36 protein-coding genes, 10 tRNA genes, 1 rRNA gene, 3 pseudogenes and 1 riboswitch are annotated in these 44,791 nt (G+C 42.0%); of the genes and pseudogenes, 45 read left to right on the forward strand and 5 right to left on the reverse strand.

Annotated elements, in window-relative coordinates; translation table 11 throughout:
• From rrf to HNQ34_RS14990, 28 genes and pseudogenes are all read left to right on the forward strand, one after another.
• Window positions 1–95 (forward strand): 5S ribosomal RNA (gene rrf, locus HNQ34_RS14855); the annotation flags it as partial.
• Window positions 96–272: 177 nt separating this feature from the next.
• Window positions 273–347 (forward strand) — tRNA-Asn (locus tag HNQ34_RS14860).
• 1 nt (window position 348) lies between these two features.
• Window positions 349–421: transfer RNA gene (locus HNQ34_RS14865), tRNA-Thr, on the forward strand.
• 21 nt (window positions 422–442) lie between these two features.
• Window positions 443–514: transfer RNA gene (locus HNQ34_RS14870), tRNA-Glu, on the forward strand.
• A 14-nt stretch (window positions 515–528) separates the two neighbouring features.
• A tRNA-Val gene (locus HNQ34_RS14875) sits at window positions 529–604 on the forward strand.
• A gap of 257 nt (window positions 605–861) precedes the next feature.
• Window positions 862–937: transfer RNA gene (locus tag HNQ34_RS14880), tRNA-Thr, on the forward strand.
• 9 nt (window positions 938–946) lie between these two features.
• A tRNA-Tyr gene (locus HNQ34_RS14885) sits at window positions 947–1,031 on the forward strand.
• A 399-nt stretch (window positions 1,032–1,430) separates the two neighbouring features.
• Window positions 1,431–1,505: transfer RNA gene (locus HNQ34_RS14890), tRNA-Gln, on the forward strand.
• 14 nt (window positions 1,506–1,519) lie between these two features.
• Window positions 1,520–1,592, forward strand: a tRNA-Lys gene (locus tag HNQ34_RS14895).
• Between the two features lie 6 nt (window positions 1,593–1,598).
• Window positions 1,599–1,670: transfer RNA gene (locus HNQ34_RS14900), tRNA-Gly, on the forward strand.
• Between the two features lie 15 nt (window positions 1,671–1,685).
• A tRNA-Ala gene (locus HNQ34_RS14905) sits at window positions 1,686–1,758 on the forward strand.
• Between the two features lie 142 nt (window positions 1,759–1,900).
• The gene (rocF, locus tag HNQ34_RS14910) at window positions 1,901–2,803 is read left to right on the forward strand and encodes an arginase (protein ID WP_183255958.1); all 903 of its coding nucleotides are present in this window, start codon (window positions 1,901–1,903) and stop codon (window positions 2,801–2,803) included.
• Between the two features lie 145 nt (window positions 2,804–2,948).
• Entirely contained in the window at window positions 2,949–3,512 is a 564-nt protein-coding gene (gene sigW / locus HNQ34_RS14915; protein ID WP_183255960.1) for an RNA polymerase sigma factor SigW, read from the forward strand.
• Between the two features lie 13 nt (window positions 3,513–3,525).
• Window positions 3,526–4,128, forward strand: coding sequence for an anti-sigma-W factor RsiW (gene rsiW / locus HNQ34_RS14920; RefSeq protein ID WP_183255962.1), 603 nt, complete (start codon window positions 3,526–3,528; stop codon window positions 4,126–4,128).
• Between the two features lie 100 nt (window positions 4,129–4,228).
• Window positions 4,229–5,050, forward strand: coding sequence for a diadenylate cyclase CdaA (gene cdaA / locus HNQ34_RS14925; RefSeq protein WP_183255964.1), 822 nt, complete (start codon window positions 4,229–4,231; stop codon window positions 5,048–5,050).
• On the forward strand, window positions 5,043–6,290 hold the full coding sequence (locus HNQ34_RS14930; protein WP_246364237.1) for a CdaR family protein: 1,248 nt from the start codon (window positions 5,043–5,045) through the stop codon (window positions 6,288–6,290). Before cdaA ends, HNQ34_RS14930 begins: the two co-directional genes overlap by 8 nt.
• 21 nt (window positions 6,291–6,311) lie before the next feature.
• Entirely contained in the window at window positions 6,312–7,658 is a 1,347-nt protein-coding gene (gene glmM, locus HNQ34_RS14935; RefSeq protein ID WP_183255966.1) for a phosphoglucosamine mutase, read from the forward strand.
• 397 nt (window positions 7,659–8,055) lie between these two features.
• Window positions 8,056–9,858, forward strand: coding sequence for a glutamine--fructose-6-phosphate transaminase (isomerizing) (gene glmS / locus HNQ34_RS14940; protein WP_183255967.1), 1,803 nt, complete (start codon window positions 8,056–8,058; stop codon window positions 9,856–9,858).
• An 853-nt stretch (window positions 9,859–10,711) separates the two neighbouring features.
• Window positions 10,712–11,293 carry a TetR/AcrR family transcriptional regulator gene (locus tag HNQ34_RS14945; RefSeq protein WP_183255969.1) on the forward strand — a complete coding sequence of 194 codons (582 nt, stop codon included), beginning with the start codon at window positions 10,712–10,714 and terminating at the stop codon, window positions 11,291–11,293.
• A gap of 23 nt (window positions 11,294–11,316) precedes the next feature.
• The gene (locus HNQ34_RS14950) at window positions 11,317–11,658 is read left to right on the forward strand and encodes a DMT family transporter (RefSeq protein ID WP_183255971.1); all 342 of its coding nucleotides are present in this window, start codon (window positions 11,317–11,319) and stop codon (window positions 11,656–11,658) included.
• A complete protein-coding gene (locus HNQ34_RS14955; protein WP_183255973.1) occupies window positions 11,659–11,973 on the forward strand; it encodes a DMT family transporter in 315 nt (104 codons plus the stop codon).
• Window positions 11,974–12,040: 67 nt separating this feature from the next.
• Window positions 12,041–12,289 (forward strand): hypothetical protein, encoded by a 249-nt coding sequence (locus HNQ34_RS14960; protein ID WP_246364239.1) that lies wholly within the window; start codon window positions 12,041–12,043, stop codon window positions 12,287–12,289.
• A 264-nt stretch (window positions 12,290–12,553) separates the two neighbouring features.
• A pseudogene (locus HNQ34_RS14965) lies at window positions 12,554–12,774 on the forward strand (MerR family transcriptional regulator); the annotation flags it as partial.
• Window positions 12,775–13,527: 753 nt separating this feature from the next.
• Entirely contained in the window at window positions 13,528–14,955 is a 1,428-nt protein-coding gene (locus HNQ34_RS14970) for an 8-oxoguanine deaminase (RefSeq protein WP_015375174.1), read from the forward strand.
• 18 nt (window positions 14,956–14,973) lie between these two features.
• Window positions 14,974–15,756, forward strand: a complete 783-nt coding sequence (locus HNQ34_RS14975) for an ABC transporter ATP-binding protein (protein WP_015375175.1) — start codon at window positions 14,974–14,976, stop codon at window positions 15,754–15,756.
• The gene (locus tag HNQ34_RS14980) at window positions 15,757–16,617 is read left to right on the forward strand and encodes an ABC transporter permease (RefSeq protein ID WP_183255977.1); all 861 of its coding nucleotides are present in this window, start codon (window positions 15,757–15,759) and stop codon (window positions 16,615–16,617) included. It begins immediately after the preceding gene.
• A 209-nt stretch (window positions 16,618–16,826) separates the two neighbouring features.
• Window positions 16,827–17,858: an ABC transporter substrate-binding protein gene (locus HNQ34_RS14985; RefSeq protein WP_183255978.1), complete on the forward strand. Its 1,032-nt coding sequence runs from the start codon at window positions 16,827–16,829 to the stop codon at window positions 17,856–17,858.
• Window positions 17,859–18,204: 346 nt separating this feature from the next.
• On the forward strand, window positions 18,205–19,893 hold the full coding sequence (locus HNQ34_RS14990) for a methyl-accepting chemotaxis protein (RefSeq protein WP_183255980.1): 1,689 nt from the start codon (window positions 18,205–18,207) through the stop codon (window positions 19,891–19,893).
• A 756-nt stretch (window positions 19,894–20,649) separates the two neighbouring features.
• On the opposite strand, the gene HNQ34_RS14995 is transcribed toward HNQ34_RS14990, so the two are convergent.
• Both HNQ34_RS14995 and HNQ34_RS15000 read right to left on the reverse strand, forming a co-directional pair.
• A complete protein-coding gene (locus HNQ34_RS14995; protein ID WP_183255982.1) occupies window positions 20,650–21,114 on the reverse strand; it encodes a DinB family protein in 465 nt (154 codons plus the stop codon).
• 645 nt (window positions 21,115–21,759) lie between these two features.
• Window positions 21,760–23,697 carry an LTA synthase family protein gene (locus HNQ34_RS15000; RefSeq protein ID WP_183255984.1) on the reverse strand — a complete coding sequence of 646 codons (1,938 nt, stop codon included), beginning with the start codon at window positions 23,695–23,697 and terminating at the stop codon, window positions 21,760–21,762.
• A gap of 330 nt (window positions 23,698–24,027) precedes the next feature.
• On the opposite strand from HNQ34_RS15000, the gene HNQ34_RS15005 reads away from it, so the two are divergent.
• From HNQ34_RS15005 to HNQ34_RS15020, 4 genes are all read left to right on the forward strand, one after another.
• The gene (locus HNQ34_RS15005; RefSeq protein WP_183255986.1) at window positions 24,028–25,368 is read left to right on the forward strand and encodes a TrkH family potassium uptake protein; all 1,341 of its coding nucleotides are present in this window, start codon (window positions 24,028–24,030) and stop codon (window positions 25,366–25,368) included.
• A gap of 153 nt (window positions 25,369–25,521) precedes the next feature.
• Window positions 25,522–25,663: riboswitch (cyclic di-AMP (ydaO/yuaA leader) on the forward strand.
• A gap of 100 nt (window positions 25,664–25,763) precedes the next feature.
• Entirely contained in the window at window positions 25,764–27,599 is a 1,836-nt protein-coding gene (locus HNQ34_RS15010) for an APC family permease (protein WP_183255988.1), read from the forward strand.
• A 127-nt stretch (window positions 27,600–27,726) separates the two neighbouring features.
• Window positions 27,727–28,383: a sporulation membrane protein YtaF gene (gene ytaF, locus HNQ34_RS15015; protein WP_183255989.1), complete on the forward strand. Its 657-nt coding sequence runs from the start codon at window positions 27,727–27,729 to the stop codon at window positions 28,381–28,383.
• A 102-nt stretch (window positions 28,384–28,485) separates the two neighbouring features.
• A complete protein-coding gene (locus HNQ34_RS15020) occupies window positions 28,486–29,466 on the forward strand; it encodes a sporulation protein (protein WP_183255991.1) in 981 nt (326 codons plus the stop codon).
• Between the two features lie 69 nt (window positions 29,467–29,535).
• Here the strand turns inward: HNQ34_RS15020 and HNQ34_RS15025 are convergent, their stop codons facing one another.
• On the reverse strand, window positions 29,536–30,609 hold the full coding sequence (locus HNQ34_RS15025; protein ID WP_183255993.1) for an undecaprenyldiphospho-muramoylpentapeptide beta-N-acetylglucosaminyltransferase: 1,074 nt from the start codon (window positions 30,607–30,609) through the stop codon (window positions 29,536–29,538).
• Window positions 30,610–30,797: 188 nt separating this feature from the next.
• Between HNQ34_RS15025 and HNQ34_RS15030 the strand changes: the two are divergent.
• From HNQ34_RS15030 to HNQ34_RS15055, 6 genes and pseudogenes are all read left to right on the forward strand, one after another.
• Window positions 30,798–31,418 (forward strand): annotated as a pseudogene (locus HNQ34_RS15030) (polysaccharide deacetylase family protein).
• A gap of 72 nt (window positions 31,419–31,490) precedes the next feature.
• The gene (locus tag HNQ34_RS15035; RefSeq protein WP_183256018.1) at window positions 31,491–32,084 is read left to right on the forward strand and encodes a DedA family protein; all 594 of its coding nucleotides are present in this window, start codon (window positions 31,491–31,493) and stop codon (window positions 32,082–32,084) included.
• Window positions 32,083–32,958 (forward strand): annotated as a pseudogene (locus HNQ34_RS15040) (MGDG synthase family glycosyltransferase); the annotation flags it as partial. The gene HNQ34_RS15035 and the pseudogene HNQ34_RS15040, both read left to right, overlap by 2 nt.
• A 155-nt stretch (window positions 32,959–33,113) precedes the next feature.
• Window positions 33,114–34,202: a D-alanine--D-alanine ligase gene (locus HNQ34_RS15045; protein WP_183255997.1), complete on the forward strand. Its 1,089-nt coding sequence runs from the start codon at window positions 33,114–33,116 to the stop codon at window positions 34,200–34,202.
• An 11-nt stretch (window positions 34,203–34,213) separates the two neighbouring features.
• On the forward strand, window positions 34,214–35,590 hold the full coding sequence (locus tag HNQ34_RS15050; protein WP_183255999.1) for a UDP-N-acetylmuramoyl-tripeptide--D-alanyl-D-alanine ligase: 1,377 nt from the start codon (window positions 34,214–34,216) through the stop codon (window positions 35,588–35,590).
• Window positions 35,591–35,874: 284 nt separating this feature from the next.
• On the forward strand, window positions 35,875–37,251 hold the full coding sequence (locus HNQ34_RS15055; protein WP_409978380.1) for a DEAD/DEAH box helicase: 1,377 nt from the start codon (window positions 35,875–35,877) through the stop codon (window positions 37,249–37,251).
• Between the two features lie 42 nt (window positions 37,252–37,293).
• Here the strand turns inward: HNQ34_RS15055 and HNQ34_RS15060 are convergent, their stop codons facing one another.
• Window positions 37,294–37,896, reverse strand: coding sequence for a rhomboid family intramembrane serine protease (locus HNQ34_RS15060; protein ID WP_183256003.1), 603 nt, complete (start codon window positions 37,894–37,896; stop codon window positions 37,294–37,296).
• 69 nt (window positions 37,897–37,965) lie between these two features.
• Between HNQ34_RS15060 and acpS the strand changes: the two genes are divergently transcribed.
• The 6 genes from acpS (at window position 37,966) to HNQ34_RS15090 (ending at window position 43,937) form a co-directional block, all read left to right on the forward strand.
• Window positions 37,966–38,328, forward strand: coding sequence for a holo-ACP synthase (acpS, locus tag HNQ34_RS15065; RefSeq protein ID WP_183256005.1), 363 nt, complete (start codon window positions 37,966–37,968; stop codon window positions 38,326–38,328).
• A gap of 90 nt (window positions 38,329–38,418) precedes the next feature.
• Window positions 38,419–39,432 (forward strand): LolA family protein, encoded by a 1,014-nt coding sequence (locus HNQ34_RS15070; RefSeq protein ID WP_183256008.1) that lies wholly within the window; start codon window positions 38,419–38,421, stop codon window positions 39,430–39,432.
• Between the two features lie 272 nt (window positions 39,433–39,704).
• Entirely contained in the window at window positions 39,705–40,874 is a 1,170-nt protein-coding gene (gene alr / locus HNQ34_RS15075) for an alanine racemase (protein WP_183256010.1), read from the forward strand.
• A 121-nt stretch (window positions 40,875–40,995) separates the two neighbouring features.
• Window positions 40,996–41,277 (forward strand): CopG family ribbon-helix-helix protein, encoded by a 282-nt coding sequence (locus HNQ34_RS15080; protein ID WP_027410260.1) that lies wholly within the window; start codon window positions 40,996–40,998, stop codon window positions 41,275–41,277.
• 4 nt (window positions 41,278–41,281) lie between these two features.
• On the forward strand, window positions 41,282–41,632 hold the full coding sequence (gene ndoA / locus HNQ34_RS15085; RefSeq protein ID WP_003253417.1) for a type II toxin-antitoxin system endoribonuclease NdoA: 351 nt from the start codon (window positions 41,282–41,284) through the stop codon (window positions 41,630–41,632).
• A 136-nt stretch (window positions 41,633–41,768) separates the two neighbouring features.
• On the forward strand, window positions 41,769–43,937 hold the full coding sequence (locus HNQ34_RS15090) for a Tex family protein (RefSeq protein WP_183256012.1): 2,169 nt from the start codon (window positions 41,769–41,771) through the stop codon (window positions 43,935–43,937).
• 13 nt (window positions 43,938–43,950) lie between these two features.
• Here the strand turns inward: HNQ34_RS15090 and cmpA are convergent, their stop codons facing one another.
• On the reverse strand, window positions 43,951–44,064 hold the full coding sequence (cmpA, locus tag HNQ34_RS15095; RefSeq protein ID WP_012748966.1) for a cortex morphogenetic protein CmpA: 114 nt from the start codon (window positions 44,062–44,064) through the stop codon (window positions 43,951–43,953).
• Window positions 44,065–44,146: 82 nt separating this feature from the next.
• Between cmpA and HNQ34_RS15100 the strand changes: the two genes are divergently transcribed.
• Window positions 44,147–44,617, forward strand: a complete 471-nt coding sequence (locus tag HNQ34_RS15100) for a SprT family protein (RefSeq protein WP_183256014.1) — start codon at window positions 44,147–44,149, stop codon at window positions 44,615–44,617.
• The last annotated feature ends 174 nt before the right edge of the window (window positions 44,618–44,791 follow it).

A 44,791-nucleotide genomic window follows, 5' to 3' on the forward strand; every position in this document is an offset into this window, starting at 1 on the left:
ACACACCCGTTCCCATCCCGAACACGGAAGTTAAGCTCTCCAGCGCCGATGGTAGTTGGGGCCAGCGCCCCTGCAAGAGTAGGACGTTGCTAGGCTGTATATAAATACAAAATATTCCGCAATAGCTCAGCGACGAGCGAAACATCGGTGAATCTGCTACGAGTTGCCTCGACGCAGCCATCATCCTCGAATCGTCTCGAAGAGGAAGAGGCAGTAGAAATAAGAAAGGAAAACGATGTTGCAATTTAGTAATTATGTTTTCTAACATATATTCCGCAATAGCTCAGCGGTAGAGCAACCGGCTGTTAACCGGTAGGTCGTAGGTTCGAATCCTACTTGCGGAGCCATGCTTCCATAGCTCAGTAGGTAGAGCACTTCCATGGTAAGGAAGAGGTCACCGGTTCAAGCCCGGTTGGAAGCTTGTATTTATTATTATTTTTTTGGCCCGTTGGTCAAGTGGTTAAGACACCGCCCTTTCACGGCGGTAACACGGGTTCGAATCCCGTACGGGTCACTTTCTTTTTGTTTGGAGGATTAGCTCAGCTGGGAGAGCACTTGCCTTACAAGCAAGGGGTCGGCGGTTCGATCCCGTCATCCTCCACCATATAGTAGATCGCAGGACCAGCTTAGCTCAATTGATAGAGACGAGCGAGGCTTCTATGAATAAGCTACGAGTTGCCTCGACGCATAGTATATTGGAATATGCTGGTAGAGGAAGAGGCACAACACGGCCGAATACGCTACAGTGAGTGTAGTTTTAGTTAGCATACTGCTCGAGCTGCTGCTTGGTAAAGCATACTGAGGGCGAGACGACGATAATTAAGAAATGATTTATAAAGCAATGTTTTAAAATTTTATTAAGCCGGCTTAGCTCAATTGGTAGAGCAACTGACTTGTAATCAGTAGGTTGCGGGTTCAAGTCCTGCAGCCGGCACCATCCTCTTGTGGAGGGGTAGCGAAGTGGCCAAACGCGGCGGACTGTAAATCCGCTCCCTGTGGGTTCGGCGGTTCGAATCCGTCCCCCTCCACCATTTATACATAATATAATAAAACAACGACGTTATTTCACTGTTTGTATCTTGAAATAACTTTTTTATTTGTCTTTTGGCCGTATGATTTGTTGTTTATGTGGGATAATAACGCTTGGGATTATTAAGATTTCGTGGATTTTCTACAGAAATCGCCAAAATAATTTCTGCGGTGTTGATTATACAAAGCGTTTCATTATGTTTTTAAATCGTAATATCAATGTCGGAACATTTCCCGAATTTCCTAATAGACACTCAAGAAATGTTCCTTAAGTGATTTGCGAATTTAGTCATTGTCGACGATATTTCGCAAAATTTCTGAAGGAAATTTTTCAAAATATCGTTTTGCGTTGCTAGTTCGTGAAGTTAATTCTATGATGTTAATTCATGAAGTTGTATCAGTGGGCTATAGCCAAGCGGTAAGGCAACGGACTTTGACTCCGTGATGCGCTGGTTCGAATCCAGCTAGCCCAGCCATTAACATATATTACGAGCCATTAGCTCAGTAGGTAGAGCATCTGACTTTTAATCAGAGGGTCGGAGGTTCGAGTCCTCCATGGCTCACTTGATGCGGAAGTAGTTCAGTGGTAGAACACCACCTTGCCAAGGTGGGGGTCGCGGGTTCGAGTCCCGTCTTCCGCTTCATTAACATATTGAGGGGCCTTAGCTCAGCTGGGAGAGCGCCTGCTTTGCACGCAGGAGGTCATCGGTTCGATCCCGATAGGCTCCATAAAAAACCCCTTAAATCCTGTGGATTTAAGGGGTTTTTTATGCATATTTGCAATCGAATAAATATTCAAAAAAGTGTCGAGTTGAGTCAATGTTCGATGATTCGATACAATATAGGCAGTGTAAGGGGAAGGAGAGACATCATGAAAAAAATATCGATTATTGGTGTTCCAATGGATTTAGGTCAAACACGACGCGGTGTCGATATGGGCCCAAGTGCGATTCGCTACGCGGGAGTTGTCGAGAGATTGGAGTGCCTCAATTATGAAATTGAGGATTTAGGTGATATTGCGATCGGAAAAGCAGAACGAGTCGACGATGAAGGAGAGCGATTGAACTTACGTAATTTGAAAGCCGTTGCTGAGGCGAACGAGAAATTGGCTCAGACGGTAGACGAAGTGATTCAAAAAGGAAATTTCCCGCTCGTATTAGGCGGCGATCATAGTATTGCGATCGGTACGTTAGCGGGTGTAGCTAAACATTATAAAAACCTTGGCGTCATTTGGTATGATGCCCATGGAGATTTAAATACAGCGGAAACGTCCCCATCAGGAAATATTCACGGTATGCCTCTAGCCGCTAGCCTTGGATTAGGCCATCCAGCGCTGACGCAAATTGGCGGGTACAGCCCGAAAGTAAAGCCGGAAAACATTGTGTTAATCGGGGCGCGAGCGCTTGATGAAGGCGAAAAACGGTTGATTCGTGAAAAAGGAATTAAAGTGTACACGATGCACGAAATCGATCGCCTCGGTATGACAAAAGTGATCGAAGAAACGATTGCTTATTTAAAAGAGCGTACCGATGGCGTACATTTGTCATTAGATTTAGATGGCCTTGATCCTCACGATGCTCCTGGGGTAGGGACGCCGGTCATTGGCGGGCTTACATATCGGGAAAGCCATTTAGCGATGGAAATGTTGGCAGAGGCTCAGCTCATTACATCTGCGGAATTTGTGGAAGTCAATCCGATTTTAGATGAACGAAATAAAACAGCTTCTGTTGCAGTGGCGTTGATGGGTTCGCTTTTTGGCGAAAAATTAGTATAACATTTTGTACAGCAGGCGAAAAAAAATCTGTCTGCTGTTTTTTTCTGTAAATATGTTAAAATAAATAGTGCGTCGAGAAGCGAAACTTTTTTTTGCTTCAAAACGTATACAATAATAACCGCAATGAGCGGGGGTATTATGAATTATGGACATGTTTGTGAAAAAGCGAATTAAAGCGATTCAAAAAGGAGATCAAAATGCGTATGCCGAAATTGTCGAGCTTTATAAAGATAAGGTATATCGGTTATGTTATCGAATGCTCGGAAATCGGCATGAGGCAGAAGATGCGGCCCAAGAAGCTTTTATTCGAGCGTATGTAAACATTGATACGTATAACCCAACGATGAAATTTTCTTCGTGGCTTTATCGGATTGCAACGAATTTATCGATTGATAAACTGCGCAAAAAAAAGCCGGACGTTTATTTGGACGAGGAAGTAAGAGGGACAGAAGGATTAACAGTGTATTCCCAACTTCCTGCAAAAGAAGCTTCTCCCGAAGATACAGTAGAAAGTTTAGAGTTACAGGAAACGGTTCAACAAGCGATTGAAAAGCTTCCGGAAAAATACCGAAGTGTGATTGTGCTAAAATATATCGAGGATTTATCATTGCAGGAAATTAGTGAAATCCTTGATTTGCCGATCGGGACCGTCAAAACGAGAATTCATCGTGGAAGAGAGGCATTAAGAAAGCATTTGGGACATTTATGAGAGGTGAAAACGAATGAAATGTCCGGATAAGATCATCGAATGGATGCACGATTACTTAGATGGCGATATTGTTCCTGATCATGAGAAGGCGTTACGGGAACATTTGCAGCATTGCCCGGAGTGTTCTCATCATTTTAATAGTTTAAAAAAGACAGTGGCGTTTATTCAACATGCTTCCCATCTTGCCCCGCCTTCCGATTTTACGAAGAATGTGATGGCCAAACTGCCAAAAGAAAAGAAACGGGTTCGTATCGGAAGGTGGTTGAAAAATCATCCGTTTATCACAGCTGCTTCTTTATTTGTTGCTTTAACGGTTGGCAGCCTTTTTACGACGTGGAATCAAGGACAGCAGTTTTCTGTTTCGACGCGGGAAAATGTCGTCATTCAAGGTCATACCGTCATTGTTCCAAAGGGAAAAACAGTAGATGGCGACATTGTGGTACGTAACGGAACGATTAAAATTGAAGGAAAAGTGAATGGAAATGTCACCGTGATTCACGGGGAAAAATATTTAGCTTCCGCCGGACAAGTAACTGGAGAAGTGGAAGAAATTAATGAGGTATTCGATTGGGTTTGGTATAATATAAAAAGTGTAGTGAAAGATTTGTTTGAATGAAAGGCCGTCTCTTTTGGCGGCTCTTTTTCTGTATGTGATATAATAAAAGAGCTGCGTAAATAAAATATAGCGGAATCAGAATAATAAAGGAAGTGTGAGAATGCCTTTTGGAGAGCTCCCGGTGTTGAGTTATATAACGAAAGTCGTCGATATTCTTCTTGTTTGGTACGTCATTTATAAGTTAATTATGGTGATTCGCGGAACGAAAGCGGTCCAGCTTTTAAAAGGAATCATTCTCATTATATTGGTGCGGATTGTCAGTAATTTTTTAGGTCTTAGCACGCTGCAGTGGTTAATGGACCAAGCGTTAACGTGGGGATTTTTAGCCATTATTATTATTTTCCAACCGGAGTTAAGGCGGGCGCTTGAGCAACTAGGGAGGGGAAAGCTATTTTCAAGAAGCACTGTTCCGGAAGAAGAAGAGCGAGCGCAAATGGTGGAAGCGATTATTAAGGCGACGGAATATATGGCGAAACGGCGCATTGGCGCTCTTATATCGGTGGAACGCGAAACGGGCATGGGTGATTATATTGAAACGGGAATTCTTCTTAACGCTCAGATTTCATCGGAATTATTAATTAATATTTTTATCCCGAATACGCCGTTGCACGACGGGGCGGTCATTATTCAGAAAAATCATGTGGCCGCAGCCGGCTGCTATTTACCGTTATCCGAAAGCCCGTTTATTTCAAAAGAATTAGGGACGCGCCACCGTGCTGCATTAGGGATCAGCGAAGTGACCGATAGCGTGACGGTTGTAGTATCGGAAGAAACGGGTGCTGTATCAGTGACAAAAAACGGGGAGATGCATCGAGATTTAACTCCGGAGCAATTTCGCGAATTGCTCATGAAGGAGTTAATACCGGCAACGAAGACAACTTCCTCATCCCGTTGGCAATGGAGGGGGAAGAAACATGGATAAATTAGATAAATTAATGAACAATCATTGGTTTATGAAAATTTTTGCGCTTTTATTAGCGATTATGTTGTATATGTCTGTCAATATTGAAGAAAAAGAATCGAAATCAGGCATTACACGCAATTCGATCGGTCAGACAGACGTTGAAACAGTTACCAATGTTCCCGTCGTCACATATTATGATGAGCAAAATTTAGTCGTGTCAGGTGTTCCGAAAACGGTGAACGTAACGTTAGAAGGACCGGCCAGTATTTTGAAGCCGACAGCGTTGCAGCGGGATTTTGAAATATATGTCGATTTAACGAACTTAGAATTAGGGACGTATACGGTTCCGCTCAAATATAAAAATATTTCCGATAAACTGACGGTGAAAATTGAACCATCTACAGCGAAGGTAACGATTCAAGAAAAAGTTTCACGAGATTTCTCCGTTGATGTTGATTTTATCCATAAAAATAAACTGGACGATGGATATTCGGCTGAAGAACCGATTGTGAAGCCGAGTGTGGTGACGATTACAGGGGCTAAAGATGTCATGGAACGAGTGGCGTTGGTGAAGGCCAGAGTCGATTTAGACGGAGCGGCGGATACTGTGAAGCAAGAATCACGGGTGATGGCGTATGACCGAGAAGGAAAGATTCTGAATGTAGACATCAATCCGTCGGTTGTGGAAGTAACGGTACCGATTAAAAGCCCTAGCAAATCCGTTCCGTTAAAAATTAACCGGATAGGAACTTTAAAAAAGGGGTTAAGTATTGTTAAAATTGAAACCGTCCCAAATGAAGTGACGATTTTCGGATCGAAGGACAAGATCGACTCGATTGAATTTATCGACGGCATTACAGTGAACTTGGATGAAATTACAAATGATACAACATTTGAAATGAAAGTTCCGTTGCCGGAAGGCGTTAAAAATGTGGATCCTTCGAAAGTAAAAGTTTATATACAAGTTCAAGAGGAACAGACGAAAACATTTTCATCTCTACCGATTCAGGTCTTAGGGTTAGGGGATCAATATACGGTTCAGTTTTTAGATCCGCAAGATGGAACGATGGATGTTCAAGTATATGGTGCTCCTAGTGTATTAAGTAGTATTCAAGCAGATGATATCCAGCTATATGTGAATGCGAATGAACTAGGGGTTGGTGAACATGAAGTAGAAGTGGAAGTGAATGGTCCGCAAAACATTACATGGGAGTTGCCGAAAAATAAAGTGAGAATGCGAATTAGTCAGCGATCATGAAATAAAGGAGAGATCATTGTAATGGGTAAGTATTTTGGTACTGATGGGGTACGCGGAATAGCGAACAGTGAATTAACACCTGAGTTAGCGTTTAAAATCGGCCGTTGCGGCGGTTATGTATTAACAAAAGATAAAGAGCGACCAAAAGTGTTAATCGGGCGCGATACGCGCATTTCCGGACATATGTTGGAAGGAGCACTTGTGGCTGGATTGCTTTCGATCGGAGCGGAAGTCATGCGCCTCGGCGTTATTTCGACGCCAGGCGTAGCTTATTTGACAAAAGCGTTAGGAGCGCAGGCCGGCATTATGATTTCGGCTTCGCATAATCCTGTTCAAGATAATGGCATTAAGTTTTTTGGTCCGGACGGCTTTAAGCTGTTTGATGAGCAAGAAAGAGAAATTGAAGAGTTGCTAGACAGCCCGGAAGATACATTACCAAGACCAATCGGTAAAGATTTAGGCCAAGTGAACGACTATTTTGAAGGCGGACAAAAATATTTACAATATTTAAAACAAACGGTGGACGAAGATTTTTCAGGGCTTCGCATTGCGCTTGATTGCGCGCACGGAGCGACTTCTTCGTTGGCGACGCATCTTTTTGCCGATTTGGAAGCGGATGTATTAACGATGGGTGCTTCGCCAAACGGAATTAATATTAATGAAGGGGTCGGTTCTACGCATCCGGAAGCGCTAGTTGCATTTGTCAAAGAGAAAGGGGCAGATGTAGGATTAGCATTTGATGGAGATGGCGACCGGTTAATTGCGGTTGATGAACATGGGAATGTTGTCGACGGTGACCAAATTATGTACATTTGCGCCAAATTTTTAAAAGAATATGGCCGTTTAAAACACCAAACGGTTGTATCGACCGTTATGAGCAATCTCGGGTTTCATAAAGCATTAGAGGCACAAGGAATTAAAAGTGTGCAAACAGCGGTCGGCGATCGGTATGTAGTCGAAGAAATGAAGAAAAATGGATACAATTTAGGCGGTGAACAATCGGGACATATTATTTTCCTCGATTACAACACGACAGGTGATGGCTTATTAACGGCTCTTCAGCTTGTCAACATTATGAAAATAACGAAAAAGCCGCTTTCAGAGTTGGCAAGCGAGATGCCAAAATATCCGCAGCTTTTAGTCAATGTGAAAGTGGCCGATAAACATCAAGTGATGGAAAATGAGAAAGTAAAAGCCGTCATTCAGGAAGTAGAGGGCGAGATGAGCGGAAATGGCCGCATTGTTGTTCGTGCCTCTGGAACAGAGCCGCTCGTTCGAGTGATGGCGGAGGCGCCGACGGAAGAGGCATGCCGAAATTATGTCGAGCGAATTGCCAATGTGATTAAAGAAGAAATGGGAATTGAATAATGACGATTTGTCACAAACATCCTATGCATAAATGGAACGTTGTATTCCATTTATGCATATTTTATTTTGTAACGAATATTACAGTTGACGCTTACGAGCGTGTTACTGTAATATTAACGTTGTTGTGATTTAAGAGAGAAAGGTGGGTAGGAGAGTTTATTTTTTGGAAGCGCCTGGGCTAAGCGGCGGTCGGAAAACCGCTTAGTTGACGAGGAGGAGGTTGATCGAATGTTCGGCGGATGCCTCCCGGTTGTTGCGATTACAGCCGCAAGCCTTTCCTTAAAACAAAGAGGCGACTCTTTGCACAAAGGGGAAGGTATAATCGCAATCTTTCATCATGAAAAGGGGCAAGAAACATGCCCCTTCTTGCCCCTTGAAAAACAGGGAGGAACGATTTATGTGCGGAATTGTTGGATACATTGGAACACAAGATTCAAAAGAAATTTTATTGCGCGGACTTGAAAAATTGGAATACCGCGGCTATGACTCTGCGGGCATTGCGTTATTGAACGGACAAGGCGTGCACGTATTTAAAGAAAAAGGCCGCATTGCTGATTTGCGTGCGATTGTAGCGGAAGATGTCGATGCGACGATCGGAATCGGCCATACGCGTTGGGCGACACATGGTGTGCCAAACCGAACGAACGCCCATCCGCATCAAAGCGCATCGGGACGTTTTACGCTCGTGCATAACGGCGTTATTGAAAACTATGAGCTGTTAAAACGTGATTATTTAGCGGATGTTTCGTTTAAAAGCGATACGGATACAGAAGTGATCGTTCAGTTAATCGAAACGTTCGTCAACGATGGGTTAACGGTCGAAGAAGCGTTCCGTAAGGCGCTTTCTTTGCTGAAAGGTTCTTACGCAATTGCGATGATCGATGCAGAAAATGATGAGGTCATTTACGCAGCGAAAAATAAAAGCCCGCTTTTAGCCGGGTTAGGCGAAGGGTTTAACGTTGTGGCGAGCGATGCGTTGGCCATGCTTCAAGTGACAAACAAGTATGTAGAATTAATGGACAAAGAGATGGTCATCGTCAAACTTGACAGCGTAACGATTCAAAATTTACGCGGAGAAACGATTGAGCGTGCGCCATACATTGCCGAATTAGATGCAAGCGATATCGAAAAAGGCACATATCCGCATTACATGTTAAAAGAAATTGATGAACAACCGCTTGTGATGCGCCGCATTATCCAAAAATATCAGGATGAAACGGGCGCGTTAACGATTGATCGTGAGATTGTTAATGCGGTGTTAGAAGCGGATCGGCTGTATATTATTGCGTGCGGCACAAGCTATCATGCAGGATTAGTAGGCAAACAATTGTTGGAAAAATGGGCGAAAATTCCTGTTGAAGTGCACATCGCGAGCGAGTTTTCATACAACATGCCGTTGTTATCTGAAAAGCCACTATTTATTTACATTTCACAAAGCGGTGAAACGGCAGACAGCCGTGCGGTGCTCGTGCGCACGAAAGAGCTTGGCTACAAAGCGTTGACGATTACGAATGTGCCTGGTTCTACATTATCACGTGAAGCAGATTATACGCTTCTTCTTCATGCCGGTCCAGAAATTGCGGTAGCTTCGACAAAAGCGTATACGGCACAAATCGCGGTGCTTGCGATTTTGGCAGCAATAGCAGCAAAAGCAAAGGGTATTGCGCTTGATTTTGATCTTGTGAAAGAATTGGGAATCGTTGCGAACGTGATGGAAATGCTTTGCGATGCGAAAGAAGAAATGGAGAAAATCGCCCGCGAATATTTAGCGACGACGCGCAATTGTTTCTTCATCGGCCGCGCGGTTGACTTCTACGTTGGGCTTGAAGGTGCGTTGAAATTAAAAGAAATCTCTTATATCCAAGCGGAAGGGTTTGCCGGCGGTGAGTTGAAGCATGGTACGATCGCGTTGATCGAAAACGGTACGCCAGTCATTGCGTTGGCGACACAAGAGCATGTGAACTTAAGCATTCGCGGCAATGTGAAAGAAGTGGTGGCTCGCGGTGCAAACCCTTGTATCATCTCGATGAGAGGTTTGGAAACAGACGAAGATCGCTATGTGATTCCAGCCGTTCATCGCATGTTAACGCCGCTTGTTTCCGTCGTGCCGTTGCAGTTGATTGCCTACTATGCGGCATTACACCGCGGCTGCGACGTCGACAAACCACGCAACTTAGCGAAGTCGGTAACGGTGGAGTAAAGCTTAGAAGAAATGATATGAAAATTGTAGACAGCTAATACATCCCGTCCTGGGGCAATAAAAACTGTCCAGGGACAATAATAAATGTCCATGAAGCCGAGCGTGGTTAGGGTTTTGCCTGGATCCATGCTGGGCTTCTTTTTTTGTTGATAGTTATACAGGGGAGAGTGGGATAGGAACGGGAGCTGATATATCAAGCAGTTTCCCAATATACCCCCTCCCGCTATGATCCGATTAAGCTTCTCCAACTAATCACTCAAATTATTTCCCTAGACATTTCCCAACGTTCCATTTTCGTGCTCCCTGCCGCCTTTTCGACTAATTCCTTCCAATTCGACGGACACTTTTTATTTTCCTGGTATTTTGTACCAACTGGCTCCTCAAAACCTGAAAACCCTTGCTGCTGTAGGCGAGAGAGGCGGTGAGGGGAACGTTGTGGGATGGACATGAATTATTGTCTCTTGACAAGGTTTGTAAAAAGCAATTAAACTTTGCCCAAAGCCTAAAAAGTCATGTGACGAGCCGAGCGAAATTCAGGTATCCATTCCTGTTTTTCCTCGGCTTTTTTCGCCGCTTCACTAGGTTCGCAAGACGCGAAACTTCCTGATAAATCAAGCATTTTCTCGATTTTTTACTCTGATATCTTTTCCAAAGCTTTTGCCTCCATTTGTAAAAATCATGACCATAGAGGTTCCATGTCAAGCCACGGTCTTTTTCCAGCGAACGGTTCAGCTCTATTTAGCAAAAACAAAAGGATGTAACGGATACATTACGCTTTTGAACGAAATGGGCAATTGACCTGAAACAAAATGCATGTTAACATTTCCTTACGAACGTTCGGAAGGATGATTCGATGACTTCACAGCAAATCAAGGAAGTTTCTTTAAAGCATTTCGCACAACATGGATATGAAGGTGCCTCGTTGGCACAGATCGCCGATGATGTAGGGATTAAGAAACAATCGATTTATACCCATTTCAAAGGAAAAGACGAGCTTTTTCTGCAATTATGCAGTGATGCATGTGAGAACGAATTGCGGTTCGTTATGAATTTTATCGAAAGCAACTCTGCTCGGCCGTTAAAGGAGTTTTTATTTGATTTTCTTTTGAAATATATAGACCGATATGAGAAATGTGATTCCGCCAAATTTTGGATCCGCACAGCTTTTTTTCCGCCGCTCCATCTCTACCGTCAGGTGATGAAACATGTTTACAAATACTTGGATAAGTTGGAGGAACTGTTGCTTCCGATCATGAAGAAGGCGGTGGCAAAAGGAGAAGTGAATCCGACCATCGGTGAACAGCGGGCCACTGTTGCATTTTTGGCATTATTGGACGGAATATTTGTTGAGATGATATACGGAAGCCCCGAACGCTTGCGGAGAAGATTGGATGCCTCCTGGTATCTGTATTGGCGTGGACTTTCGGGAAATTGACAACCGTTTTTGGAGGAAATTGAATGAATCGATATTGGGCATGGGTTGTTATTGCTGGTCTTATTGAGGTTTTGTGGGCGATGGGGCTGAAGCATTCAACGAACTTGATTTCTTGGGCTGGCACTTTTTTTCTAATCATCTTATCCTTTGTTATATTGATTCAAGCCACAAAAAAAGTTCCTGTTGCTACCGCATATGCTGTTTTTACGGGGATAGGAACAGCGGGGACCTCTTTGGTTGATATCATCTTTTTCGGAGAACCTTTCAGTTGGACGAAAATCCTATTCCTCCTTTTGCTCCTCATCGGCGTATTAGGTCTAAAACTGGTCACCGCCGAAACGGGCGGGAAGGAAGGAGGGGTATAAATGGGATGGACATTTCTTGTTTTGGCTGGAATGTTTGAAGTAGTTGGCGTAATGGGTATGAATCTCATCATGAAACATGGAAAATGGCAATCTTATCTCGTCACCATGATCGGATTTGTCATAAGTTTTTGTTTTTTGGCTTCAGCTATGGAAACCCTCCCGATGGGGCTGTCCTATGCCGTTTGGACAGGGATTGGAACAATCGGGGGAACCGTCGTTGGCATGTTGTATTACGGGGAACCGAAAGACTGGAAACGGATTTCATTTATCGGAATCATCATCGTTGCAGTGATTGGATTGAAATGGACATCCTGAAAAGAGGGATGAACATATGGACTGTTGTGCTTCGACAAACCGAAAGAAAACCAACAGAGCGAGTTGTATGCATTGCGGGCAAAACGGAAGACATGTGCCGCTAATCACGCTGAAATCCTTGCTAAAACTGCGGCTTTGGCAACGTTCGACCCTGAATGCGATTTGCGCCTTTTGCCCGAACCCGTCCTGTGTGACGGTCTATTTTGCGTTGGATGCTTCGCTAACCTTTACCTCGGAAGACTTGAAAGTGCCTGTGTTTCAAAAGGATTCGGCGATGGCTGTCCCGTTTAGTTACAAACAATCAGAATATTGCTGATATTGTAAATCAAATTAAAGCTCAATTGAACAATGAGTCAGAAAAATTTGCGGTGCAGTCTAATCAAGAAGGTGATGATTTCGCAAAAGAATTTCATAGTGATCTTAGTAGCTCTTACAAATCCGCAATAGCGCATATGACTATGTAAAACAGTTTAGTATCGTATATAAGTTTATCTACAAAAAATAAAACTGTTCCCTGAACACGAGTGAAAATCGGGTAATGCCTGACTTCGCTCGTGTTTTTCTTTTATTACAGGGGATAAGCATTCAGCATATGAAAGGAGAAATTCAAATGACGAACAAAGAGAAATTTGAAGGTTTTGACTTTAGTCATAATCCATATGAACGAGAGCACGTGAACGTTGAGGAGATGAAGATGTCGACAAAGCAAACGCTAAAATCGGAAGCATGTCTAAAGATGAACAAGAAGCTATAGCTAAAGCAATGAATTCGATCTATCAAAAACTTGCAAATTTCGTACATCCTATTTTGTTCGTTGACAAAAAACTTGCAGCATGTTGAAATCACTCATCACTATAGTTATGTACAAAAATCTTGATAAATCAACGATTGAAATGCTTGGAGAAATCCAAGTCTTTTTCTTTTTTTCTGCTCAAAAAGGCTCAGCTTTATTTAAAGCCTTAGGAGAGTAGGGAGTATTAACGGTTGTTTTGTTGAAAAATCAGAGATAAATTTTCGGCAAAAAAAGTCAAAATTTCCTTTTTCATATTTAGTACTCTATAAGCAAAGAAGGAAATTTGCACAATACTTCAGATTTTTGCTGGATTAACGCGCAAAAAACGTTTGGATTTGCAAAAAATGGCCATTTTGTTCCGGAATAACGTACTAATTTACAAGAAAAGGGCAAATAAACATCGGTGATTTATCATAGAAGGTAAAAAATAATGGAGACGCAGTGGTAGTTGACGAAGGGCTCATTAGCTCAGTTAACTGGGCTTTTTTTATTGAACAAATAGCAAAAAAGGGGAAACTACAGTTTTTTAATTGAATCCTTTTCATAAGGTGATTGTATTATTTGTTAAAATATATTACATATAATTGTTATAAATAATATCATTCGAAAGAAATTTAGTTAAAATGCACAAAAAAATATTCAAAATTGTAAATATCCTCTAATGTTAAACTATTAAAAAGCATATATAATAAGAATATATTACGTGTAATGTTATAAAAATTAACATAAAAATTAAGATTGGCATATAAGGGGTTGAACAAATGAGGACATTATTAATAAAAAATGCCAAAAACATCATTACGATGGACGAAAAGCGAACGGAATACCCAGGCGGCAGCATGTATGTTGTTGGACAAGAAATTAAAGCGATCGGATATGATTTGCCTTTTGAGACAGCGGACACTGTTATTGATGCACGTGGAAAAATTGTTTATCCGGGGTTAATCAATACACATCATCACTTATATCAGACTTTCACTCGAAATATCCCTTGGGTGCAGAATGTTGAGTTGTTTGATTGGTTAATCACTTTGTACGATATTTGGCGCCATTTAAAGCCAGAAGATGTGTATTTAAGTGCTATGGTCGGATTAGGCGAATTGCTTAAAAGTGGCTGTACAACAACCGCTGACCATTTTTACGTGTTTCCAAATGGAGTAAGTGGGGAATTAATCGATGAAGAAATACGGGCAGCGCGTGAGATTGGAATTCGTTTTTACCCAACTAGAGGTTCTATGAGTTTAGGTAGATCAAAAGGGGGATTGCCGCCAGATGAAGTCGTTCAAAGCGAAGATGTTATTCTTCGAGATTCCATGAGGGTTATTGAAACCTATCATGACCCTAGTAAATTTTCAATGTTGCGGGTAGGTGTTGCACCATGTTCGCCATTTTCAGTTAGTAAAGACTTGCTTCGTGAATCAGCAAATTTAGCCCGCAGTTATGGTGTTCGGATGCATACCCATTTGGCGGAAACGATCGATGAAGAGGACTTTTGCAGAGAAAAGCTTGGCATGCGTCCGTTAGAATTAATGGAAGAAACAGGTTGGGTTGGCGGTGACGTGTGGTATGCGCATGGAATTTGGTTTAATGACAAGGAAATTGCAAAGCTAGGTGTTTGCGGCTGCGGAGTTGCTCATTGTCCGAGCAGCAATATGAAAATGGCATCCGGAACGATGCGAATTATGGACATGTTACATGCAGGAGTAAAAGTGGGATTTGGTGTCGATGGTTCATCTTCCAATGATTCATCTAATCTATTACTTGATTTAAAAATCATGAACTTGCTCCATAATCTTCAGCATGGAACAACAGCGCTGAGCGCTGAAGATTGTTTATCGATTGCAACGAGAGGTTCGTCTAAAGTGCTTGGCTGGGAAGATGCCATTGGTTCCTTAGAAGTCGGCAAGGCTGCAGATATGTTTTTGATCGATACGAATCGATTAGAGTTTGCCGGTGCTCTCTTTAATGATACGGCGCTTCCGATTCTTGCGGGCACACCGCAAGTTGATATGACCATCGTTGGCGGGAAGATTGTTGTAGATGAAGGGCGTCTCGTGAATATCGATGAAGAACAATTTGCCATTCGGGCGCAAAAAGCTGCCGAAAAAATGCTGGAAACGGCTGCAAAGCATACAAAAGTCAATTATAGAAAATCGAGATTAACAAACTCAGCTATTCTAACAAAATAATTATGAGGAGGGATAGCGGTGGACGCAATTCAAAACGAAGTTGTCTCATTTCAACATGTTAGTAAGATTTACAATACTGGCACTGTCGCTTTAAGCCAATTTCATTTTTCGATAAAAGAAGGGGAATTTATAAGTTTCCTCGGTCCATCAGGCTGCGGGAAATCAACGGCATTAAGAATGGTAGCAGGATTAGGCGAAGCTACTGAGGGCAAGGTAAAAGTGTTTGGGCAAAACCCTAAAGAAATTATAAAAAATACAAATGATATTGCGTTTGTTTTCCAAGATGCTAATTTACTTCCATGGAGAACAGTGCTCGAAAACGTATTATTACCGTTAGAATTAAGGGGGGCTGATAAAAAAAGACGTAAAGAGGATGCGATCAAAGTATTAGAGATGGTGGGGTTAAAAGATCATTTAAAATCTTATCCTAGGCAGTTATCCGGCGGAATGAAAATGAGAGTGTCTATTGCTCGGGCGTTAGCTGCAAAACCTAAAATGCTTTTAATGGATGAACCGTTTGCTGCATTAGATGAGATTACAAGACAGACTTTGCAGACGGAACTGCTCGAAATATGGAAAAGGGAGAATATGACGATTTTGTTCGTGACCCATAATGTATATGAAGCTGTATATCTTTCTACTAGAATTGCAGTGTTGTCAGCGCGGCCTGGCAGATTATCCTCTATTATCGATGTCGACCTTCCTTATCCAAGGGAGCGAACAGATGAAAGGTTTACAGAGTATGTCAATATTGCCGCGCGAAGTCTTGAGGATAGTACAACTCGAAGGGAGTTGGGATAAATGTCTGTACAAACAGCAACCACTCAAACGAAGGAAATTGTCACTCAACCCAATAATACTGGCAGACTTAAAGTACGGAACAAGTCAAAATGGAAGTTCATTGGTCCGATTGTTGCGCTTGTTGTTTTTCTTTCTTTATGGCAGTTTGTTCCGATTATGGTTGGTGTGAAGCCGTTTATACTTCCAAAACCGACAGATGTTATTCAAGCGGCGATTGAAGATTGGGATTTATTATGGCCAGCCATAAAAATAACGGTAGCTGAATCTGTGATTGGATTTTTAATAAGTGCCATCATTGGGATTGGCGTCGCGGTTTTATTAGCTAGTTCCAAAATTTTAGAAATAAGCATTTACCCATATGCGGTTATTTTACAAACGATACCAGTTGTGGCCGTTGCACCGATCGTTGTTATCTGGTTCGGTTCAGGCTTCAACTCGATTGTGATGATTTCATTTTTAATCGGATTTTTTCCCATCATTTCAAATACTTTAATGGGATTGAATTCAGTCGACAAAAACATGAGCGAATTATTTACTTTATATAATGCGTCAAAATGGCAAAGAATGTGGAAGCTTCGAATACCAGCTGCTATGCCTTACATGATGACCGGGTTAAAAATATCTAGCACACTATCTATCGTTGGTGCTATTACGGGTGAATATATAGCAGGGATTGGCGGAGGGAAAGGTGGTTTAGGTTATGGTATTACGGTCGCAGCTGTTCAATTAAAAACACCATATTTATTTGCTTGTGGAATTGCCGCTGCTATTTTTGGGATTGTCTTTTACCTTCTCATAAGTTTGTTTTCTCATTTCATGCTTAGATCATGGCACGAATCAGCGATGAAGGGAGACAAATAAAATCTATGCAATGCGCGTTTAAAAAGAGATTTATATAAATTTAACATAATATTGCTTATTACTGGCATGAGTGGAATTAAGTTTAAAATCAGAGCAATTAATAGCCAATGGCTTGCTGAATTAAAGGATAAAGTTGGGAGCAGCTTAATATTTTCAAAACTACAATTTTGATAGTAAAAAACAAAGTGCTATACGAGGGGGAAAATAAAATGAAGGCATTGCGCAAAGCAAATTTTTTATTAATTGGGATTATATTCATGTTTATCCTTGCCGCCTGCAGTGGGCAAGAGTCGAACAGTTCGGCAAGCGAGGGAAATAGCAATTCAAATGAAGAACAAAAAAACTTAAAAGATGTAAAAATTGTATTAAACTGGTTCCCTAAAGCGCAGCATGGCGGTTTGTATGCAGCACAAGAAAACGGATTATTTGAAAAAAAAGGTTTAAAAGTCACGATTGAACCGGGCGGGCCGCAAGTATCCTCTATTCAAATGGTTGCATCTGGAAGTGCTGACTTTGGACTTGCACATGCTGACCAAATGGTTATTGCTAGAAATCAAGGAATTGAGTTAGTCGCCGTAGCTGCTGCCATGCAAGGAAGCCCGCAAGCATTAATGTTCCATAAAGGGAAAGGAATCAATGATTTTGATGAATTAAATGGAAGAAAAGTGTATATTCAACCTGGTATTACGTATTGGGATTTTTTAAAATCAAAATACAATTTAAATAATGTACAAGAATTAGCTTATACTGGCCAACATTCGAATTTTATTAGCGATGTCAATTCCGTAAGCCAAGCCTTTGTTACATCAGAGCCGTTCTTCTTAAAAAAAGATGGAGTAGAGGTCGAAACGAAGTTAATATCTGATGCAGGGTATAATCCGTATAACATAGTCTTATATGTTACAAAAGACTATTTAGAAAAAAATGAAGAAACTGTAAAAGCTTTTGTAGAGGCTTTTGTTGAAGGATGGTATTTATATAAAGATTCTTACGAAGAGATCAATAAAGTGATTCAGAAAAACAACACTGATATGGAGTTAGAATCTTTGAAATTTGAAGCGGAAGCACAAAAAGATTTTGTATATGGAGGGGATGCAGCAGAGCATGGAGTCGGGTATATGACTGAAGAACGCTGGGCAACACTTATTAAACAGTTGTATGATCTAGGTTTATTAGAAAAGACGTTTGATGCAAAAGAAATTTTTACAACCAAATATTTGCCAAGACGTGAATCGAAGTAAAATCTGAAAACAAAAGCTGGGCAGCTTGATGGTTGCTCAGTTTTTTGTTTTATAAATAACTGTACTTGAGCAAATTCGCTAACTTAAATTTATAAACAGACAAGCCTAAGATAGGGTTGATACATGTTTTTTGACACAACACAATACTATCTTTTGTATTTTGTTTTGGTATATTGGGGTGTAAATCCCGTGATCTACGCATGTTACGTGTTGACTTTTAGATGGGCAACAGTGAATGTTTTTTCAGTTCTGTACACATTTAGGAATATAATCCGATTTTATTTATATTTTATTATGATTATAATTGTAACCATGGTCATAGCAGGGAATGGGAGGATGAACAGAATTGAAGAAATTAAAACTTGTAACAAAAATCAATCTAATTGTACTAGGTGTTGTTATTTTTTTATCAGGAGTATCATTATTTGTTGCAAACGTTCAGATTACCGAAGGCATGAAAAAGGTAATAGTGGAAAAAGTCAAATCTAATCTCGCATTAGCTTATCAATATATTGATGAGAAATATAAGGGCGATTGGATGTTAAAAGATGGAGATCTTTACAAGGGAAATGCAAAAATGAATCATAATTACGAAATTGTTGATGAAATAGGAAAATTAGTAAATGGTGCTGTTACTATTTTTCAAAATGACACTAGGGTAGCAACGACTATTATACAAAATGGTAAACGTGCTGTTGGTACTACTGTTTCAGAGGAAGTTTCAAACACTGTGTTAAAAGAAGGAAAAACTTATTTTGGTGAAGCGGAAATTTTAGGAGAAACATATCAAACTGCATACATGCCTATTAAGAATTCAAACGGAGAAAATATAGGAATTTTTTTTATAGGCGTATCTCAAAAATATGTTAATTCCGCTGTTTCTTCTCTTTTCAAAACGTTGATTATTTCAATACTGGCAGTACTCATCATTTCTGCCGTTGTTGTTTTATGGTTTACACGAAAAATTCGTATGAGACTAACATCTGTCTCTAATGCTCTTAAACAGGCAGGAGAAGGGGATTTTACTGTAGATATTAAAGATGATGTTCATGATGAAATTGGTCAAATTATAGATAGTTATAATAAAATGAGGGAAAATTTGGCCAATCTATTCAAACATGTAACCGTTGCAGCAGAGCAAGTAGCCGCTTCTTCCGAGGAACTAACAGCAAGTGCAGATCAAACTGCACTGGCAACTGAACAAGTTTCAACAGGTATTCAGCAAGTAGCAAACAGTGCAGAGAATCAAACAAGTCGAATTGAATCGAGCGCTACTTCCATGGAACAAATGGCACAAGGGGTTGCTAATATCGCAGATCGTTCCGCGGCAATTGCAGATTTATCAGTACAAATGATGGCACAGGCAGAAGATGGTGAGGAATCAGTCAAAAAAACAGTAGAACAAATGAGCTTCATTCAGCAATCTGTATCTAAATCAGAAGAAATGATTAATATGTTACATGAACGCTCAAAAGAGATTGGATCTATATTAAATATGATTAGTCAAATTGCTGATCAAACCAATCTTCTTGCGTTAAATGCTACGATTGAAGCTGCGAGAGCAGGGGAACACGGAAAAGGATTTGCTGTTGTTGCTGACGAAGTCAGAAAATTAGCAGAACAATCCCGAGAATCAGCGAAGCTGATTGCTGAACTGATCTTTAGCATACAAACAGATACGGAAAATACTGTTCAAATGATGAAGCAAGCTACACAAAATGTGAAGAGTGGAATCGACATCTCACAAGAAACAGCCCAGAAATTCAATATAATTTCGGAAAGTACAAAAATGCTTCAAACACAATTGGAAGACATCTCTGCAACAGTGCAACAAACTTCTGCAGGGATTCAAGAGTTGAGTTCAACTGTTAATGAATTATCGGCAGTTGCGAGAGAAAATGCGGCAACATCCGAGGAAATCGCTGCTTCTACCGAGGAACAACTTGCTTCAATGGAGGAAATCACATCAGTAGCAAAATCGTTGGCAAATATGGCTGAAGAGTTGCAGGAACTAGTTCGCAAATTTAAAGTTTAAGTTTTTATAGAAAAAGGGAAGCTTCAATGGCTTCCCCTTTTGTGGTGCGCCCGGCATGGGTGTAGTCTATAGGGTGAAAGTCCCGAACTGCCTTCATCATACCGGATCCTTTCCTCTCGTCGACGCAAAAGGTTTGTGGAATCGATTATTTTTGGAAGTAGAACCAAAAAGAAGATCTTCACCAAAAGTTGTGCTTGATTTTTAATAAAAGCGGACTTGATACTTGTTTATACATAATTGTAAATGAAAGTTAAATAAACGATAAGCGGTATCCCTCGCTTCACAACATCATCAGTTTGTCAAGTACATTTTGTGGTGATGAACCCAAAAAGAAACAAATTAGGTACTGAATCTATTCGCTAAAAAATGAGTCGATTGTTCATTCCACATCGCTTGGATCCGTTTCTCCAAACAACTCTCCTCCATTTTTTGAATCCACTCTTGTGCTTGAGAGAGTGGTTCATCGAGCAACCCAAGGATTTGTTTCCCTTTGGTTTGAAAAAACCAACGAAGCCACGGGAGGAGCCGACGCATATAAAAATATATAAATACAACTGGAAGGTTTAACTTGTGGCTGACGAAAAAGCAGACTCCCTATTTTTCGACTGTCGGAGGCAAGTCTGTGACTGGCCTTCGTCACGCCTTCGCGTGACAGAGGACCGAACAGTCGAAACATACCGATTACTCCATAAAAGACGAAAACGTTAAAATTTCAAATTGCGTCTATCCTGTTTGGATAATCATCTGGTTTTTGTATTAGCCGCGTTTAATAAATAAAGGAAGTTCCGTATGTCCCATTCCACGTACGTACACGAAAAGCTGTCCTTTATGATGGATTTCGTGGTCCATGGCGGATTGGAGAAATTGTGCTACAGAGAGTTGCGCTCCAAAGATTTGTGTTAAGTCAAGCATGCGATCGAAATCTTCGTCTGTAAGGGACTCTAACAAACTTTTTGTCTTTTCTGTATACGCTTCTGCAAGTTTCTGAAGATCCGTTTCTGTTTCCTCAATTTTTTCTCTGAATAATGCTGGATTGCCGCTCTTTGCGACTTTTGCAAATTTATAAAATGTAAAAAGCATGTGAGTGACTAGATCTTTTGCCGGCATGGATGTCGGCGTTGGTTTGTAGTCATAATATTCTTTTTCAATTTTGTTAATGAGTTCGACTGTAACATTGCGGTGAGCTAAAAAATATTGAACAAACTGGTTTGCTCGGTTCATAGGCAACCCCTCCTTGAGAGAAATCAATGTCACTTCCATGTTAAGACGAAAAATTGCGTTTTGCAAAAAATCGGCTTGAAATATATGCAAAGTGATTGAAACACACTCGAACATTATGTGTTATACCGCCCATCATCCATTTTTTGCGCCATCAGTCATTGGCTAGACATGTTATCTATAGCGCAAAAAGAAAAGAGGAAGCCGTTCTTAGAGCTTTTTGAACAGCTTCCCCAAGTAGCTAAAAAATTAGTTTTTATTTTTCTTCACGAAACTTGCGCAAGGAATCCCTCGTCTAAAGACTGGGAGGAATTGCGCTTTACGCAAGTTTCATTCCCTCCTTTCGATACGTGTACCCATCCAATCGTTGAATGATACGAATATATTTGTAGTTTGTGTCTAATACAAAAACCATCGGGTTCTCCCCTTTCCTCTGCACAAAGCAGGTGATGTTCTCCTCGACCATGTGATCGATGCTTGTCATGTGCAAGACACTAGCGCTACCCACCACGCTTGTTTAACCTTGCACGACAGAGGACGGGGCTTGGGAAGCACCCCGACGTGTCATGACATCGATAACGTAGACTATGTTTCAAGTCTTGGTCTGGTCAACATGGGGCGTTCAAGCCCACGACTTGAGTCGTTGGGTTATTGGCGGTGATTGTAGTCGTATTTCGAACGGTCTACCGGCTTGAATCCTTTCGGTGTGTAAAAGCGCAATAAGTCTTCGTATACGACTTTATCGGACATGCTTAGCTTTGTCCGGACGATTTGTTCGGCACGTTTAATGTCATCGTTTTTCTCGATCGGTTCGCCTGTTTGTGTATCATAATATTTTCCGTTAATCGCTGTAACGGTTGGCGTAACGAAATCACCGTTACGGAATGGAACGATTTGTTGATGCTGCGGCGATAATAAATCGGTGCCAAATTGGATGTAATTTTTCGTATCAATTCCTAATAAGTGGAGTACGGTTGGCAATACGTCGATTTCTCCACCATATTGATGCATAATTCCACCTTTGACACCAGGAACGCGAATGAATAACGGTACGCGCTGCAATTGAGCGTGTTCAAATGGCGTGATTTCTTTTCCGATAATTTGTGACATCGCTTCGTTATGATTGTCCGAAATGCCGTAATGGTCGCCGTATAAAACGATAATCGAGCGATCGTAAAGACCGGATTGCTTCAAGTAATCAAAAAACTCTTTCACTGCTTCGTCCAAATACCGCGCTGTTTGGAAGTAGCGGTCAACCGAACCATCGCCCGTTGTGGCAGGTGGAATGGTTGCCTCCTCTTCATTGATCAAGTAAGGGAAATGGTTCGATAACGTAATAAATTTTACATAAAATGGTTCTTTTAACGTTTGTAATAACGGAATCGATTCTCTAAAGAACGGTTTATCTTTTAAACCATAGTTTAACACATCTTGATCGTTCATATCATAATAACTGGCATCGAAGAAGTGGTCGAATCCAAACGATTTATAAATTTCATTGCGGTTCCAGAACGTTTTATAGTTGCCGTGAAAGACCGCAGACGTATAGCCGAGCTGTCCTAAAATGGCCGGTGCGGCTTGGTATGTGTTTTGCGCTTTCGTTGTAAAGACTGACCCTTGCGGCAATCCGAACAAGGAGTTTTCTAACATAAACTCGGCGTCCGACGTTTTCCCTTGTCCTGTTTGATGGAAAAAGTTATCGAAATACATCGTATTTTTTTCACGTGTCAGCGAATTTAAAAACGGTGTCACTTCTTGCCCGTTTAACTTATAGTTAATCAAAAAATTTTGGAACGACTCTAAATGAATATAGATGACGTTCATACCTTTTGCTTTGCCGAAGTAAGCCGGATTCGGCTTTGCATACGTTGCTTGTACGTGGTTTAAAACGGTTGTGACGTCGCTTTTATTCGCAAACGCGCGCTGCGTGGACGATTTCATGCTTTGAATCGCATCGTAAATGACATAGTTATACATGCCTAAATATTTCACGATATAGTTGCGGTCAAACGTTCTTGTTAATAATTGCGGACGGTCAATTTCCGCCAATGCCAAGTTTGTTACAAACATAAACACAGCTGTTGCAAACAACAGATTTTTTTGTAGGCGTCCTAGAAAAATAGGCTGTAATTTGGCACGTTGTTTGAAAATGAGTACGATCAAAACGACCGTGTCCAAAAAATAAATAAAGTCGTACCATTTTAATAATTCTAAAACACTTCCGCCAAGATTGCTGAAATTGTCCGTTTGCGTCAGCGTTGGGAAGGTGATGAAATCGCTAAAAAATCGGTAATAGACGATGTTCGCGTATAAAATAAACGATAAAATAAAATCAACAACAATGAGCCAAATATATGGACGTTTTCCTTTTGTTAATAGGGCTAAACCGAAGAAGAAAATCGCTGAACTCACTGGATTGATAAATAACAGCCATTGTTGCATCGAGTTGCTGATGCCTAAATTGAACTCGATTCGATAGGCTGCGTACGTTTTCATCCAAAATAAAAACACCGCTAATACAAAAAAGCGGAGATGTGAATCCGACAAGCGCTGGAACCATTGTATCGTTTTATTGAGCCCCTTCATCTTTCTGTTCACCTCTATTTTCTCTTATTCTCTCATTCTAGATTTTTAAATATATGGAGTATCTGCTATGTTTATGACCGTAGATTGCGGTAAAATGTTCGCCGAATATATTATACAACAAAATCCTCATGTCAAGTAGCATAATACATCACTTAGCATTCGTCAAATCCATCATATGGTCTTTTTGTAATTTTAACCAATGGGTATAAAAGAAGTGATATTCTCTAAAAATCATTGTACAAGATGAATGCATTTTTTGGTATATTTTTTACATGTATTATGATGGGGTATAAAAGGAATGTTGATGTGATGACGGGAGGTATGGAGAAGATGCAACAAATGAGAAAATATACGTTTGACCCTCCGAAAGTGTTAGTGCTCGGGTTTGCGCTGATTATTTTGCTTGGGGCCATGCTGTTAACGCTTCCGATTGCCACAAACGACGGGAAAGGTCTTCCTTGGATCGATGCGTTGTTTACAGCGACATCAGCGACTTGTGTGACAGGGCTTGTGGTGGTGGATACGGGCACGACGTTTACGTTGTTTGGGCAGCTAGTTATTTTGTTTTTAATTCAAATTGGCGGATTAGGGTTTATGACGTTTGCGACGTTTTTTGCGTTTCTTGTGGGCAAACGCATTTCATTGAAGGAGCGCTTGCTGCTTCAAGAGGCGTTAAATAATTTATCGATTGAAGGAATTGTTCGGCTCGTCAAACGGGTGTTAGTGTTTACGGTTGTCATTGAAATCATAGGCGGCCTTTTGTTAACGATTCGCTTTTCATTTGATATGCCGTTATTAAAGGCGTTTTATTTTGGCATGTTTCACGCTATTTCGAACTTTAATAATGCAGGTTTTGATTTAATGGGGGAATTTCGCAGTTTAACGGGATATGTCGATGATCCGTTTGTAACTCTTGTGGTTTGCGCGCTCATTATACTCGGCGGCATCGGGTTTATTGTAATGAATGAAATATATGAATATCGGCAAACGCGTCGGTTTTCGCTGCATACAAAAATTGTCTTTGTGACGAGCGGTTTATTAGTCGTATTTAGTACGTTGTTTATTTTTTTATTGGAGTTTAACAATTCGAAAACATTGCAGCCCCTCTCTCCGCTCGGAAAATTTTTAGCGTCGCTTTTTCAAGCGGTGACACCAAGAACGGCCGGATCGAATACGCTAAATATTTCAGATTTAACCCAACCAACGTTGTTTTTAATAATTTTCTTGATGTTTGTCGGCGCCTCTCCTGGCTCAACGGGAGGCGGAATTAAAACGACGACATTTGCGACATTGCTCGGTGCCGTTTGGTCGCAAATTAAAGGAAAAGAAGACGTCATTTTCTTTAAAAAACGAATTGTATATGATACCATTTACAAATCGTTAACGGTGACGTTAAGCGGCTTGTTTATTGTGATGGTGGTGACGATGCTACTAACAATTACCGAGCGTGGACACGACTTTTTAATGATTTTATTTGAAGCGACATCGGCGTTTGGGACGGTCGGCTTATCGATGGGATTGACGCCGGAATTGTCGCCGTTTGGGAAAGCGCTCATTATTTTTACGATGTTTGCCGGACGGGTCGGTCCGCTGACGATTGCCTATGCGGTAACATTGCACCGCAAACCGGATCCATTCCGTTATCCGAAAGGGAAAATTATGATTGGATAAGCATAAAGCAAAAAAGAAAAGCAAGTGTAAGAAAGAAACGAAAATCGAGATAAAAAATCGATTAAATCAGCCGTTTCCTTCCTAATCTCTTTTTTTCGCTTCTTTACAATAGAAGTGGAAGAGAGTAACATATCAGCTATGATTGATCACGTATAAGATAAATCGCTGAATCCGTGATGGAGCGGGGGAACCGACGTTGTAACATTTGTTACTTGGGGTGAATCCTGATAAAGGATGGGCTACTCTCACGGCCCTAACCCGACAGCTAACCTCGTAAGCGTGATGGGAGGGATGTAGTATAGCCGTTAGGGACATCCTTAGCGGCTTTTTGTTTTTTTCTCTTTACAATGCGCAAAATAAAGCTAACTATAGGGAACGAAAAAGGAGAAGGAGAAATGGCTTCGATTAAACGATTGTTAATTGGATCGCCGATGGAAACAAAACGGCTGAAACACGAGAAATTGCCAAAATGGAAAGCGTTAGCTGTGTTTTCATCAGACGCACTTTCATCTGTGGCGTATGCGACGGAAGAAATTTTGTTAGTGCTCATGTTGATAGGAACGGGTGTCTTTTTTTTCTCATTGCCGATTGCGTTGGCAATTTTAGCACTGTTGGTCGTTGTGACATTGTCTTACCGACAAATTATTTACGCCTTTCCGTCTGGCGGCGGCGCTTACGTCGTCGCGAGAGATCATTTAAGCACGACGACGAGTTTAGTTGCTGGTGCGGCATTGATGATTGATTACGTGTTGACGGTGGCGGTGAGTATTAGCTCCGGTGTCGCGGCAGTAACTTCCGCGTTTCCGAGCTTGCTTCCGTGGAAAGTGCATATTGCTATCGCACTCGTGTTGTTGTTAATGATTTTAAATTTACGCGGCATTACCGAATCGGCAACGGTGTTCGCCTATCCAACGTATTTGTTTATTATTTCGGTGCTAGTGTTAATTGCCGTTGGCGGCTGGCAATTATGGCATGAAGGATGGAACGGCTTCAATTATCGCGAGCATGCGTCTGCGGAGCATTTCTTTTCATCAGGATACGGAGTCTTTATTTTATTAAGGGCGTTTGCTTCCGGATGTTCGGCAATGACAGGAGTAGAGGCGATTAGCAACGGCGTTCCTTCGTTTAAGCCGGACAGCTCGAAAAACGCGGCGATTACGATGGGATGGATGTCGTTTTTATTAGGAACGATGTTTTTAGGCATTACGATTTTAGCGGCTGGATTTGGTGTAACACCGTTGGAGCATAAGACGGTTATTTCGCAAATCGGGCAGCACGTGTTTGGAAATAGCATCTTTTTCTATTTGTTTCAAATGGTGACGATGCTCATTTTAGTGTTGGCCGCGAATACAAGTTTTGCCGGATTCCCGCAGCTCACATCGATTATTGCAAACGACCGATTTTTGCCGAGAAGCTTAGCTGCACGCGGTGACCGTCTCGTCTTTTCAAACGGGATTATCCTTCTTAGCGTATTAGCGATCATTTTAATTGTGGTGTTCCATGGGGAAACGCACTCCCTTATTCCGTTATATGCCGTTGGCGTCTTTTTATCTTTTACCATTGGGCAGTTCGGAATGGTGAAGAAGATATGGAAAGAGAAGGACGGACGCAATGCAGCTACGCTCGCCACTATTATGACAGGGATGGTTGTGACAGGATTAGTCACGATTATTACGGTTGTCGCGAAATTTACGCAAGGAGCATGGCTTGTGATCATTTCCATTCCGCTTCTTGTCGTGATGTTTTATAAAATTCGCGCCCATTACGAAAAACTGGGGGAACAGTTAAAGCTCGATGAACAAGAATGGAAACGGCGTGAACAAATCGTCAAGCCAAAAGTGATCATCCCGATTTCGGGAGTAAGCAAAGTCGTGGCTCAGTCGGTTCAATACGCAAGAAGCATTTCTGACAACATTACAGCGATTTCGATTATTTTTCATGAGGATGAAGAACAAAGGTTGCGGGCGAAATGGGAGAAATTTTATCCGGATATTGAGCTAAAAATTATTTATTCCCCATATCGGACGATCCTTTCGCCGATGTTGGATTATATTAACGAGGTAGAAAAAGAAACAAAAGGAGCGCCGGTTACGATTTTAATGCCGCAGTTTATTGTGAAAAAATGGTGGCACACATTATTGCATAACCAGACGGCGATTGTTTTAAGGTTCTTTTTAATTCTAAAAAAAGATATTGTAATCGCTACGCTGCCATATCATTTAAAAGAATAGTGGGGAAATGTCGAAACAGGGAAAAATATTTCCTTGGAAATCGAAGCTCGTCGAAAAACGGTGAAGAGTGTACACGAGTTTCCTCTGCGTACGATGGTGCATATAGTAACGCAGGGGGAACGAAACGATGCTGAAATATGTATCCATGATAATGTTAGCGTTAGCGGTAAGTCTTGACAGTTTGAGCGTCGGCGTGACGTACGGGATGCGGAAAATGAAATTTCCGCTTCCATCGATGATGGTTATTGCGCTGTTTTCTGGTTTGATGTTGTTAGTGTCTATGTATGTCGGTTCATTTCTCGTATTGTTGTTGCCTGTTCGTGCGGAAAAATCGATTGCGGCATGCATTTTAATTGCGCTGGGCGTATGGGCTATTTACAATGTATTGAGGAAACGGGAAGATGAACTGGAAGATGTTGCGCCCCGCCCAACAGCACAAATGCGAATATGGCGCGTTCATCTGAAACGGTTTGGGGTCGTGATCCAAATATTAAAAAGACCATCGTTGGCTGATCTGGACGGATCAGGCAGCATCAGCATGAGCGAGGCGATGCTGATTGGATTTGCCTTATCGATGGATGCGTTCGGGGCGGGCTTAAGCGCTTCGTTTCTAGGATATTCGCCGCTTATGCTTGCTTTGCTCGTATCGTTGCTAAATCTTTTGTTCATTCGTTTTGGACTAAAAGCAGGGTATAAATTTGCGAAAATTAAAGCGATGAAAAAAGCGGCGATGATTCCGGGAGCGATTTTAATTTGTTTAGGGATTTCGAAAATGTTTTTTTAGCAAAAAATCCTAAAGGTTTGTGCGGTAGCCTTTAGGATTTTTTGAATCCTTTTGCCTGTTCGTTCGTAACAATAAGCTAGAAGCAATAAGGAGGGAGCAAACATGTTTAAAAAACTATTATCCAAATTAGGAATCGGTTCGGCGAAAATCAATCTTGTATTACACCATCCGCATGTGCGAGTCGGTGAAAAGATCGAAGGCGAATTTTTCGTTGAAGGCGGGATGACAGAGCAACATATTCGTAAATTGGATGTGGAGCTTCGCCTTATCGTTCATGCGAATGGCCAGCAGCACCGTCAGACTGTTGCGGTCATTCCGGTTGCGTCATCGTTTATGCTTCATCCGGGAGAGCGAAAAGTATTGCCGTTCGTTTATACGTTGCCACTCCATTTGCCAGTCACGCGTTATGGGGTAGAGTATGTATTCGTTACGCGGCTTGATATTGCCGACGGAGTCGATGCAGTGGATGAAGATAGCATTCGCATCTTGCTGCCGGTGCCGTTAGAAAAAATATTTTACGCATTAGACAAGCTCGGTTTTCGTGAAAAGCCAACTTCTGGGAAAATCACGGCGCATGGACAAGAGTTTGCATTTTTCCCGACAGAGTCGTTTCGAGGTGTGATTGAAGAAATTGAATGTTTCGCTTTTTTTGAGGAACACGGTATTCGCTTGCAGCTTGAAGTCGATGTATTGAATGGAATATTGGGGTTCGGTGAGAGAGAATTAAAACGGGATGTGTTCTTTAGTTATGATGAAGTGAACGACGTCGAAGGATTGGCGCAAAAATGGCATATGTTATTGCAAGAGATGGTACACCAGCCGCAAATGTATGCCCATTCGTCCTATATCTCACACCAGCCGTATGTCCCGCACGATCCGGGATATTATCATGCCTATCCTTCCCGCCATCACCGACATGGAATGATGGGAGCGATCGGCGGATTTGCCGCCGGAATGCTTGCTGGCATGGTGGCGGAAGAACTAATCGAGGATGTAGTAGAAGATGCGTTTGATGTCGGCGATCAAGTGGAGGATATGGTAGGCGACTGGTTCGACGGCGATGATGATATCGATATTTTATAGAAAAATTTTTCTGATTGAAGTGATAAGACGAAACGTGGCATCTTAAGATACAGATGCCATGTTTCGTTTTTATTTATTTTTTGCCTCCTCAATAAGCGTAAGCAGCTTGTTTAATGCGGCAGTTGCTTCCGATTGCTGCATGCGGCGAATGTATTCGTCTTTGTCGCGATATAGTGTATAAATGGCATCAAGCAGCGAGTCGTCCGTCAACTCTTCTTCCATCAACACTTTTGCATACCCCGCTTTTTCAAACGAACGGGCGTTTAAAATTTGGTCGCCGCGGCTCGCCCCTTTCGACAGCGGGATGAGCAGCATCGGTTTTTTTAATGTTAAAAATTCAAATATTGAGTTCGAACCGGCCCGCGATAGGACGATATCGGCCATCGCCATAAGATGCGGAAGCTCTTCGTGGACGTATTCGAATTGCTTATATCCTTTTTGCTCTGCCAGTTGCGCATCGACATTTCCTTTTCCGCAAATATGGACGATTTGAAAATCGGAAAGAAGTGTCTGCAAATTCGCCCGTAACGTGTCGTTAATGCGTTTCGAGCCGAGGCTTCCCCCCATCACAAGAAGAACAGGCTTATCGTTTGTAAATTGACAATACGCCCGTCCTTTGTCGGCGTTCCCTTGCCTTAGTTCGTCACGAACGGCTGCGCCGACGTAAACGCCTTTTTGTTCGTTGACGTGTTGAAGTGTTTCTGGGAATGTCACGCAAATTTTCGTCGCAAACGGCATCGCGATTTTGTTGGCCAGTCCTGGCGTCATATCCGATTCGTGAATGATCGCGGGCACGCCGTTTAACCACGCGCCGATAATGACGGGAACCGAAACGAATCCCCCTTTAGAAAACACGACGCTCGGCTTTTCTTTTTTGATCAGCCGGTAAGCTTCAAGCGTTCCTTTTATGACTTTGAACGGGTCTTTAAAATTGTTCCAATCAAAATAGCGGCGCAATTTCCCCGTCGAAATCGGGAAATATGGCACATTTTTTAGCTGCGCGATCAGTTCTCGCTCAATGCCGTGATGCGAACCGATATAGCAAACATCCCAACCTCGTTCTTTCAGCTTCGGAATTAGCGCTAAGTTAACCGTTACATGTCCGGCTGACCCGCCGCCGGTAAGCATAATTTTTTTATTCAATCTTATCACCTATCTTTTCATCATTTATGATGGAAATATACTTCTATTCTTTAAATCTTTTCTTTCCTCGTTCCGTATGTATTATAGCAAGGAATAACCTAGAAGTGTGCGAAAATCATAATCGAGTGGATAATAAAGAGGTGCATAGATGAAGTGGCTCGATCTTTTTTTATGTTTTGTTGCTGTATATGGGAGTCATTCCGACCGTTGTCATCCGCAAAGCAAGATTGCGCATTTATAAAAAAGAAAAAGTGGAAAAAGCGGTTGCTTTAACGTTCGATGACGGTCCTGACCCATATTATACCCCGCAATTGTTAGATTTATTAAAAAACATCGCGTAAAGGCGACTTTTTTTCGTTGTCAGCGCAAAAGCAAAAAAATATCCACAGATCGTCAAACGAATGTATGAAGAAGGCCGTGAAATTGGGCTGCATAACTATCATCATATCAGCAACTGGATTGTATTTCCACCATTTTTACAGTGGGGATTGCGTAAATCGGACGATGTGATCGAGACCATTACAGGACAACATCCGATTTATTACCGACCACCTTGGGGGCATTTTAATATATGTACGTGGTTGTTGCAAAAGAAGTATAAGACGATTATATGGACCGACATACTTGGAGATTGGAAGGAAAACATAAGCGTTATGGAATTATTTCACCGTTTAAAAAGCAGCCTAAAAGATGGAGCGGTCATTGTACTTCATGATAGCGGCGAAACGTTAGGGGCGGACAAGAAAGCTCCGGAGAACATGATCAAAGCATTAGAGATGTTGTTTAAGGAAGAGGAGGCTAAAAAATGAAATGGGTCACGATTAGCGATGCGCTGAATGCGCAAACTAAAAAACAGATTTCATCGATGTAGAGAGGAATATATCGCTACCACCGTTATTTTTGCGTATATACAATCATATGGATATTTGATTATTTTCCTCTTCCTCTTTTTTGGCATTGTCGGCATTCCTGCACCGGAAGAAAGTTTGTTGTTTTTTCTTGGCGTATTAGTATCACAACAGCAATTAGCGTGGGCATATTGTTTTATCGTTAGCTGGCTCGGTGCTACAATAGGAATGGTAACAGCTTACGGGATGGGATTTTTCTTCGGCCACCCGCTTATGAGAAAATATGGGAAATACGTAGGAATCAAAGAAGAGAAATGGGAGCGAGCGAACGGATTATTCCGTAAATACGGAAAATGGTTCGTTTTATTTGGCTTTTACCTGCCGGGAGTGAGGCAAATTTCACCGTATATGGCAGGTGGCATTCGGTTTCCGTTTCGTGTGTTTTTGCTTCTCTCCTCTATAGGGGCATTATTATGGATCGTTCCTATTATGTTAGTTGGAATGTTTTTAGGCCAGCATATTCACATTCCGCTTGCTTCGATTCCTTTAATCGGAATGATCCTGTTTTTTCTATTTTTGGTTGTTTTATGGATTAAACAAATCTTTAATAAAAAACAACTATCTTGAGCCATGGTTACCGTATTTCGAGCATAAGATGAAACGGATGCTAGAGAAAGAGAAGCCCCATCTCATTATTTGTACGCATTCGTTCCCTTCGCGCATTTTACAGCGTTTAAAAAAAAGAAATCTGATCGATATTCCCGTTATTAACGTATATACCGACTTTTTTATGAATGGCATTTGGGGAAAAAAAGGCATCGATTACCATTTTGTTCCGCATCAGGAGGCAAAGCAGGAATTAGTAAGAAAATATAAAATTCCGAAAGAACGCGTGATCGTCACGGGCATTCCGGTTCATGAAACGTTTATGGCACGGAAAAATGAAAAGAAAGGAGTCAAGCAGCGCCCACACTTATTAATTGCGGGAGGCAATCAAGGGCTTGGGAATATTCTTGACTTTTTTCAAAAAATGAACGGAACGAACCGATTTCTTTATTCAGTTTTGTGCGGAAATAACAAGGCGCTTTACGAAGAAATTTTGCGCTGGAAACAGCCGCATATTCGGCCGCTCCCTTATATATCTAGCATTGAAGAGATGAACCGTTTATACGAAGAAGCGGATGCAATTATTACAAAACCGGGCTGGGTAACGGTCAGCGAAGTATTACATAAGCGTATACCGCTATTTACAATTGGGTATTTGCCCGGACAAGAACAAATTAATTTGCGTTATTTAGAAGAAAAAGGACTCATTTGTAATTTAAGCGAACTTAGCCATTATGAGCAAAAAATTTGGCATGTGCTGCATGACGAAATAGAACAGAGCCGTTTTTCGCGGCGCATTGCCGAATATTTTGCCCAAATCGAACAAACAGCCCAAGATGCCTTAAAACATATTGTTCTGATGCAAGCTAAAGGCTATCATGTTCTTTCGCATTAAAAACACCATCTAACCTGTACTCTGCATGTTAGATGGTGTTTTTCAGTTTCGTCAAGTAGCGAAACAACCTCTACGAGTCATATAAAAGTATCATACGATCGCAATGGAAAACGTGGTACAATAAAGATTGTGAAAAAAGAAGAGGAGGCTTTCCAATGAAAACGAGCATAGGAGTTTTGTACGGTGGAAAATCGCCTGAACATAAAGTATCGTTACAAACGGCCATGGCGGTGATGAATGCGATTGATAAGACAAAGTTCGATGTCATTCCCATTTATATTACAACGGAAGGACAATGGGTAAAAGGCGAGAAATTAACAGGCGACATTCAAGATGTGAAACAGTTGCAAATGAAGCCGGAAGCGGGGGCCATTTTACCGGTTGCGTTAAATCGGGCGCCTGCTGTTGCTGAAAAGAACCAAAAAATGGAGGATGCGATCGATGTCATTTTTCCGCTTTTGCACGGGCCGAACGGGGAAGACGGAACGGTGCAAGGGCTGCTTGAGCTATTAAACATCCCTTACGTCGGAAACGGCGTGCTTGCTTCCGCGGTAGGGATGGATAAAGTGATCATGAAAAACTTATTTGCGCAAGCGGGACTGCGCCAAGCGAAATACGTATCATTTTTGAAAAAAGAATGGCGCGAAAACGAAGTAGTCACTTATGACAAAGTCGAAAAAGAGCTCGGCTATCCTTGTTTTGTTAAGCCGGCAAACGCTGGGTCAAGCGTCGGTATCACAAAATGCAAAAAACGGGAAGATTTGCGGCAGGCGTTTATGAACGCGTTTCAATATGATCGGAAAATCATTGTCGAAGAAGCGATTGTCGGCCGTGAAGTGGAAATTGGCGTCATCGGAAACGATTCCCCAACTTGTTCGGTTGTTGGCGAAATTGTCCCGAAAAAAGAATTTTATGACTATCAAGCGAAATACGAAGACGGCAATACCGAGTTAATCATTCCGGCTGATATTACGGCTGAAGAATACGAAACGATTCAGCAAATGGCCATTGCCGCATTTAAAGCGCTCGATCTTTCCGGGCTAGTGCGGGCGGACTTTTTCCTAACGAAGGATGGCGATGTATACATTAATGAAGTCAATACGATGCCGGGATTTACGCCGTTCAGCATGTTCCCGCTTCTTTGGAAGCATAGCGGTGTTCCTTATCCAGAACTCATCGAGAAACTCGTTCAGCTGGCGATCGAACGTCACGAAGAAAAACAAACGATCACATACACGTTTTAGAAGGTGAAATCATGATTACGCGCACATTACGCACGATTCAAGAAATGGTGAATGGATATGGCCTTGACGAATCGTTTTATGACGTCACCATAACCGGTGTTTCGACCGATACGAGAACGATTCAACCAAGCAATTTATATATTCCATTAAAAGGCGCCAGCTTTAATGGCCATGCGTTTGTAGTTGAAGCATTCGCAAAAGGCGCGAGCGCGGCGCTATGGTCTGAGAGTGAACCAAATCCGCCGGAAAATGTTCCGCTTATTTTCGTCGATGACACATTACAGGCGCTCCAGCGTCTGGCCCATCGTTATCGGAAGCAGCTTGCGGTGAAAGTGATCGGCATTACAGGAAGCAACGGCAAGACGACGACAAAAGATATGTTATTTTCATTATTGGCGACTACGTATAAAGTGCAAAAAACAGAAGGGAACTTAAACAACCATATCGGCCTGCCGCTGACGCTTCTTCGCTTAAAAGAAGATACGGAAATGGCCGTTGTCGAAATGGGGATGAGCGGCTTTGGCGAGATCGAACGTTTATCGCACATTGCCGAGCCGGATGCGGCGGTGATCACCAACATCGGTGAATCGCATTTGCAAGAGCTAGGGTCACGCGATGGCATTGCGCGGGCAAAACTAGAAATCATTTCTGGATTGCAGGCTAACGGCGTCTTTGTTTACCACGGAGATGAACCGCTTTTACAGACGAAAATACAACAGATGAAGCTGCCGTTTCACACGATCACGTTCGGTCATGAAGCAGGCAACGACTATTATCCACTTTCTATTTCCTTGGAGTCAGACGGAACGGTGTTTACGGTCAATCAAGAGCCAGAGCAGCCACTTTTCCTTCCAGTTTTAGGTAAACACCATGTGCATAATGCGTTGGCTGCGATTTCGGTAGCCCGCTTTTTTGGTGTAAACTGGGAAGCAATCAAAACCGCTCTTGCTCAGTTGCAAATTACTCGCATGCGCATGGAAATCGTCAAAGGAAAAAATGGCGTTACGATCATTAACGATGCCTACAACGCCAGCCCGACATCGATGAAAGCAGCGCTGGAGCTGTTGTTTGAATTAACGGGCTATGATAAAAAAATCGCAGTGTTAGGCGATATGCTCGAGCTTGGCAGGCAAGAAATCGAGTTTCACCGGCAAATAGGGGAAATGCTAAGACCGGAGAAGATAGATTACGTATGGACATACGGAAAGCTAGCTAGTGAAATTGCGTTAGCGGCCCAAGATTTATTTCCGGAGGGAAGGGTCAGAGCGTACGATGATAAACAAGCATTGGCGAACGATTTGCGCTCACTTGCGGCTGAAAACGACGTCATTCTGGTTAAAGGATCACGAGGAATGAAGCTAGAGGAAATCATTCATGAATTGCAATGATCGTGGAGGAGGTAACTGCATTCCTCCTCTTTTTTTCATTTTTGACTAGAGTGATGATAGATGCCCTGTTAGACATATATGGAGATTCAGAGAAGCTAGGCATTTTTAAAAGGAAAATATTTGAAGATGGTATTTATTGCAAACGGGGTATAGAAATGGTATGATAAAAATCATAATGTCCAAGGCCCTTTCTTCCATTTGGGCAGAACGGTTTTGAACAGTAAGTAAAAGGAGTATGAACGACATTGACAACATTTCATGAATTAGGATTAAGCAACGAATTAATGAAGGCGATCAGCCGAATGGGGTTTGAAGAAACGACCCCGATCCAAGCGGAAACAATTCCGTTAAGCTTGCAAAATAAAGATGTGATCGGACAGGCGCAAACCGGTACGGGAAAAACGGCTGCGTTCGGCATTCCGTTAATCGAAAAAGTTGACACGAAAAATGAGGCCATTCAAGGGCTTGTCGTCGCCCCAACCCGCGAATTGGCGATTCAAGTATCCGAGGAGCTGTACAAAATCGGCTCCGTGAAGCGCGTTCGCGTCTTGCCGATTTATGGGGGGCAAGATATTGAGCGGCAAATTCGCGCATTGAAAAAACGGCCGCATATTATTGTCGGGACACCGGGGAGAATTATTGACCACATCAACCGGAAAACCCTTCGGTTAGAACAAGTGCATACGGTCGTATTAGATGAAGCGGATGAAATGCTAAATATGGGGTTTGTCGAAGATATTGAAGCAATTTTAAGCTATGTGCCGACTGAACGGCAAACGCTTCTTTTCTCGGCGACGATGCCGGAGCCGATTCGCCGCATTGCGGAGCGGTTTATGAAAGATCCGCATCTTGTCAAAGTAAAAGCGAAAGAAATGACCGTTCCGAATATCGAACAATATTATTTAGAAATTCAAGAAAAGAAAAAGTTTGATATTTTAACACGCTTGCTTGATATTCAAGCGCCGGAGCTTGCGATTGTGTTCGGCCGCACGAAGCGGCGCGTCGACGAATTGGCGGAAGCGCTGAATTTGCGCGGCTATGCAGCAGAAGGAATTCATGGCGATTTAAGCCAAGCGAAACGCCTGTCTGTGCTCCGCAAATTTAAAGAAGGGGCAATTGAAATTTTAGTCGCAACCGACGTAGCGGCGCGCGGGCTTGATATTTCCGGAGTCACGCACGTGTATAACTTCGACATTCCGCAAGACCCTGAAAGCTATGTCCATCGCATCGGCCGTACAGGCCGCGCCGGAAAAACAGGGGTGGCGATGACGTTTGTGACACCTCGAGAGATCGGTCAGCTTCATAACATTGAAAAAACGACAAAGCGAAAAATGGAGCGCATGAAGCCGCCGACGCTTGATGAAGCGCTAGAAGGACAGCAGCGCATCGCCATTGACAAGCTGCTGTCGATCGTTGAAAACGAAAATTTATCGTTTTACAAACGAGCAGCGGAAGAGCTGTTGGAAGAACACGACTCCGTTTCGCTTGTAGCCGCATGTATTAAAATGCTCACGAAAGAACCGGATACAACGCCAGTGACATTGACAGAAGAACCGCCGCTTCCGGTGAAAAAAGAGAAAAAACGCGTCAATCGAAAAAGTGGGCAAACAAAAGAAACATCTCGGAACCGACAACCGAAAAAACGGCGTGTAGCGCGATAAAAAACGGTGCGAAAAGCATCGTTTTTTCTTTATGATTGCTTTTTAAAAACGGTACGGTTTCGGGTGAGAAGCGACAAACGGTGCCAAAATTGCGCCACTTAAAAAGCCGAAAAAATGGGCGATGATGTTCATATGGGGAGTGGCCAATGTCATCATAAGTCCAACGGTTAATACGGCAAAGATGATTTGGGCGTGTTGCCGGTTAATGATATGCCGATGAAAAAACGCAAGATAGCTATAGACGCCAAACAGGCCGAAAATCGCTCCCGATGCACCAAGATGCTTGTACATAATGGGGGCGAACAACAGAGTGGCTACATTGGCCAATATTCCGCTTCCAATATAAGCTACAAGAAACATCCATTTTCCTATTATTTTTTCTAAAGCAGCCCCAAATAGCACAAGGGAAACAGAATTAATGATCATATGTCCAATATGAAGATGCAAAAAAAGCGGAGTAATAAGCCGCCAATATTCGCCTTGGACAATAGCAGCATTGAAGCCGATGAGCGTTTTTAATATATTGTTAAATAGCAGAGCTGGGATAGAAAACATAAAGAAAAAAACGATATTGATTAAAATGATGGTCGAGACAATCGGATATGAACAAAAAAATGTGTGCACGTTCTCTGTACGATTAGACATAAAATCGCTCCTTTTTCCGGCTGTTTGTTTACTAAAAATATATGTATGGCATAGAGGGGATAGAAGCTAATGATTGTTGGAATCGGTATTGATATTGTGGAATTGGAACGAGTTCAAAAGCTGATGGAACAAAATGAGCGGTTTATCCACCGCATTTTAACGGAAAAAGAAAAAAGCATCTTTTATTCATTATCGAATGGACGGAAAGTCGAATTTTTGGCAGGAAGGTTTGCGGCGAAAGAAGCATATGCGAAAGCGCTTGGAACGGGAATCGGGAAAAGTATATCGTTTCAGGATGTTGAAATTATGAATGATGAATATGGCAAGCCAGTGGCCGTTTCGACGCTGGACGGACATCGGATTCACGTTTCCATTTCACATAGCCGTGACTATGCGGTCGCCCAAGTAATTATTGAACGCTTGTCATGCTAGTCTGCATATTCAACCAAACTGCCTCATATATTGGTAGTGCAAAAAGGAGTGATTCTCCTAACGTTGATATGAGGCAAAGGGGTTGAAAACATGAGGAAAAACTTGTTTGGCGTATGGCTGGGCATCGTTTTGCTTTTTGTATTAGCGGGATGCGGGACAAAATCGCAAGGAGATGTTATCAAAGCGCTCGACGAAAAGATGAATGAAATCTCCAGCTACCAAGCAAAAGCGAAACTAACGCTCAAAACAGGATCGGAGCCGCAAGTGTACGACGTAGAAATTTGGTATAAGGAGCCGTCGTACTACCGGGTGAGTTTGAAAAATGCTGAAAAAGATCAAAACCAAATGATTTTGCGCAATGACGAAGGAGTATTTGTCATCACTCCTGCATTAAACAAAAGCTTTCGCTTCCAAAGCGATTGGCCGAAAAACAGCAGCCAAGCGTATTTGTACGAGTCGTTAGTGAAAGATATTTTAAGCGATAAAAACGCCCGTTTTAAAGCGACAAAAGACCATTATGTGTTTGAAACGAAAACGAATTATCCGAACAGCAAAATAATTCCAAAACAAGAAATTACTTTAAGAAAAAAAGATTTGTCTCCTGTATCGGTGAAAGTGATGGATACCGACATGAATGCCTTGTTAACCGTGCAATTTTCCGAAATTGAATTTAATAAAAAATTTGACCAAGATGCCTTTGATACGACCAAAAATATGACAGGAGCCCGCTTGGAAGTACCGACGATGGCGAAAGCGGGGGGTGAAGCGATAGAAGTCATGTATCCTATCAATTTACCGGAAGGTGTCGAACAAATGGATGAAAAAGAAGTGGCGACTGATAATGGTAAGCGCATTATTATGACGTTTGGAGGTCAAAAATCATTTACGCTTATTCAGGAAAAAGCGCGTATTTTACCAGCGACAAGTACGGCTGTTCTCGTAAATGGTGAACCAGTTGATTTAGGCTTTGCCGTCGGTGCGCTGACAGACCGTTCGCTCACGTGGACATACAAAGGGGTTGAATTTATGATTGCGTCAAACGATTTAACGCGGGAAGAAATGGTGACGATCGCCCGTTCTGTGCAAGGAAAAGCGATAAAATAAAGAGTTCCGTGCAGGCTCATAGATTGATCGAGCCTGTTTTTTCTTTGAACAGAAATTCTTTAGTTGACATTGTGGCGACAACCGACAATAATTTTTTATATACCTAAATCCGTGATAAAAACTCATGCAAACGGCTGAGAAAGTTCAATAAATCAGCAAATATTGTACGTGTTGCGCTTCACCCAATAGGTGAATATGCAAAAATTAAGATAAAAAATGAGAAGAAGCTGTCACGGATTCAGGATATATTTTTGGAGGAAGTGAATCACAACATGGTGGGCTCTTTTCACCGGGATACTTGGGTGGAAGTCGATTTAGATGCGATTTTTCATAACGTTGCTTCATTGCGAACATTTTTACGGAAAGAGACGGCCATTATGGCAGTCGTCAAAGCGAATGCATACGGCCACGGCGATGTACAAGTAGCTCAAACCGCACTGGAGGCAGGAGCTTCTTATTTAGCGGTTGCATTTTTAGATGAAGCGCTCGCTTTGCGGAAAAAAGGGATCGAAGCGCCGATTCTTGTATTGGGAGCGGTTCGTCCTGAAGATATTCAGCTGGCGGCTCGCGAACGGATTACGCTAACAGTGTTTCAACAAGAGTGGCTTGAAAAAGCAAAACAATGGCATCAAGACGGACCGCCAGTTGCCCTTCATTTAAAAATGGATACTGGGATGGGGAGATTGGGAGTAAAAGAAGAAGAAGAAACGAAGCGAATCGTTGCCATGATTGACGAACATTCGGCTTTTTCGCTCGAAGGCGTGTATACTCACTTTGCGACAGCGGATGAAATCGATACGCAATACTTTTCTTTTCAATATGAAAACTTTTTGCGAATGCTTAACTGGCTTCCTTATCAACCGAAATGGATTCATTGCGGAAACAGTGCCACAAGTTTGCGATTTCCGGATAAAGTGTTCAATATGGTTCGTTTCGGCATTGCGATGTATGGCTTAACTCCTTCACTTGCCCTTAAACCGCATCTGCCATTTGAATTAAAGGAAGCGTTTTCCCTTCATAGCCGCATTGTTCATGTGAAGCGTTTATTGCCGGGTGAAAAAGTAAGCTATGGCGCTACGTATACAGTGGAAAAAGAAGAATGGATCGGTACGGTTCCGATCGGTTATGCGGATGGATGGATTCGAAAACTTCAGAACTTTCAAGTATTAGTCAATGGAGTAAAAGCGCCGATTATCGGGCGAATTTGCATGGATCAAATGATGATCCGGCTACCCGAGTACGTGCCTGTCGGAACCAAAGTTACGCTCATCGGAAAGCAGGGCGATGCGCAAGTAACAATGGATGATGTTGCCCAATATTTAGGTACAATCAATTATGAAATCCCTTGTACAATAAGTTACCGCGTGCCCCGTATTTTTTTGAAAAAGCAGAGTATAATGGAAGTGAGAAATGTTGTTTTAGATGGTAATCGTTATGTATAAACGAAAAAAATTTTCAGACGATAATCATAGAGAGACGGAATTAACTTTGCATCGCCTTTATTTAATGGTATTATGAAATAGGAGCAACTAATTGGCTGCAGTTTCGTGGAGGTGTATGTTCGTGTCTGAATCTAGCGCAACAACGGAGATCGTCGTTCGTTTGCCCCAAGCGCTGTTAACTGAATTGGATGGCCTTGTCAAGCAAGAGAACGGTAATCGCAATGAGCTTATTTACCAAGCGACGAAAATGTATATTCGCGAACGGAAAAAACGGCAAATTCGCGAGGCGATGAGACGCGGTTACATGGAAATGGCGAAAATTAACTTATCAATTGCATCGGAAGCGTTTCTTGCAGAATATGAGGCCGACCACACCGTTGAACGTTTAGTTAGCGGGGGGTAATGCTTTGATTGTTAAACGTGGCGACGTTTATTTTGCGGACCTTTCCCCGGTCGTTGGCTCAGAGCAAGGTGGAGTTCGTCCGGTATTAGTCATTCAAAATGACATTGGAAATCGATTTAGCCCGACTGTCATTGTGGCGGCGATTACGGCCCAAATCCAAAAGGCAAAGCTGCCGACACATGTAGAAATTGATGCGAAACGCTACGGATTTGAGCGCGATTCTGTCATTCTTTTAGAGCAAATTCGGACGATTGACAAACAGCGGCTAACGGACAAGATTACGCATTTAGATGATGAAATGATGGATAAAGTAGACGAAGCACTGCAAATCAGCTTAGGACTTATCGACTTTTAACTTGGAAAGGGCAGGTCGGATCCGATCTGTCCAACGGTGAGAATATGAACAACCGATGGAAAATAGCTGCATCATTTGTAGCTATTTTTGTTTTTTGTTAAAATAACCATTATTACGTGGTTGGAGGTTAATAAATTTGGAGAAAAGAGAAGCGCTTATTCGTGTCATTGCGAACGAATTAAAACTTTCGGTGCAACAAGTAAATAACGTGATCTCGCTTTCGGAAGAAGGAAATACGGTTCCGTTTATCGCTCGTTACCGGAAGGAATTAACGGGTGCTTTAGACGAAGTAAAGATTCGCGATATACTTGAAAGATGGAGCTATTTGCAACATCTCGAGCAGCGGAAAGAAGAAGTGATTCGCCTTATTGATGAGCAAGGAAAATTGACGGACGAATTAAAAAACGCCATTAACAAAGCAACAAAATTGCAGCAAGTTGAAGATTTATACAGACCATATAAACAAAAACGAAGAACGAAAGCAACAGTCGCTAAAGAGAAAGGGCTAGAGCCGTTGGCAGAATGGCTGCTTACATTCCCGGTGAACCTAGCGCCGGAGGAAAAAGCGCGGGAATTTATCAATCCGGAAAAAGGTGTTGAGACGGTGGACGAGGCGTTGCAGGGAGCGAAAGACATCATTGCCGAGCAAATCTCCGATGATGCTTCCATCCGTCAATGGATCCGCACGCAAACATGGAAAAAAGGAATCATCATGTCTGCGGGAAAAGAAGTAGAAAAAGATGAGAAAAACGTATACGAAATGTATTACGAATATGAAGAACCTGTACATAAAATTGTTCCGCATCGCATTTTAGCGCTCAATCGCGGCGAAAAAGAAGAAGTATTGCGTGTTTCCATTCAAGCGCCTGTCGAAGAGATAATAGAGTATGTAAAAATAAAGGTGATTGGAAACAAGCAGCAATCGCCAGTAGCTCCTCTTGTAGCTGAGGCGGTAGAAGATGGCTATAAACGTTTAATTGAGCCGTCCATTGCACGGGATATTCGCAATGAATTAACAGAGAAAGCGGAAGAGAGAGCGATCCACATTTTTGCAGAAAATTTGCGTAATTTGTTATTGCAGCCGCCATTAAAAGGGAAGATTATACTCGGTGTCGATCCTGCTTATCGCACGGGCTGCAAACTGGCGGTTGTGGATGAAACGGGAAAGCTGTTAAAAATTGATGTCGTCTATCCGCATCCACCTCATGCGAAATGGGAAGAAGCGAGAGAAAAGCTTATTGGCATTATTCAAGAGTACGGCGTGCAAATGATTGCGATCGGAAATGGTACCGCATCGCGTGAAACGGAGCAGTTTGTCGCTGATACAATCAAGCAACTGAAACAAGAAATATTTTATTTGATTGTCAATGAAGCAGGAGCAAGCGTTTATTCCGCTTCAGATTTGGCGCGTCAAGAATTTCCGGATTTACAAGTAGAGGAGCGAAGCGCGGTTTCGATTGCGCGGCGTGTACAAGACCCTCTTGCCGAGCTGGTGAAAATTGACCCGAAATCTGTCGGGGTTGGCCAGTATCAACATGATGTTTCACAAAAAAAATTAGAAGAATCGCTCCGCTTTGTCGTTGAAACAGTTGTCAACCAAGTCGGTGTGAACGTTAATACAGCTTCTGTTTCTCTTTTGCAATATGTATCAGGATTATCGAAAACGGTTGCTGAAAATATTGTTAAACGAAGAGAAGAACAAGGTAAATTTAAAAATCGCAGCGAATTAAAAAACATCCCGCGGCTCGGAGCGAAAACGTACGAACAATGCATTGGGTTTTTACGCATTATCGATGGGGAGGAGCCGTTAGACCGGACACCAATCCATCCTGAGAGATATGAGGAAGTGAAAAAACTGCTGCGCCAAATCGGGTTTACGACGTCAGACATCGGCAGTGAAGCGCTTCGCGAAGCCTTGCAAACAATATCGATCAAAGAAACAGCCGAATCACTTGGAATCGGCGAAATAACACTAAAAGATATTGTCGAGGCATTAATTCGGCCAGAACGGGATCCGCGTGATGAACTACCGAAACCGCTATTGCGCAAAGATATTTTAACAATGGAAGATTTGAAAAAAGGAATGGAATTGGAAGGAACGGTGCGCAATGTCGTTGATTTTGGCGCGTTTGTCGATATCGGCGTCAAGCAAGATGGACTTGTTCATATTTCAAAGCTAAGCAAGCAATATGTGCGGCATCCGCTTGATGTTGTATCGGTAGGAGAAGTCGTGAAAGTTTGGGTCGACAGTGTCGATGTGGCAAAAGGAAGAGTTTCATTATCGATGCTTCCACCAGAACAATGAAAAAACACTGCCTTTACGAGCAGTGTTTTTTTTGATAAAAAAACCAGCATTGATTTAACAACTTAATTTGATATCGATTTTTTTCGTAATAAGCCCGTCTCATTTGATTTTTTAACCATGTTGGCATAAAACTTACCCTCCATTTTGAAAAGGTAGTATATAATGTATGTATAGGAAAGTCGTCCTGTGTCAGAAAAGGTGGAAAGAAAATGGAACAAAATGAGTTGCAAAAACTAGTTGAAACCATATCATGGAAGTTTTTTCAAAAACCATTTCAGCATCAAGCGCTGTTTAACCCGCGATTGCGAACAACGGGGGGGCGATATTTATTGCGTTCCCATAATATTGAAATTAATCCAAAATATTATGAGGTGTTTGGTGAAGAAGAACTTGTTTCGATTATTAAGCATGAGTTGTGCCATTACCATCTTCATTTAGAGGGAAAAGGGTATCGGCACGGAGATCAAGATTTTCGTGTGTTGTTACATCAGGTAAAGGCGCCTCGGTATTGTCGCCCTCTCCCTAACCAGAACAGAAAAGTCGCCCATCTTTTCTACGTTTACGTCTGTTTGCATTGCGGCTTAACGTATCAACGAAAAAGAAGGATGAATACGAATCGATATGTTTGCGGAAAATGTAAAGGGAGATTGAAAATGATCGAAACAAGCAACAAAAACTAATCATGATTGGTGCTCAAAAAATGATCAACGAATCAACATGGTGTATGAATCATGGGTGTTGATTATCCATTATTTTACTTATATAAATACAACTGGGAGGTTTAACTTATGGCTGACGAAAAAGTAGACTCCCTATTTTTTCGACTGTCGGAGGCAAGTCTGTGACTTGCCTTC

The organism is Anoxybacteroides tepidamans, from assembly GCF_014201465.1.
Classification (GTDB): Bacteria; Bacillota; Bacilli; order Bacillales; family Anoxybacillaceae; genus Anoxybacteroides; species Anoxybacteroides tepidamans.

Excerpts from the sequence above, each read along its gene's own strand:
- rocF (WP_183255958.1), top strand. The coding sequence starts at position 1,901 with ATGAAAAAAATATCGATTATTGGTGTTCCAATGGATTTAGGTCAAACA.
- sigW (WP_183255960.1), top strand. The coding sequence starts at position 2,949 with ATGGACATGTTTGTGAAAAAGCGAATTAAAGCGATTCAAAAAGGAGAT.
- rsiW (WP_183255962.1), top strand. The coding sequence starts at position 3,526 with ATGAAATGTCCGGATAAGATCATCGAATGGATGCACGATTACTTAGAT.
- cdaA (WP_183255964.1), top strand. The coding sequence starts at position 4,229 with ATGCCTTTTGGAGAGCTCCCGGTGTTGAGTTATATAACGAAAGTCGTC.
- HNQ34_RS14930 (WP_246364237.1), top strand. The coding sequence starts at position 5,043 with ATGGATAAATTAGATAAATTAATGAACAATCATTGGTTTATGAAAATT.
- glmM (WP_183255966.1), top strand. The coding sequence starts at position 6,312 with ATGGGTAAGTATTTTGGTACTGATGGGGTACGCGGAATAGCGAACAGT.
- glmS (WP_183255967.1), top strand. The coding sequence starts at position 8,056 with ATGTGCGGAATTGTTGGATACATTGGAACACAAGATTCAAAAGAAATT.
- HNQ34_RS14945 (WP_183255969.1), top strand. The coding sequence starts at position 10,712 with ATGACTTCACAGCAAATCAAGGAAGTTTCTTTAAAGCATTTCGCACAA.
- HNQ34_RS14950 (WP_183255971.1), top strand. The coding sequence starts at position 11,317 with ATGAATCGATATTGGGCATGGGTTGTTATTGCTGGTCTTATTGAGGTT.
- HNQ34_RS14955 (WP_183255973.1), top strand. The coding sequence starts at position 11,659 with ATGGGATGGACATTTCTTGTTTTGGCTGGAATGTTTGAAGTAGTTGGC.
- HNQ34_RS14960 (WP_246364239.1), top strand. The coding sequence starts at position 12,041 with ATGCATTGCGGGCAAAACGGAAGACATGTGCCGCTAATCACGCTGAAA.
- HNQ34_RS14970 (WP_015375174.1), top strand. The coding sequence starts at position 13,528 with ATGAGGACATTATTAATAAAAAATGCCAAAAACATCATTACGATGGAC.
- HNQ34_RS14980 (WP_183255977.1), top strand. The coding sequence starts at position 15,757 with ATGTCTGTACAAACAGCAACCACTCAAACGAAGGAAATTGTCACTCAA.
- HNQ34_RS14985 (WP_183255978.1), top strand. The coding sequence starts at position 16,827 with ATGAAGGCATTGCGCAAAGCAAATTTTTTATTAATTGGGATTATATTC.
- HNQ34_RS14995 (WP_183255982.1), bottom strand. The coding sequence starts at position 21,114 with ATGAACCGAGCAAACCAGTTTGTTCAATATTTTTTAGCTCACCGCAAT.
- HNQ34_RS15000 (WP_183255984.1), bottom strand. The coding sequence starts at position 23,697 with ATGAAGGGGCTCAATAAAACGATACAATGGTTCCAGCGCTTGTCGGAT.
- HNQ34_RS15005 (WP_183255986.1), top strand. The coding sequence starts at position 24,028 with ATGCAACAAATGAGAAAATATACGTTTGACCCTCCGAAAGTGTTAGTG.
- HNQ34_RS15010 (WP_183255988.1), top strand. The coding sequence starts at position 25,764 with ATGGCTTCGATTAAACGATTGTTAATTGGATCGCCGATGGAAACAAAA.
- ytaF (WP_183255989.1), top strand. The coding sequence starts at position 27,727 with ATGCTGAAATATGTATCCATGATAATGTTAGCGTTAGCGGTAAGTCTT.
- HNQ34_RS15020 (WP_183255991.1), top strand. The coding sequence starts at position 28,486 with ATGTTTAAAAAACTATTATCCAAATTAGGAATCGGTTCGGCGAAAATC.
- HNQ34_RS15045 (WP_183255997.1), top strand. The coding sequence starts at position 33,114 with ATGAAAACGAGCATAGGAGTTTTGTACGGTGGAAAATCGCCTGAACAT.
- HNQ34_RS15050 (WP_183255999.1), top strand. The coding sequence starts at position 34,214 with ATGATTACGCGCACATTACGCACGATTCAAGAAATGGTGAATGGATAT.
- HNQ34_RS15055 (WP_409978380.1), top strand. The coding sequence starts at position 35,875 with ATGAAGGCGATCAGCCGAATGGGGTTTGAAGAAACGACCCCGATCCAA.
- HNQ34_RS15060 (WP_183256003.1), bottom strand. The coding sequence starts at position 37,896 with ATGTCTAATCGTACAGAGAACGTGCACACATTTTTTTGTTCATATCCG.
- acpS (WP_183256005.1), top strand. The coding sequence starts at position 37,966 with ATGATTGTTGGAATCGGTATTGATATTGTGGAATTGGAACGAGTTCAA.
- HNQ34_RS15070 (WP_183256008.1), top strand. The coding sequence starts at position 38,419 with ATGAGGAAAAACTTGTTTGGCGTATGGCTGGGCATCGTTTTGCTTTTT.
- alr (WP_183256010.1), top strand. The coding sequence starts at position 39,705 with ATGGTGGGCTCTTTTCACCGGGATACTTGGGTGGAAGTCGATTTAGAT.
- cmpA (WP_012748966.1), bottom strand. The coding sequence starts at position 44,064 with ATGCCAACATGGTTAAAAAATCAAATGAGACGGGCTTATTACGAAAAA.
- HNQ34_RS15100 (WP_183256014.1), top strand. The coding sequence starts at position 44,147 with ATGGAACAAAATGAGTTGCAAAAACTAGTTGAAACCATATCATGGAAG.